This is a genomic window from Martelella lutilitoris (genome assembly GCF_016598595.1).
Taxonomy (GTDB): domain Bacteria; phylum Pseudomonadota; class Alphaproteobacteria; order Rhizobiales; family Rhizobiaceae; genus Martelella; species Martelella lutilitoris_A.
The window spans coordinates 57672-113453 of the sequence record NZ_CP066786.1 but is presented as its reverse complement, the minus strand read 5'-3'; the positions used below and the strand labels follow the sequence as shown (position 1 = coordinate 113453).

Sequence of the window (55782 nt, the reverse complement as noted above, 5' to 3'; positions counted from 1 at the left end):
TGCATAACGAGGCGCGCCCTGCCTTGGCATTTGTGACACCGCTGTGCCATCGACGCCTGCCGCAGCGCTCCTGCCCAAAGGTCGGGAGGCGCCCTGCCTGCAAACGGTTCTATTTTTCGAACACGACCGTCTTCTTCCCGTTCAGCATCACGCGGCGCTGGAGATGCAGGGTCACCGCCCTGGCCAGCACCCGGCGCTCGATGTCGCGGCCCTTGCGGACCAGGTCCTCAGGCGTGTCGGCATGGGTGACGGCCTCGACATCCTGGGCGATGATCGGGCCCTCATCGAGGTCCTCGGTCACGTAATGCGAGGTCGCGCCGATCATCTTCACCCCGCGCTCGAAGGCCTGGTGATAGGGCTTCGCGCCCTTGAAACCCGGCAGGAATGAGTGGTGGATATTGATGCAGCGCCCGGACAGAAATGCCGAGAGATCATCCGACAGGATCTGCATGTAGCGCGCGAGCACGACCAGCTCCGCTCCCGTCTCGTTCACCAGGGCCTTGATCGCGGCCTCCTGCTGCGGCTTGGTGTCCTTGGTGATGGGCAGGTGGTGATAGGGAATATCACCCATCAGCGTCAGGTTCAGCGCTTCCTTCGGATGGTTGGAGGCAATCGCGACGACCTCCATGTCCAATTCGCCGATCCGGTTGCGGTAAAGCAGGTCGCCGAGACAATGATCGAATTTCGAGACCATCATCAGCACCTTCGGCTGCCGCGCCATGTCCCACAATTCCCAGATCATGCCGTATTCGGCGGCGAGCTTTTCCATCTCGACGCGCAAGGCGGCCTCGTCACCGGGATATTCCACGACGACGCGCATGAAGAAGGTGCCGCTTGACGCATCGTCGAACTGGCGCGCCTCGGTGATGTCACCGTCGGCATGAGCGAGCAGTGTCGCAACCGCGGCGACGATGCCGGGGCGGTTGGCGCATTTGATGGTCAGGACATAGGATTTCATCGCAAGGTTCTCCTCCGGATCGGGGCGCATAACTCCACCCCCTCAGACAGTCTGGTATCCCCGCCCTTTTCGGACGGGACTCGATCATCCATTCATTTGTCGCGACGCGGACCCATTGGCGGTTTTCAGGCGCACGCGTCCTCTGCCGCCATCGCACCCGGCGCCGGCAGTCAAAAGCATCGATTATCTTCACGGCATTGCCGGTCGCGCCCTGTCGGCGCTGCTAGTTCATCATCGTATCCGGCAGGATCAGCGTGATCTGCGGAAAGGCGATCAGCACGATCAGCGTCGCCAGCATCGCGAACCAGAACGGCGTGACGCCTGCAAAGATGCGGGCGAGCGGCACGTCGCGGGCCACCGATTTGACGATGAACACATTGACCCCGACCGGCGGCGAAATCAGGCCCATCTCCAGCGTCAGCACCACCAGCACGCCGAACCAGATCGGATCGATTCCCAATTGCGAGATCACCGGAAAATAGATCGGCATGGTCAGCACCAGCATGGCGAAGCCTTCAAGGAAACAGCCGAGGATCAGATAGGTCAGCAGGATCAGCGCGAGCACCGTGATCGGTCCGACCTGAAGGCCTTCCAGGAAGACGCTCACCAGATCGGGAATGTGGGTCAGCGCCAGGAACGGGTTCAGGTTATGGGCCGAAATCAGGATCAGCATGACCGCCGCCGTCGTGACCACCGAATCCTTGGCAGCCGCCCAGAACGCCTTTGGCGTAAGCTTTCCCGTCGCCGCGCCGATCAGGATGATCAGCCCGGCGCCGACGGCAGACGCCTCCACCGGCGAGAAGATCCCTGCATAGATGCCGCCGATCGTCAGGATCACCACGGAGAGCACCGGAAGCGCGCCGACCATTCTCTTCGTCTTCTCGCCCATCGTCGTGCGCGGGCCGGCGGGACCGAAGCCGGGCCGAAGCCAGCACAGGATGGTGATCGTGGCGATGAACATCGAAAGCAGCAGGATGCCCGGCAGGACGCCCGCCAGAAAAAGCCGGCCGATCGATTGCTGCGTCAGGATGGCGTAAATGACGAAGCCGGTCGAGGGCGGGATCAAAATGCCGAGCGTGCCGCCGGCGGCAACCACCCCGGTCGAAAGCCGGTTGTCGTAATTGAAGCGATCCATCTCGGCCATGGAGACCTTGCCCATGGTCAGCGCCGAGGCGACTGAGGACCCCGAAAGCGCGGCAAAACCGGCACAGCCCAGCACGGTCGCCGAGGCAAGGCCGCCGCGAAACCGCCCGACAATGGCATAGGCCGCATCGTAAAGCCTGCCGCTCATGCCCGTTACCGAGGCAACATTACCCATCAGGATGAATAGCGGCACCACCACCAGTTCGGCCGAGGAGGCAAGCGTGAAGCTTTCCGAGGCCATCAGGCTCATCGCCGCCTTTAGATCCTTGAGCGCCCAGATGCCGGCGAAGCCGACCGAAAACATTGCCAGCGCCACCGGCACGCGGATCACCAGCAGCACAAACAGGACGGCAAGGCCGATCAGGCCCACCAGTTCTCCGCTCATTCGCCGACCTCCCGCCCGACATCGCGGGACGGCCCCGACAGCGCAAGCTCAACGGCGCGAAGCGCCATGCCGATGGCGGTGATCAGCGCCATGATCGACAAGGCCCACTGGAAATACCATTTGGGCATGCGCACGATATTGGTGGCAAGCTTGAGCATCTGCGACAGTTTCGATGAATCGTAGACGGTATAGGCGATGCCGACGAAGATCACCGCGCCGAGAAGCGCGGCGAAGATGTTGAGCCAGTGATTGAAGGCATCAGGGAAATGACCTTCGAAGACATCGACCGCGACATGGCCGCCGAGCTTGTCGCAAAGCGCCATGCCGCCGAAGACGATGATGACCATGCCCATCTGGTAGAAATCCTGCGCGCCGCGAAGCGGCGCGCCGAATGCCCGTCCGATCACGTCCGCAAGCACGACCAGCGTCACGAAGATCAGCCCGAGCGTGCCGGCAAAAGCGGAGAGCGAAATCAGCCCATCCGCGAGCCTGCGGAGCGTGGAAAGCATGGTCTTATTCACCACGCATCGAGGCAAGAACATTCTCGGCGCCGAGCTCGGTCACGATCTCTTCGGTCACCGGAATGGTGATCGCGCCGAAGGCTGCCGCCTGATCGGCATCGAGCGTGATCACGGTCTTGTTGGGATCGGCCTCAAGGCCGGCAATGGTCTCTTCGGCAACGCGGTTCCACGCCGTCTCCGCGCTTTCGGAGAGGTATTCGCCGGCATATTTGTCGATCGCCGCCTGCTGCTCGTCGGAGAGCCCGTCGTAACGCGCCTGGCTCATCACCACATAGAAGGTCAGTCGGCCGATCGGCGCCCCGATCGTATAGCTGTCGGCAACCTCGGAAAGCTTGAAGTCGGTGACGGCGGAAGCGCCGGTGACAACGCCATCGATCAGGCCGGTCTGCAGGGCGTTATAGAGTTCTCCTGCCGGCATCTGAACCGGCGTTGCGCCAAGCGCTTCGAGAACGGCGGCCGTGGTCGAGCCGGCGGCGCGGATCTTCAGACCCTTCAGGTCATCGGGCGTGCGGATATCCTTGTCCTTCATGATGAAAATGTTTGGCTCCGAGGTCCACAGCGCCAGCGGCTTGGTGCCGGGAAACTCGTCCTGGATCATTTCCATGGAGCGCCAGATCGCCGGATAACCTGGCTGTCCCAGTTCGATGACGCCGGGCATTTCGGCAATCATGGTCTTCGGGAACTGCGACGACGTATAGCCGGGCAGGCCCCAGACGATGTCGGCAACGCCCTGAAGCACGCGGACATACTGTTCCAGCGGACCCTTGCCTAGCTCGCCGCCCGGATAGACGCGAATGGTCAGTTCGTCACCGACCTCGTTGGCGAGGCCCTGCTGTAACGGCTCGATGACCGAGCCGGTCAAGGTATGCTGCGGTGGAACGAAATGGGCGAAAGACAGTTCTTCCGCCGAAGAGGCCGTGGCGACGCCGGCGAAAAGCGCGGCGGATACGGCAAGACTGCGCAGTGACCTGTAGATCATGATTCTCCTCCCCAGGTTTCATGACTTGGTAGACTGAGCGCGCCCGCTTGGCTGCGGCCACACTCCCGAACTCCTCTTCGTTACGCTCCGGCGACGAAAGCCGGACGCTTGGCGACAATGCGTCGATCATGGGCGGCACTGCGGAAAACGCGATCGGACAGGCCCTCCTCGGCGTAGTCCCGTAACCGCGATTTGCGCCGTTTCCGCCACCGGCGGCGGACAACAACCGCCATGGCGCCGTGCGGCGTCCCTATTGCCGGCAGCCGCCCTAGCGCAGGCGGCGCCGATTTTCACGAGAAAGGCGTCAGCTGCCCGCCTTGGTGCGCCAGCTGTCGGCATAGTTTTCTCGGGCTTCTGCGGCATAGGGCGTCGGCGAGACGCGCACGCGGATTTCCGCCTGCCTGTGCGGCTCCACCGAGGTTTTCTGCGTCGCTTCCGGCTCGCCCCATTTCAGCGTCAACACATCGCCGACATTGACATCCTGGCTTACGACGCCGAGCGAGAGAACCCTGCGCTCATTGTAGGAATAGCCGTTGAACATCGACATGCCGACCATCCTGTCGCCTTGCATGACCATATCGGCCGTGGACGACGCATAATTGGGCTGCGGGAAATCAATCCACTTGTAGGGCGTGCCCTCCTCGAAACTGGAAGCGATGACCTTCACGACGTCTTCCGGGTTCCACTCGAAGGTAACCTTCTTGCGGTTGCTCGGCGCGTCCTTGAGCTTGGCGAGCGCGTCCTTGCCGATGAAATCATCCTTCTTCCAGCCGATATAGAAGCCGTAACCGAGCTCGAAGGGGTTGGTATAGTAGTCCTCGACATTGTCGGAGACGAAGGAACCGCCGATGGAGCCGACCGCCTCATAGGCATCAGCGCCCAGCCAGTCGCGATAGTCCGCCATCATGCCGTCGCCCGAGTAGATGCCCGGCAGAGGCGAGGGAATCCAGCCCGATTCCAGCGTGTTGGTGGAATAGGCGCGCGAGCCGACGCGGCGCAGATCGACGCCGGTTTTTGCGGCGGCTTCCAGAATGGTCGACAGGACATAGGCCTTGTCGGAATAGGGGCCCCAGATTTCCAGGCCCGGCGCGCCGGCCATGCCGTGACGCAGCGCCTGCACGCGCTTCGAGCCGACATTGATCCAGTCAACATGGAAGAACTTGATTTCGGGAACCGGCCCGCCATTGATGGCGTCGAGGATCTTGTTGGCATCCGGCCCCTGGATCTGGAAACGGTAATGAGTGCGCAGCACGCGCTCGCCCTCGGGACGCGAATCCGAACGCGGATCGTGAACGAGCCGCACGTTCCACTTGCCGATGGCGGCCTGGAACTTGGTCCAGTTGGCGGTCGGCTGGCGGCCGACCAGGACGAATTTGTCCTCGCGCTCGCGGAAGATGATCATGTCGCCGATGACGTGGCCGGCCGGCGTGACCGGCACGAAATGCTTGGCGCGGTTCTGATCGAAATTGGAAAAGCCATTGATCCCGACATAGGCGAGAAACGCCTCGGCGTCCGGGCCCTCGACGATCAGTTCGTCCATATGATGGGTCTGGTCGAACAGGACGGCGGTGTTGCGCCACGCCATCTGCTCGCTGCGCCAGTTTGAAAACTCCGGCGCCACGACAGGGTATACATAGATACCTGCTCGCGAATTCCGCAAAAGCTCAACAGGATTCGAGAACCCCTTCATTACAGTCGATAGGTTTTGACCTGCCACTTTTCAACTCCTCCCAAAGCATCAATAATGTATACATACATTTGCAAGGCGACCTGAAGAATGCAAGCGGAAAACTTCTCCGCCTGCAAATTTCTCGCATTGATAGCGATCATCTTAGGGAAGAATCGTGTCGTCAGGCGCAACAAGCGCAAGGCCCGGCACGGTGGTGACGCGATTGCGCTCCTTGGAGAAGATGTATTCCAGGTTCCGCCGCGCGGCACATGCATGTTCGCGTGCCAGCGCTTCCGCCCGCGAGCCCTGGCGCTGGGCAATCGCAGTGACGATTTCACGGTGCTGCTCCTGAGCCACCTGCAGCGACCTGCGAAAATCGGAAAGCTTGGTCTTGTCCGGCAGGAAGGCAGAGGGCGAGGCAAACGGCAATTGCTTGGCGCGGGCCAGTTCGCGCTCCAGCGTGGCCGAGCGCGGCAGGGTGGCCAGCGCATTATGAAATTCGCCGTTCAATTCCGAATAGCTATCGAAATCAACGTCATCCGGCGACACGCCGACACAGCCGTCGAGCGCCCTCACGATTGCGGAAATCTCCTTCAGCGCCCTCTCGCTCACCCCGCGTTCGGCAGCAAGCCGCGCGGCGGTGCCCTCCAGCACACCGCGCAGCTCGATCGTGTCCAGCACATCGGCATAGGCGAAGCTGCGCACAAGAAAACCGCCGCTGCGGGCGCGCTCCAGAAGCCCTTCCTCCGCCAGCCGCGACATCGCCTCGCGCACCGGCGTGCGCGAGATCTGAAGATCCTCGGCGAGCGCCACCTCAAACAGCCGCGTGCCGCCCGGAATGGCGCCGTCCAGGATTCGCTTGCGCAGCTCCACCAGCGCCCGCATCGTATGGGTCTTCGCCGTCGTTTGCCTGTCCATCCTTACCTCCCGACCTGATGCGACCCGATGGACCGGGCCGTGAACGGCTAATGTATACATAGATCGGATCAGGGCAAGATCATCCGACTCGTCAGTAAGGCCTCAAGCGTCTTTCGATCGATCTATGTATACATTATAGTCGGTTCTTGGTTGATTTTTCCCGAATTTTTCGCTATCGCTACAGAAAATGTATTCACGGTGGCGTTGGGAGGGCCACTCATGACCACATTGCTTCTCATTCCCGGCCTGGTTTCCGACGCCCGCGTCTGGCGCGCTGTTGCCCAGGCCGCGCCGGAATGGCTTGAGGTGGTCGATGCCGACATCAGACGCGACACGACGATCGAGGAGATGGCGGCCCGGCTGCTGCACGAGACCGAAGTGCCGCTGATCCCCGTCGGCCATTCCCTGGGCGGGCGCGTCGCCATGGAATTGGCGCGCCAGGCGCCGGAGCGCGTGCGCGGCCTCGTACTGGCCAATACCGGACATGACGGCATGGGAGAGAACGAGGCGCCCAAGCGGCTCGCCAAGATCGCCCGCGGCTACGAGGACATGGCCGCCCTTGCCGCCGAATGGCTGCCGCCAATGCTCGCTGAAGGCATTCCGCCGGACCCGGCGCTCGTCGACGACCTGACGGACATGGTGCTCAAGGCCGGGCCGGATATTCACGCCCGCCAGATCCGCGCCATCATGGAGCGCCCGAACGCGATGGAATACATCGCCGACATCGCCTGTCCGGTTCTCCTGATCACCGGCGCGCAGGACAGCTGGTCGCCGGAAAAGCAGCATCGCGAGATCGCCGACAAACTGGCGATCACCGAGGTTCACATAATTGAGGGGGCCGGGCATTTCATGCCCGTGGAGCGCCCGGCGGAAACGGTTGCCGCCATTACCGGCTGGCTCGATCAGCATAAGGAGGAGCTCAATGTCTGACGTGCTCGAAATTCCCGAAACGCCGCTCTTCGAGCGTGAGCGTTCGAAAAACGGCTACCGGATGAACAAGATGGCGATGGCGCTCGGCAAGCCGGAAAACCGCGCGGCCTTCAGGGCCGACGAGGAAGCCTTTCTCGACAGTTTCGGTCTCGGCGAGGCGGAGAAACAGGCGGTGATGAGCCGCGACTGGCACAAGATGGTGGCGCTTGGCGGCAATCTGTTCTTCATCCTGAAGATCGCGGCGGTCGATCCGGCGAGCATGGCCGAAATCGGCGCGGCCCAGGCCGGCATGAGCCAGGACGAATTTCTCAAGACAAGACTGGGGAAGATGTAATGGCCGAAATCATTGGCGGCGTGGGCACCAGCCACGTACCCTCCATCGGCGTGGCGCTCGACAAGGGCCTTGCCGAAACGCCCGACTGGAAGCCCTTCTTCGACGGCTATATCCCGGGCAAGCAGTGGATGGCGGACAAGAAGCCCGATGTCGCAGTAGTGATCTTCAACGATCACGGCAACACCTTCTTCCTGGACCGCGTGCCGACCTTCGCCATCGGCGTGGCGGATAGTTACAAGCCGGTGGACGAGGGCTGGGGCCCGCGCGCCGTGCCGGAATTCGAGGGTGCCGTCGATCTCTCATGGCATATCGTCGACACGATGGTGGAGAACCATTTCGACCCGCTGGTCTGCCGCGAGATCGAGGTTGACCATGGCCTTCAGGTGCCGCTGGAACTGTTCTTCGGCCGCCCCGAACACTGGCCGGTGAAGGTGGTGCCGATCTGGGTCAACACCATCCAGTATCCGATCCCCACCCCGCAGCGCTGCTGGGAAATGGGCAAGGTGCTGCGCAAGGCGATCGAAAGCTTCCCCGGCGATGAGCGCGTGGTGATCATGGGCACGGGCGGGCTTTCGCACCAGCTTCAGGGCAGTCGCGCCGGCTTCATCAACCGTGAGGCCGATGAGGCCTGGCTCGACGGCATCGCCAATGACTTCGAGAAATACCGGAACATGAGCCGCAAGGACTATGTCGACCAGTTCGGCTCGGAGGGCGCGGAACTGATCATGTGGCTGGTGATGCGCGCGGCCATGAACCCGCATGTGGAGATGAAGCACAGGCATTATTTTGCCCCCGCCTCGCTCACCGGCGCCGGCATGGTCGTGCTGGAGAATGCGTGATGGCGTTTTTCCTGATGCGGTGCATGAATGCGCCTGACGTCGATGACCTGCGTGAGAAAACCCGACCCGAGCATCGCGCATGGGTGTCCTCGGGCGGCAAGGGACTGGTCTCGGTGCTGATCGGCTCGGCGCTTGTCGATGACGAGGGCCGCTCCTGCGGCAATTTCGGCATATTGGAAGCAAAAACCCGCGCCGATGCCGAGGCCTTTGCCGAGGGCGATCCCTTCCGCAAGGCGGGCATTGTCGCAGAAATCGAGCTGACGCCCCTGCCCGAAACATTCCAGGCGCACCGGATCAGCGAGCCGATGAGCCCGCGCCTTCCGGCAGACTGAACCGGCTCGCACGGGAAATGCCGACGGGAGGACGAGATGACGGCGAAGATCATTGACGGAAAGGCCTTTGCCGCCCGCATTCGCGGTGCGGTGGCCTGCCACGTCTCACGGATGAAGGCCGAACACGGCGTGACGCCGGGCCTTGCCGTGGTTCTGGTCGGCGATGACCCCGCATCCGAAGTCTATGTCCGCGCCAAACACAAACAGACGCTCGAGGCGGGCATGAACTCGTTCGAACACCGTCTGCCGGAGGAGGCCTCCGCCGAGGAACTTCTGGCGCTTGTCGCGCGATTGAACGCCGATGACGCGGTCGACGGCATTCTCGTGCAATTGCCGCTGCCCGGTCATATAGCCGAAGCCGAGGTTCTGGCGGCGATCGATCCGGCCAAGGATGTCGACGGTTTTCATGTCGCCAATGTCGGCCTCCTGGCGACCGGACAGAAGGCGATGGTGCCGTGCACCCCGCTCGGCTGCCTGATAATGCTGAAGGAAGAATACGGCGACCTCTCCGGCCTTGAAGCCGTCGTCATCGGTCGCTCCAACATCGTCGGCAAGCCGATGGCGCAATTGCTGCTTGCCGCCAATGCCACCGTCACCATCGCCCATTCGCGCACGCGCGACCTAAAGGCCGTCGTCAGCCGGGCCGATATCGTGGTTGCCGCCGTCGGCAGGCCCGAGATGATAAAGGGCGACTGGATCAAGCCCGGCGCGAGCGTGATCGATGTCGGCATCAACCGCATCGATGCGCCGGAGCGCGGGGAAGGAAAGACGCGGTTGGTCGGCGACGTCGATTTCGCCGCCGCAAGTGCCGTGGCCGGTGCCATCACGCCGGTGCCGGGCGGCGTCGGCCCGATGACGATCGCCTGTCTGCTTGCCAACACGCTGACGGCTGCCTGTCGCCGTCGCGGGCTTGCCGAGCCGGCAAACCTGACCGCCTGATGGCGCTGTGCGGCGTTGGTCCAGGGCGGCGCAAGTCTCCTCCGGCGGCAACGCCGCGCGCCGCCCTAGACCCGCCTTTCTGGGCGAACCCGGTTTTCAAACCGGGCATGGCTTCCTATGCTGGGGCAGCAATTCAGGAAGGAATGTCATGACAATCGGGTTTATCGGAACGGGCGAGATCACGAAGGCCGTGGTGACCGGCATGAGCACGGTCGATGGCGAGAAGCCGACCATTCTTGTCTCGCCGCGCAATGAGGAAATCGCGGCCGGACTTGCCGACCGCTTCGAGAATGTCGAGATCGCGGCGAGCAATCAGGACGTTATCGACGGCGCGGAGACGGTTTGCCTGGCGCTGAGGCCGGGCGATGCCGAAGAGATCGTCAAGACGCTGAAATTCGGCCCATCCCACCACGTCATCAGCTTCATGCCGACCTTCAGCCAGGCGCGGCTTGCCAAGATCGTTGCCCCGGCAACGCGGATCACGCTGGTGACGCCGCTGCCGGCGGTCGCCTTTCACGGCGGCCCGACGCCGGTCTTCCCGCCGGATGAGGACGCGATTGCGATGTTCGATCCGCTCGGCACCGTGGTTGCCGCCGAGACGGATGACGAATACCAGGCGATGTGCGTCGCCACCGCCTCGCTTGCCGGCGCCTTTGCCTATTACGAGACGATTGCCGACTGGCTTCAGGCGAAGAACCTGCCGGCCGACAAGGCGCGGGCCTTTTCCGGCGCAGTTTTCTACGCGCTTGCCGCAACGGCTCGCAACGCGCCTGAGATGTCGTTTTCCGAACTGACGCGGGAATCGGCGACACGTGGCGGCACCAATGAACAGGTGCTCAAACACCTGAAGGACAACAACGTCTATACCGCGTTTTCAAAGGCGCTTGACGGCATCTGGGATCGGTTCGAGAATGCGAAACCTTCTTCCGACTGACAGGACAGGATGATGGATACGCCGCAGCTTCTGGGATCTCTGGCACTTGCCTGGGCGGCCTATTTCGTTGCCGTCGTCAGCCCCGGCCCGGCAACGCTTGCCATTGCCGGCACGGCCATGAGCCAGGGCAGGCAGCAGGCCGTGGCGCTGGCCAACGGCGTTCTGACCGGCTCCTTTTTCTGGGCCGTGCTGGCCGGCGCCGGCATGGCCGCCGTGGTGACGAAGCTTGCCTATGGGCTGATGGCGCTGAAGATCATCGGCGGGTGCTATCTGCTTTATCTGGCCTACAAGAGCTTTCGCGCCGCGATGCGCGCGGATGCCGCCGACATGGCGCCGAAGATTGCCGGGCGTCTCAGCCTCGGCGCCTTCTACCGGCGCGGCCTCTATATCCACCTCACCAATCCGAAGGCGATCTTTGCCTGGGTTTCGCTCGTGTCCATCGGCCTGCCGAAGGATGCCGATCATGGCACCATCATCCTGTTCATCGCCGGCGCCAATATCATCGGCTTCCTGACCTTCAACGCGCTGGCGCTGATGTTCTCGTCCGACGTTGTCGTGCGCGGCTACCGCAAGGGCCGCCGCGCCATCGAGGGGACGATGGCCGCGCTCTTCACACTTGCCGGCCTGAAACTTCTGACGACAAGGTTCTGACATGCTCGACGAAGACCAGATCGCAAACCGGCTCCTCGCTCTGGAGCCGGGCGAATTTCATTTCCCGGAACTCTACGGCGAAGGCTGGAACCGCCTCTATATCGGCGACAAGGTGAAGTTCGGCCGCGAATTCCTCAACGCCGTGCGCAAGGGCCGCTTTCCCGGCGTGGAGGACACCGGCCGCAAGAAGGGCGGCGGCAGGCTTTATGTGAAGAACTGAGCTTCCTATTCCGCAGCCTGACTGCCCGAACCGAAGCGGTTCTCGATATAATCGCTGACCATCGCCTCGAAATCGGCGGCGATGTTCGGCCCGCGCAGGGTCTTGGCCTTCTTGCCGTCGATGAAGACCGGGGCGGCGGGCGTTTCGCCGGTGCCGGGCAGAGAGATGCCGATATCGGCATGCTTGCTTTCGCCCGGACCGTTGACGATGCAGCCCATCACCGCGACGTTGAGCGCTTCCACGCCCGGATATTTATCGCGCCAAACCGGCATGTTCTTGCGAAGATCCGACTGGATTTTGGAGGCCAGTTCCTGAAACACGGTCGAGGTCGTGCGCCCGCAACCGGGACAGGCGGCCACCACCGGCACGAACTGGCGGAAACCCATGACCTGCAGCAGTTCCTGCGCCACCTGCACCTCGCGGGTGCGGTCGCCGCCGGGCTCCGGCGTCAGAGACACGCGGATCGTGTCGCCGATGCCGTGCTGCAGCACATAGCCCATGGAGGCGGACGAGGCGACGATGCCCTTGGTGCCCATGCCGGCTTCCGTGAGGCCCAGATGCAGCGCATGGTCCGAACGTTCGGCCAGCATGGAATAGACGGCGATCAAGTCCTGGACCTGGGAGACCTTGGCCGAGAGGATGATGCGATTGCGGGCGAGGCCGATCTCCTCGGCCAGTTCGGCCGACAGAAGCGCGGATTGCACGATGGCTTCACGGGTGACATCGCGGGCGGAAAGCGGCGAACCGGCTTCGGCGTTCTCGTCCATCAGCCGCGTCAGCAGCTCCTGGTCAAGCGAGCCCCAGTTGACGCCGATGCGGACCGGCTTTTCGTAGCGGATCGCCATTTCGATGATCTCTGCAAACTGCTTGTCGCGCTTGTCGCGGAAGCCGACATTGCCGGGATTGATGCGGTATTTGGCAAGGGCCTCGGCGCAGGCCGGGTGATCGGCCAGAAGCTTGTGGCCGATATAATGAAAATCGCCGACGAGCGGCACGTCGAGACCGAGATGCTCCAGCCGTTCGCGAATGCGCGGCACGGCGGCGGCCGCCTCGTCGCGATCAACCGTGATGCGCACCAGTTCGGAACCGGCCTTGGACAGCGCCGCCACCTGCGCGACGGTCGCGTCGATATCGGCCGTATCCGTGTTGGTCATCGACTGGACGACCACCGGAGCGCCGCCTCCGACAATCACGCCGCCGACATCAACGGCAACCGAGGCGCGGCGAGGCAAGGGGTCGAAATTGCGGGGAGCGGCAAGCGTCATGATCATCTCCGGAACGGCTCTGCCCTTCAGGTGGTATAATGGCGCGGTCTTGTCAACTGTCAGCCCACCCGGTCGCGGTCGGCGTAGCGCATCAGCGGCGCCAGCAGGAAGACGATGACATGGAGAAGCGACAGGCCCATGAAGATCGGCGAGAAGCCGGTGTGCTCCGCCAGAAAGCCGATCAGCGAGGGGGCGACGAGAATGCCGGAATAGCCGAGCGTGGTCGTGACCGACAGGCCGATGCCCGGGGCCATGCCGGGCAGGTTGCCGGCGGCCGAAAAGGCGATCGGCACCATGTTGGAAATGCCGAGCCCGGCAATGGCAAAACCGAGAATGATCAGCGGCGTGGATGGCGCGAGGCCTGCAAGCAGGAGGCCCGTGACGGAGAGCACCGCGCAGATCCGCATCGTCTTCACCCCGCCGAGGCGGTCGCGCACAAGGTCACCTGCAAAGCGCATCGTCGTCATCGAGAGCTGGAAGGCGGCGAAGCCGAAACCGGCAAGCGCGATATCGACGCCGCGCTCATTGCGCAGATAAAGCGCGCTCCAGTCCATGATTGCGCCTTCGGGGATCATGGAAAACAGCGCGACGATGCCGATCAGCCAGGGCAGCGGCGTCATCGGCAGGCGGATTTTCTGCTGCCGCTCTTCGCCGGAGGGCGTGTCTTCGACAAGGCGCGGAAAGCCGATCGCCAGAAACAGGCCCGCCAGAGCGGTAGCCGCAATTGCGTGGCCGAGCGGCCCCGTCATTTCGATCAGAAAGCCGCCCATCGCGGCGCCAAGAAGTCCGCCCAGGCTCCAGAAGGCGTGACAGGAGGACATGATCGCCCGGTGTTCGACCTTTTCGACCGCGACCGTATTGGCGTTCATCGACACGTCCATCGATGCCATCAGCCCGCCGAACAGAAAAAGCACAATCGCCGCCAGCCAGATCGCGTTTGAGAGCGTGAGCAGGATCAGCATCGGCAGGAACATCAGCGCCGAGACCTTGCCGACCTTTGTCGAGCCGAAGCGGGCGTTGAAAACGCCCGTCAGCGGCATGGCCAGGATCGAGCCCACGCCGAAGACGAGGATCATCAGACCGAGTTCGCCCTCCGAAAGGCCGAGCTTTTCGGCAAACACCGGGATCTTGGGCGCCCAGGAGCCCATGTAGAAGCCGTTCATGAGAAAGAGCAGCGAGACGCCGAGGCGATGGGGCGACATGTAGCGTCGCGGGCGGCCAGTCTCTTCAAGCAGGGTGTCGATCATTGGTTTTCTCGTCATGCGGTGATTTCAATCAGGTTGCCGTCCGGGTCCGTCAGGACGGCCTCGTAGAAGCCGTCGCCGGTCCGGCGCGGCGCGCTCGCCAGAAAGCCCTCCCGCTCCGCATCGGCCGCCAGCCGGTCGACGGCACCGATACTGCCGAGGCCGATGGCGATGTGGGCATAGCCCGGGCGTTCGGCGGACGGGTCACCCGCCGGGCCGAGCCAGGGCGCCTGCATGATCTCGATAGCAGGCCCGTCTGTCAGCGTGATGAAGCGCGAGACGAAGCCGGGGCGGCGGCGGCTTTCGTAACGCGCGCCGGCATGCGCGGCGAAGACGCGTTCATAAAAAGCCGCAAGCCGGTCGAGATCGGCGGTCCAGAGCGCCACGTGGACAATGCGGGTGACCGTCATCGTTCCGCTCCCTTCCCGATCAGCTCCAGGCCGGTCTCCTCGAGCGCTGCCCGCGCCGCGGCGTCGAGCATTTCCGGAACAGCCAGCGCGTCGAGCGCATCAAGCGCGATGACGCTACAGGGGGCGCGCGTGGCAAATTTTGCCGCCGTCATGGCGGTGACCACGCGGCGGGCGCAGGCCGCCGCCTCGCGCTTGAACAGGGCGTCCTCGTAGTGAAAGCAAGTCAGTCCCGCCTCGACGTCGATCCCGCAGGCGCCGAGCAGACAGAGATCGAAATGGAAAGCCTGAAGGTCTTCGATCGCGCCCGCGCCGATGGCCCCGCCGACCTCGCGGTGGATGCGGCCGCCGATCATGATCACATCGAGCGTCCGGTGCCCGTCGAGCGCGGCCGCGATCGCCGGCGCATTGGTGACGATGAAGCCGTGAAGGTTTTCCGGCAGGGAGCGGGCGGCGGCGATGTTCGTGCTGGAGGCATCGAGAAATACGCTCATGCCATCGCGGATTTCACTGGCAAGCAGGCGGCCGAGCGCCTGCTTCTCCGCGTCATCCTTGTTGTCGCGGGCCTTCAGCGGCCCCGCGGCCGGCGCAACGGGCAACGCCCCGCCATAGACCCGCTCGCACAGGCCGCGCGCGGCCAGCTCCCTCAGGTCACGGCGGATCGTGTCTTCGGAAACGGCGAATTCAGTTGCCAGATCAGCAGCCAGAACCCGGTTGCCGGTCTTCAGCCGTTGAAGAATGATGTCCTGTCTTTCGCGGATCAGATGCATGGCCGTGTCCAAATCGTGCAGAAACGTGCATATTCCGGTTTGAACGTGCATGCAAGGGAAAATGGGCGGGCTCCGAGCGCACGTTACTTATCTTTCCAACCAATCTGCTCGACGCGCATTCCTTCTGTCTGGGCTTTTGGTAAGGATATCAGTTTGGCCCGTATGCGGGTCACCTCACACCGGCCCAGGCGCACCGATTTGCGGCTCCGCCAACCGCGGCCAAGCTTGTTCGGGATCTCGGCTCCTTGATGGCCATTTCCCCCCTCCCACCTGCGTCATGCTCGGGCTTGACCCGAGCATCCAGGCGATGCTGGCCATCGAGTTCGGAAAGAATCCTGCAGCCGCTTGCCGTGTGGCCTGGATCCTCGGGTCAAGCCCGAGGATGACACTGAATGGGGTGGATAGGATCTTGTTCAATCGGATAGGCGGAGAAAAGACGATGTTTTGAAAACCAGGAAAATGTGCAAAATACGAGGTTTTCAACCCTCTTTGACGGTTCTCGAAACCTGAAACCCGTCCGCTTTGGCTCAAGGGCCAGGTAAAGATGGACAACAGCGCTTGTCAGCAACAGACAATTCCAGTGTGGTGCGAGCCGCCTTGACGGCGGCTCGCCGATCTCATGTTACGCCGCCTTGGACTTGTTCTGGCGGTTCTCGATGAGGTCGTCGACGACGCCGGGGTCGGCGAGCGTCGATGTATCGCCCAGCGCACCGAAATCGTCCTCGGCGATCTTTCTGAGGATGCGGCGCATGATCTTGCCGGAACGCGTCTTCGGCAGGCCGGGCGCGAACTGAATCTTGTCCGGCGTCGCGATCGGGCCGATTTCGGCACGCACCCACTTGATCAGTTCCTGCCGGAGCGCCTCATCAGGCTCGTGCTCGCTCATCAGCGTGACATAGCAATAAATGCCCTGCCCCTTGACCGGATGCGGATAGCCGACGACCGCGGCCTCCGACACGAAATGGTGCGAGACCAGCGCGCTCTCGATTTCCGCCGTGCCGAGACGGTGGCCGGAAACGTTGAGCACATCGTCGACGCGGCCGGTGATCCAGTAATAGCCGTCCTCGTCGCGTCGGCAGCCGTCGCCGGTGAAATATTTCCCCTTGTAGGTGGAGAAATAGGTCTGGACGAAACGGTGATGGTCGCCATAGACCGAGCGCGCCTGCCCCGGCCAGCTGTCGGTGATGCAGAGATTGCCGTCGGCCGCGCCTTCCAGCACCTTGCCCTCGTTGTCCACCAGTTGCGGCTTGACCCCGAAGAAGGGCTTGGTGGCCGAACCGGGCTTCAGGTCGGTCACGCCCGGCAGCGGCGTGATCATCATGCCGCCGGTTTCCGTCTGCCACCAGGTATCGACGATCGGGCAGCGCTCCTCGCCAACGACGCGGTAATACCATTCCCAGGCTTCCGGGTTGATCGGCTCGCCGACCGAGCCGAGCAGGCGCAGGCTTTCGCGCGAGGATTTCTTCACCAGATCGTCGCCAGCCCCCATCAGCGCGCGGATAGCCGTCGGAGCGGTGTAGAGGATATTGACCTGATGCTTGTCGACCACCTCCCAGAAGCGGCCGGAATCCGGGAAGGTCGGGACCCCTTCGAACATCACCGTCGTCGCGCAATTGGCGAGCGGCCCGTAGACGATATAGGAATGGCCTGTGACCCAGCCGACATCGGCCGCGCACCAGAAGATCTCGCCCTCCTTGTAGTCGAAGACATATTCATGCGTCATCGAGGCCCAGACGAGATAGCCACCGGTGGTGTGCAGCACGCCCTTCGGCTTGCCCGTCGAACCGGAGGTATAGAGGATGAACAGCGGGTCTTCCGCGCGCATCTTTACCGGCGGGCAATCGCCCTTCACCGTCTTGATTTCCTCGTGATACCAGAGATCGCGCCCGCGGGCCCAGCCGACATGGCCGCCGGTACGGCGCACGCAGAGCACATGGTTGACCATGACATACTGCTTGGCGGCGATATCGATGGCGAGGTCGACATTTTCCTTGAGCTGGATCGGCTTGCCGCCGCGCACGCCCTGATCGCAGGTGATCACGAAGGTCGATTCGCAATCGACGATGCGGCCGGCGAGCGCTTCCGGCGAGAAACCGGCAAAGACCACCGAATGAATGGCGCCGATGCGCGCGCAAGCGAGCATCGCATAGGCCGCTTCCGGCACCATCGGCATGTAGATCGTCACCCGGTCGCCTTTCTTGACGCCGTGCTTCTTCATCACGTTTGCCATGCGGCAGACCTGATCGTAAAGCTGGTTATAGGTGATCTTCTTGTCGATATAGGGGTTGTCGCCTTCCCAGATGATGGCGGTCTGTTCCCCGTGCGTCTTCAGGTGCCGGTCGATACAGTTATAGGAGACATTGGTCTGCCCGTCCTCGAACCACTTGATCGAGACCCGGCCGGTGAACGACGTGTTCTTGACCTTGGTATAGGGCTTGAACCAGTCGATCCGCCGGCCATGACGGTCCCAGAAGATCTCCGGTTCCTCAACGCTTTCCTGATACCATTTCTCGTATTTGTTCGCATCGATCAGAGCGCGCGTCTTTGCCGGCTTCAAAACCGGATATGTCTTGCCTGACATACTTTCCTCCTCAGAAATTCCTCCGTTGCCCCATTCATACAGGCTCGTGCGATGTCTTCAATAAGACATTCGTCAATTGTTTCGACGTGATTGCATTCGAAGCGTGAAGGGATTATATGGGCCTCAACTATTCCCGGAAATTGTGGCAAAAACCCACGGACCGCGACACCGGCGCGGACGACAGAAGGACTTTATCCAATGGCACAAAAGCTGCTTATGCCCAAGGCGACAGCCGTATGGCTCGTGGACAACACGGCCTTGTCGTTCGATCAGATTGCCGAGCTGTGCAAGCTCCACCCGCTGGAAGTCAAGGCCATTGCCGACGGCGAGAGCGCGCAGGGCATCAAGGGCCTCGACCCGATCTCGACCGGCCAGCTTTCTCGTGACGAGATCGCGCGCGCGGAGAACAATCCGAACCACAAGCTGAAACTTTCCGAGCCGAAGGTGCGGGTGCCGGAATCCAAACGCAAGGGCCCGCGCTATACGCCGGTCTCCAAGCGTCAGGACCGCCCGAACGCCATTCTCTGGCTGGTGCGCAATCATCCGGAACTGAAGGACGCGCAGATTTCGCGCCTCGTCGGCACCACCAAGTCGACGATCGAGCAGATCCGTGACCGCACCCACTGGAACTCGGCCAATCTGACGCCGATGGATCCGGTGACGCTCGGCCTCTGCAGCCAGATAGACCTTGATCTCGAAGTCGAAAAATCGGCCAAGGACCGCCCTCTCCCGTCGGCCGAGGAACTCGACAATGCCCGTCTGGCTTCTGCAAGCGAGATGGAAAGCCTCGGCGACAGCGTCAACACATCGCAGGAAGACAAGGGCATGTCTGCCGACGAGGTGTTCTCGCGCTTTGCGTCGCTGAAGAATGAAGGCGATGAAGACGAGGATGATGACAACCGCTGACCAGCGGGCGTCATTACAGCGTGATTTCAGGAGGGGGCCGCGCGCCCCCTTTTGCTTTCAATTGGCTGACGAGGATTGATCGTTCAGGCGGCGCGTTCATCGAATGCGGCCTGAGCGCGGGAAATTTCCTCTCCGTTCTCCTCGGTCCAGGTATAAAGCGCGATGACATGCGTGCGCAGAGACTGACCGAGCGCCGTCAGCTCATATTCCACGCCGACGGGAGACGTTGGTAGCACCCTGCGGTTGACGACGCCATTGCGCTCGAGCTTGCGCAGCGTATCGGTCAGCGCTTTCTGGCTGATGCCTTCGAGCTGCTTCTTGATCGCGTTGAACCGGTGCGGGCCATAGCCAAGCATGGTCAAAACCATGATCGACCATTTGCCGGAAATCTGGTCGAGAATCTTTCGGTTGATGCAATCCACCTGGAAATTCGGGCATCGGGATGGATCATGCGCCATAGGTCACCTCATCTATACCTAGGCAACTCATAATGCCTTATTGACACTAAGTCCATAATTTATACCTATGCCGCCAGAAGTCCTCCCAAGGCTGTAAAGGAAACCGAAATGTCAAACTCCGCCAATGAGGCCCTGTTCCGGCCCTTCAAACTCAAATCGCTTGAACTGAAGAACCGGATCGTGATGGCGCCGATGACGCGCGGCTTTTCGCCGGACGGCGTGCCCGGCCAGAATGTTGCCGATTACTACCGCCGCCGCGCCGAGAGCGATGTCGGCCTGATCCTTTCCGAAGGCACCGTTGTCGACCGCCCCAACTCGAAGAACCTTCCCGGCATTCCGGATTTCCATGGAGAGAGAGCGCTCGCAGGGTGGAAAAACGTGATCGACACGGTTCATGCGGCCGGCGGCAGGATGGGGCCGCAGATCTGGCATGTGGCCAACACCATAGCCAGCGCCGATTATCCGCCGAACCCCGATGAGACCGAAAGCCCCTCCGGTTTCGTCAAGCCGGGCGAGAAGCGCGGCCACGCCATGAGCGAGGAAGACATTGCCGACACGATTGCCGCTTTTGCCAGGGCCGCGGCGGATGCCGAGCGCCTCGGCTTCGATGTGGTGGAACTGCACGGCGCCCATGGCTATCTGATCGACCAGTTTTTCTGGCCGGAGCTGAACCTGCGCGAGGACCGCTGGGGCGGACCGGCGATTGGCGAGCGCGCGCGCTTTGCCGCCGAGATTATCAAGGCCGTGCGCGAGGCCGTCTCCGACGCCATGCCGGTGATCATCCGCCTCAGCCAGTGGAAGCAGCAGGACTACAATGCGAAGATCGCCACCACGCCGGACGGGATGGCCGAGTGGCTGGAGCCGCTGGTGGATGCCGGCGCCGACATGCTCCACTGCTCGCAGCGCCGCTTCTGGGAACCGGAATTTCCCGAAATCGACGGCGAAAACGGCCTCAACTTCGCCGGCTGGGCCAAGAAGATCACCGGCGTGCCGACGATTTCGGTCGGGTCTGTCGGCCTTGACGGCGCGGATTTCCTCGGCTCCTTCGGCGGCGCTGAAACCTCCGCCTCCGGACTTGAGAAGCTGGTCAGCCGCATGGAAAAGGACGAGTTCGATTTGATCGCCGTCGGCCGCGCGCTGATCAAGGATCCCGAATGGGTGAAGAAGGTCGAGGCCGGCGAGATCGACAAGCTTCAGGCCTTTTCACGTGAAACGCTCGCCGAGCTTGTCTGAGTTTTGCGAAGGAGGCCGGATGCCAGGCGCGTCCGGCCTTTGTCCTTCCCGCCCGGCGGCGCTCATTCAAACGCCGCCAGCCATTTGGCCAGCAGTCTGTCCAGCGCCGCGCGGTCTTCCATCGGCAGGGATGCAATCAGCCTGTGCTGGTTCTCGACATGGGCGCTTACCGCCTCGTCGATCAGGGCGAAGCCCTTGTCTGACAGTGCGATGACGAAGCCGCGCCCATCCTCCGGATTGCGCTTACGCGAGATGAAACCCGCCGCCTCCAGCCGGTCGAGCCTATTGGTCATCGTGCCGGAGGAGACCATCGTCCGGTCCATCAGCGCCGAGGGCGAGAGCGCATAGGGCGGTCCGGAACGCCTCAGCGTTGCCAGCACGTCGAAACTCGCGGCGTTCAGCCCGTAGCGCGAAAACACCGTCTCGAGATTACGCGCAAGATGCTGCTGCAGCCGTTTGAGGCGTCCCATGACGCCCATCGGCATGGCGTCGAGGTCCGGACGCTCGGCCTGCCACTCGGCAAGAATACTGTCGACATGATCCATGGCGGAACCATGCTGAGATTCTATCTTGACGTCAAGTCATATCCATATAGTTTGACGTCAAGATAAATGGAGGCAGCCATGCCGAAAACATCCGATGTCCTGCTGACCGCACTGGCGCCCGCCATCTGGGGCAGCACCTATATCGTCACCACCGAGCTTCTGCCGCCCGGTCTGCCCCTGACGCTCGGCCTCCTGCGGGCGCTACCGGCAGGTCTGATCCTGCTTCTCGTGGTCCGGCAATTTCCGTCCCCCGCCATGCTGCCGCGCCTGTTTGCGCTCGGTTTCCTGAACTTCGCGCTGTTCTGGAGCCTGCTCTTCGTTGCCGCCTATCGCCTGCCCGGCGGCGTTGCCGCAACCCTTGGCGCGACCCAGCCGTTGATCGTGCTGTTTCTGTCGCGCGCAGCGCTTGGCACAGCGATCCGGCCGCTCGGCGTGCTGGCCGCGCTCGGCGGGCTCGCAGGCGTAGCCTTTCTCGTACTGTCGCCGAATGCCGTGCTCGATCCCCTCGGCATTGCCGCTGCCTTCGGCGGCGCGTTGTCGATGGCGACCGGCACGGTGCTCACCCGCAAATGGCAGTTTCCCGTGCCGCCGCTGACGCTCACCGCCTGGCAACTGACCACCGGCGGCCTGCTGCTCCTGCCGCTGGCTCTCATCCTCGAGCCCGCTTTCCCGGTTCCGACGGCCGAAAACCTGATCGGCCTCGCCTGGCTCGGGCTTGTCGGCGCGGCGCTCACCTATTTCTTCTGGTTCCGCGGCATCGCCATGATCGGCCCCTCACGCGCCGCCCTCCTCGGCTTCCTGAGCCCCTTGAGCGCGGTCCTGCTCGGCTGGATCCTGCTCGGTCAGGCCTTGTCGCCGCTACAGGCCGCAGGCGCCGTGCTGGTGCTGGCAAGCCTCTGGCTCGGCCGCATGACAGGCGGTCCCGCCCCGTCGCCCGTCGCCACGCCCGCACATGCAAAAACCCCGGCCGAATGACCGGGGTTTTCAAACATCTCAGGCGGACGGGGACCGGTCTCAGTCCTCAAACACCACCAGAAGGTCCTTGGCGTCGATCTGGTCGCCCGCCTTGACATGGACTTCCTTGATGACGCCGTCGCGATCGGCGTGGAGCGCGGTTTCCATCTTCATCGCTTCGATGGATACGAGCACGTCGCCGGAGGAGACCTGCTGGCCGGCGGAAACGGCAACGGTGGAAATCACGCCCGGCATCGGCGCGCCGATCTGGTTCTGGTTGGCCGGATCCACCTTCTGGTTGGCCCCGCCCGTTGCGCCATGGGCGCGGTCCGGCACCTTGATCGAGCGCGGCGCGCCGTTCAGTTCGAAGAACACAGTGACCATGCCCTTCTCGTCCGGGCTGGTGACCGCCTGGTTCTGCACCACGATCGTCTTGCCGACTTCGAGATCGGCGAAGAGCTCGTCGCCCTCGTCGAGACCGTAGAAATAGGCAGGCGTCGGCAGAACCGAAACAGGACCGTAGGTCTCGCTCGCCAGCGCATAGTCGACGAAGACCTTCGGATACATCAGGTAGGAGGCGAGTTCGAAATCATTGATCTCGCGGCCGACCTTTTCCTCGGCCTGCTTGCGTTCGGCCTCCAGATCGGCATCTTCCAGCAGCGAGCCGGGACGCACCGTATAGGGCTTGTCACCCTTCAGCGCCTTCTTCTGCAGCCCCTCCGGCCATCCGGCCGGCGGCTGGCCGAGATCGCCCTTGAGCATGGAGATGACCGAATCCGGGAAGGACATGTCCTTGGCCGGGTTTTCGACATCGGCAACGGAGAGATCCTGGCTCACCATCATCAGCGCCATGTCGCCGACAACCTTGGAGGACGGCGTGACCTTGACGATATCGCCGAACATCTGGTTGGCGTCGGCATAGGCCTGCGCCACTTCGTGCCAGCGGGTCTCAAGCCCGAGCGAGCGGGCCTGCTCCTTCAGATTGGTGAACTGGCCACCCGGCATTTCATGCAGATAGACTTCCGAGGCCGGCCCCTTCAGGTCGCTCTCAAAGGCGGCATACTGGTGGCGCACGGCCTCCCAGTAGAAGGAGATGCGGCGGATATAGCCGGTATCGAGGCCCGGATCGCGCTCGTGGCCCTTCAGCGCCTCGACGATCGAGCCAAGGCAGGGCTGCGAGGTGTTGCCGGAGAAGGCATCCATGGCCGCATCGACGGCATCGACGCCGGCATCGATCGCCGACAGCACGGTGGCAGCTGAAATGCCCGACGTGTCATGGGTGTGGAAGTGGATCGGCAGTTCGGTGGCATCGCGCAGCGCCGTGAACAGCATCTTGGCGGCTGCCGGCTTCAGCAGGCCGGCCATGTCCTTCACCGCGATGATATGGGCGCCGGCGGCTTCCAGTTCCCTGGCAAGGTCGGTGTAGTATTTCAGGTCATATTGCGGACGGCGCGCATTCATGATGTCGCCGGTATAGCAGATCGCCGCCTCGCAGAGTTTGCCTTCCTCGGCCACGGCGTCCATCGAGACGCGCATGTTCTCCACCCAGTTGAGGCAGTCGAAGACGCGGAAGAGATCGATCCCGCCCGCGGCCGCCTGGCGGACGAAGTATTTGACCACATTGTCGGGATAGTTCTTGTAGCCGACGCCGTTTGCGCCCCTGAGCAGCATCTGCAGCAGAAGGTTCGGTGCGTTCTGGCGGACCTTCGCCAGCCGCTCCCACGGGTCTTCCGTCAGGAAGCGCATCGACACGTCGAAGGTCGCCCCGCCCCAGCATTCGAGCGACAGAAGCTCCGGCAGCGCCCGGGCATAGGTGCCGGCGATGGTCGCAATGTCATGGGTGCGCATGCGGGTCGCCAGCAGGGACTGGTGGCCGTCGCGCATGGTGGTGTCAGTCATCAGGACGCGCTTTTCATTGCGCATCCACTTGGCGAATTTCTCCGGCCCCATCTTGTCGAGAAGCTGCTTGGTGCCCGGCTTCGGATCGCCCTCGATGAAGGGCACGACGGGCGCCGCGATCTCGTCGGAGGGGCGCGGACGGCCCTTGACCTCCGGATGGCCGTTGACGGTGACATCGGCCAGATAGGTCAGGAGCTTGGTGGCGCGGTCGGCGCGCTTGACCTGGGAAAACAGTTCCGGCGTCTCGTCGATGAAACGCGTGGTGTAGCTGTAATCCATGAATTGCGGATGGGTGATGATCGCTTCGAGGAAGGTGAGGTTGGTGGCGACGCCGCGAATGCGGAACTCGCGCAATGCCCGGTCCATGCGGCGCGCGGCCTCCTGCGGGGACGGTGCCCAGGCGGTGACTTTTTCAAGAAGCGGATCGTAGAAGCGTGTGATGACGGCGCCCGAATAGGCCGTGCCGCCGTCGAGGCGGATGCCGAAGCCGGTGGCGCCGCGATAAGCGGTGATGCGGCCGTAATCGGGAATGAAATTGTGTTCGGGATCTTCCGTGGTGATGCGGCACTGCAGCGCGTGGCCGCGCAGGTAAATCTCCTCCTGCGGCGGCACGCCGGATTCCTCTGTGCCGATCGCCGCGCCGTCGAGAATATGGATCTGCGCCTTGACGATGTCGATGCCGGTCACGGTTTCCGTCACCGTGTGCTCGACCTGGATACGCGGATTGACCTCGATGAAGTAGAATTTTCCGGTATCGGCATCCATCAGATACTCGACCGTGCCCGCGCCGATGTAGTCGGTGGCCCGGCCGATCTTCAGCGAATATTCGGCGAGTTCGGCGCGCTGCGCCTCGGAAAGATAAGGCGCCGGCGCGCGTTCGACGACCTTCTGGTTGCGGCGCTGGATCGAACAGTCGCGCTCGAACAGATGCACCACATTGCCGTGGGTGTCGCCCAGAATCTGGCTTTCCACGTGCCGGGCGCGCTCCACCAGCTTTTCGAGATAGACCTCGTCCTTGCCGAAGGCGGCCTTGGCCTCGCGCTTTGCCTCGGTCACCTCGCGGGCGAGATCGGCCTTGGACCGGATGACGCGCATGCCGCGACCGCCGCCGCCCCAAGAGGCTTTCAGCATCACCGGAAAGCCGATTTCCTCCGCCATCCGCTCGACTTCCGCCATGTCGTCGGGCAGCGGGTCGGTCGCGGGGACGACCGGCACGCCGACCTCGATGGCGAGATTGCGGGCCGCAACCTTGTTGCCAAGCCGGCGCATGGTCTCGGCCTTCGGTCCGATGAAGGTGATACCGGCTTCCGCGCAGGCATCGACGAACTCCGGGCTCTCGGAAAGAAGGCCGTAACCCGGATGGATGGCATCGGCGCCGGAAAGCTTGGCGACACGGATCACTTCCTCAATGGAAAGGTAGCTCTCGATCGGACCCATATCGCGATCGAGGTGAGGGCCGCGCCCGACCTGATAGCTCTCATCCGCCTTGAACCGATGGAGCGCCAGCTTGTCCTCTTCCGCCCAGATCGCGACCGTTTTTATGTCCAGTTCGTTTGCAGCGCGAAAAACACGGATGGCAATCTCGGAGCGGTTGGCGACAAGTATCTTTGAAATCGGCAAGGAAGGCCTCCTCAGGAAAAAAGCGTGACAATCGCAATTTCAAAGTCATAGCCAAACTCTCGGGCAAGCGCAAACCCGCCCTGATGCCTTAATCGATTTGCCGCAATCAGGAGACGAGACCGAGCCGAAACGCAAGGGCAACGAGGTTTTGCCGGTTGCGCGCCCCGAGTTTCTGCTGCAGGCCGCTGACATACCAATTGACCGTATGATTGGTGAGGCCGATCGTCCTTCCGGCTTCGACCGACGTCATCCCGTCAGCCAGGTTCTTCAGAATGGTCAGCTCACGCAGCGAGAGCGCCGGGACCGTGTTCCCTCCGGGCGCGTCGGTTTCGCCGCAACGCAGAATAACAAAACAACGGTTGAGCGTTTCCCGGGCGAGCGCGCTGAAGAGGCTGATTTCCAGCGGAGAAAGCTCGATCCGCCGGCCGCGCGCCATTGCGAGCGCGCCGGCCAGCCCCTCGCGCCCGAAGACCGGAAAGGTGACGCCGTAAGCCAGCCCCTCCTGCGCCGCCCGGACGCACCGCAGACGCAGTGCGCGAGAAAGCGCGGGATTGAACCGCCCACCGGCCGCGAGCGCCGAATCCCAGAAATAGGCGCCTTCGAGCGCGCCGGCCGCCAGCAGAACGCCATCGACGGCGCCGTCAAAGAGTATCGGGTTCTCGGCATCGGGTTCGCTCCCGACAAGACAGCGCCATGCGACCGCGTCACGGGCGGGGGTCAGGGACCGCCGAAACAATCCGGTCCGCGCGAAATCATAGCGTCGGGCAACCTTTTCCATGGCCGCGCGAAGGCTCGTCAGGCTGTCAATCTCGTGGATCAGAACGAGGTATTCCAGCAGGTCTTGATATTTCTGCAAGGGAATCTTGTCTTTCGGGCGCGTCGGCAAGGCTTCCTTTTTGCACCGGCCGGCGACTGATTTCGCTTCGAATCACCCGGCTTTTTCAAGCGCAGGCGAGGTGTGATTACAACGCCTAGTTTTTACACGTATCAAGGGCAATAGCAACCATGGGATTAGTGAGGCTATGCTTTTCCATTGTGCGCAAAAGTGGCAGAAGGCGCTCTCGCGGACCTGTGGCGCAGGCATTCCGCAACGTTGCGGCGGCCGCCATTTTGCAGCATGGCGGCCGCCGATCTTCGGTATCAGCTTCTCAGCACCCGGTAGATCGCCGGGATGATCAGCACCGTCAGCAGGGTCGACGAGATGAGGCCGAACAGCAGAGAGATTGCAAGACCCTGGAAGATCGGATCGGCCAGGATGACGGCCGCGCCGATGATGGCCGCAAGCGCGGTCAGCAGGATCGGCTTGAAGCGGATCGAGCCCGCCGCGATCAACGTGTCGATCATCGGCACGTCATCCGACTTGGTATGCCGGATGAAGTCGACCAGCAGGATCGAATTGCGCACGATGATGCCGGCGAGCGCGATGAAGCCGATCATCGAGGTCGCCGTGAACGGCGCGTTGAACATCCAGTGGCCGAGCATGATGCCGATAAAGGTCAACGGCACCGGCGTCAGGATCACCAGCGGCACCTTGAACGAGCCGAACTGGGCGACGACGAGGATATAGATCCCGAGAAGCGCAACCATGAAGGCGGCGCCCATGTCGCGGAACGTCACCCATGTGACCTCCCATTCGCCATCCCACAAGAGAACCGGCTCGGATTCATCCTCCGGTTGGCCGTGCAGCTTGATGACAGGCTTCGGCAGGTCGCCCCAGTCCATCGCGTCGATCGCGTCCTGAACGGCGAGCATGCCGTAAAGCGGCGCTTCGAAATCGCCTGCCAGTTCGCCGGTCACCATGTCGGCATAGTGGCCGTTATGGCGGAAGATGGCGTAGGAGGTCGGCTCCTCCGTGACGGTGACGACATCGCCGAGCTCAACCACGGAAGCGGTCCCGCCGGTGGCCGAGGCAACGGGCGTCGACAGGAATGTCTCGTCAAGCACCTTCTGGTCCTTGGTGCGGCCGATCTCGATCGGGATTGGAGGCCGCCCGCCGCCGCGGTGAGAGTAGCCAACCGTGGCGGTGCCGTTCAGCGCCGACAACGCGTCGAAGACATCCTGTTCGGCAACGCCGTAGCTTTCCAGGTCATCGCCGGAAATCGCCACCCTGAGGCGTCGCGTCTGCTGGCCGTAGCTGTCATCGACATCGACGATGAAGGGCACGGAGCGGAAGGCTTCCTTGACCTTTTCGGCGACCGCGCGGCGGGTCTCGGCATCCGGGCCGTAGATTTCCGCCAAGAGCGTCGCCATGACCGGGGGCCCCGGCGGCGGCTCGACGACCTTCAACGAACTGCCCTCCGGTACGGGGACCTCTGCCAGGATCTTCTGCCTGAGATCGAGCGCGATCTCGTGGCTCGATCGGTCGCGATCGCCCTTCGGCGTCAGATTGATCTGGACGTCGCCCATCTCCGGCCGGTTGCGCATGTAGTAATGGCGAACCAGACCGTTGAAGTTGAAGGGCGAAGCGGTGCCCGCATGGGTCTGCACCGACATGACTTCCGGCGTCTGCAGCACCACGTCGGCAACGGCCTGGGCAATCGCGTCGGTCTCCTCGACCGAAGCGCCTTCCGGCAGGTCGATCGTCACCTGCAGTTCCGACTTGTTGTCGAAGGGCAGAAGCTTGACGGTGACATGCTTGGTGTAGAACAGGCTGAGCGAGCCGAAGGTGGCGACCAGAACAAGCCCGATGAAGGTCCAGGAGCGGAACTTCGTCTTCAGGATCGGGCGTGCGACCGCCGCATAGGCGCGGCCGAGCGCCCCGCCGCCATGGCCGTCCTCGGCGTGCAGCTTGGCATTGCCGGCAATCCTCACCATCAGCCAGGGCGTGATCATCACCGCGACAAAGAAGGAGAAGATCATCGCGGCAGAGGCAACCGCCGGGATCGGGCTCATATAGGGGCCCATCATGCCCGAGACGAACATCATCGGCAGAAGGGCGGCCACGACCGTCAGCGTTGCGACGATGGTCGGGTTGCCGACTTCCGCCACGGCCTCGATTGCCGCCTGAACGCGGGTGCGCTCATCGGGCATCGCCCAGTGGCGGGCAATGTTCTCGATCACGACGATGGCGTCATCCACGAGGATACCGATGGAGAAGATCAGCGCGAAAAGCGACACGCGGTTCAGCGTATAGCCCATGATATTGGCGGCAAACAGCGTCAGCAGGATCGTCACCGGAATGACGATGGCAACCACCAGCGCTTCCCTGAGTCCGATCGCCACCCAGACGAGGATGATGATCGAGACCGTCGCAAGCGCCAGATGGAACAGCAGCTCGTTGGCCTTCTCATTTGCCGTCTCGCCATAGTCGCGGGTGACCGAAACGGCCATCGTGTCGGGAATGAGCGTGCCCTTCAACTCATCCACGCGATGGAGAATGTCGTGGGCGACATTGACGGCGTTCGCCCCGGCGCGCTTGGCGATGGCCAGGGTGACGGCCGGAACGCGATCCATCGTGCCGTCTTCTCCAAGCGTGACCGAGGAGGCAATCGCGTCGGAATCATTGGTGATATAGGAGATGTCGGCGACATCGCGGACATAGACCGGGCGGCCGTCGGCGCTCGTCAGCAGGAGATTGCCGATCTCGCCGGGCGAAGACAGGGTCTGGCCGGCCATGACATCGATCTGCATGCCGTTGTCGCGCACCGTGCCGGTGGAGAAGGCGCGGTTGGCCGCCGTCACCTTGCCGGTCAGCGACTTCAGCGTCACGCCATAGAGCGCCAACCGTTCGGGATCGGGAGCGATGCGGATCGCCTCGCCGGTCTCGCCGACCAGATAGGTGAGCCCCACCTCGTCAATCTTGGTGAGTTCGGTCTGCAGCTCGCGCGCCACCCGGGTCAGGTCGTTTGCGGTGATGCCCGCATCCCGGCCGTCGGCGGGCGTCAGCGTCAGCGCGACAATGGCGACGTCGTCAATGGTGCGGCCAATAATCAGCGGTTCGGGAATGCCGACGGGAATGTCGGACATATTGGCCATGACCTTGTCATGGACGCGCAGCACCGCGCTGTCGGCTGGCGTGCCGACCATGAAGCGGGCCGTGACCATGACCTGGTTGTCGGATGTCTGCGAATAGACATGCTCGACGTCATTGATGCCCTTGATAATCGTCTCCAGCGGCTCGGAGACGAGCTTGACGGCATCCTCCGCCTTCAGCCCCGGGGCCTGGACGATGATGTCGACCATGGGAACGGAGATCTGCGGCTCTTCCTCGCGCGGTAAGGTGAACAATGCCACAAGGCCGAGCGCCAGCGCCGCCAGCAAGAAGAGCGGCGTCAGCGGCGATGCGATGAAGGATTTGGTCAGCCCGCCGGCAAGACCAAGCTTGTGCGGTTTCATGGGACGATTACCTCATCGCCGGGTGAAAGCCCGGTCAGTATCTCGGTCATGGTCTGATCCTTGATGTCGGCGTTGCCGCCGGTCATCACGGTCTTCTCCCGCGTCCTGCCGTCATCCAGGGCGACGGTGACGAAATCGAGCCCGTGGCGTGTGGTCACGGCATTTTCGGGCACGAAGAGGGCCTCGCGCTCGCCGATCGGCACGCGCACCAGGAAGCGCTGGTTGACATAGCCGGTCTTCAGCCCGTCGACCTCCACATCGGCAATCACCCGGTTGTTTTCGAGTTCCGGATAGAGCTTGACCAGCTTGCCGGTGGCTTCACCCTCGCTTCCGGGACGGCTGATCTCGATGGACGCCCCCTCCTCCAGAAGGTTTGCGTGGCGGGCGGGGATCGCAAGCCTCAGAAAAAAGCCGCCGGAACCGATTGTGGCGACCGTCTCGCCGGGGAGGATCACCGAACCCTCGACGACGGGCACCCGCAGCACGCGGCCGGATGCCGGAGCAAGAATATCGCCCTCGCGCAATTGCTGGCGGACGACCTCCATATTGGCATTGACCGAGGCGATGTTGTTGACGACCACATCGACCTGGGTCCTCAGCGTGTCGAGCTGCTGGTTGCTCATCACCCCGCGCTGGTTGAGATTTTCGCCGCGCTCCAGTTCCGAACGGGCGTTTTCCAGCGAGGCGTTGAGCCCCTTCAACTGGGCCTCATAGGCGGCAATCTGGTAGTCGAGCTTGTCGTCCCGGACAGTGCCGATCACATCGCCCTCGCTCACCGTGTCGCCTTCCGTCAGCGTCAGCGATTCGAGCGTGCCGCCGATGCGCGCACGCGCAGGCACCGTGTCGCGGGCCTTGACCTCGCCATAGACCGCCTTCCATTCCGGCACGGTCATCGGCTCGACCTTCAGCGTTGCGGCGGAGGCTGAAACGGCCGTGAGGAAGGCGGCAAGAAGCGCGGCCGTGCCGCGCCATGCAAGCGCTCTGGGCATCATCGTCTCGCCTTTCAGAATGCGGTGCCGGGCTTGATGCCGAGCTTCTTGAAAATCATGGCCGCCGGGCAGAAGCCGGTAAAGGCCGATTGTAGCATGTTGAGGCCGATGAAGGCGGTGAACCACAGCCAGTAGATGCTGACGAAGACTGTCAGAACCACCGACAGAAGAACCATGATACCGGCAAAGGCCAGAACGGCACGATCGAGAGACATTGCAAACTCCTCGCTAAAAACTACGTAGTTTCGTATATACGTTATTATAACGGTTTTGCAAGTGTCGTTCTGCTTCGCCAGGCGGCTTCACGGAGTCTGGAAAGCGGAAACGGACATTCCCATATCATAAGGCAAGGCGGCCCAACCGCCGATTGATCAAGGTCACAATCATGGCGCAACAACAACACGACCCCTATCAATTGCTCGGCGTTGCCAAGACGGCCTCGCAGGACGAGATCAAGAAGGCCTACCGGCAGCTTGCCAAGAAACTTCACCCGGATCTCAACCCCGGTGACGCCGCCAAGGCCGAACAGTTCGGCCAGGTGACGGCGGCCTACGACCTTTTGAGCGATCCGGAGAAACGCCGCCGGTTCGATGCCGGCGAGATCGACATCAACCAGCAGGAACGGCCGGAGCGGCAATATTACCGCGCCCATGCCGAGGCCGACCCGAGCGCGCGCTACGAATTCGAGGGCGGGTTCGACGATCTTGGCGATTTCTTCGCCCGCGCCTTCGGCGGCAGGGCGTCCGGCGGTTCATTCGGGGAGCGCGGTTCAATGCGCATGCGCGGGCAGGATCGCCATTTCCACCTCCAGGTCAGCCTTATTGAAGCGCTCACCGGCGCGAAGAAGACGGTCGGCCTGCCCGAGGGCGGCAAGATCGCGCTCACCATTCCCGCCGGGATCGAGGACGGCAAGACGATGCGGCTTGCCGGAAAGGGCGAGCCGGGCCTCAATGGCGGGCCGCCGGGCGATGCCTATGTGCGCGTCGAGGTCCTGCCCGACCCCGTCTTCACCCGCGAGGGCGACGACATCAAGATCGACCTGCCCGTCGGCATCGACGAGGCGGTACTGGGCGCAACGGTTTCCGTGCCGACGATCGACGGCCGGGTCAACCTGAAGGTTCCGGCCAATTCGAGCTCGGGACGGGTCATGCGGCTCAAGGGCAAGGGCGCCCCGAAAACAGGCGGCGGGACCGGCGACATGCTGGTGACGCTGAAGATCGTGCTGCCGCCAAAGGCGGACCCCGCCCTTGAGGAAGCGCTCAAGGTCTGGCGCGAGAAGCATCCGCACAATCCGCGCGCGGGCTGGAAGGGAGGCCGGCGATGATCATCATGACGAAAACAGAGGTACTGGAACGAGTCGGCCGGCTGAGCGCCGAACGTCTGGAAATCTGTGTCACCCGCTCATGGGTGAAACCCCGCCAGGGTGAGCGCGGCCCGGCCTTCGACGAGACCGACCTTGCCCGCCTGCAGCTCATTGTCGAGCTGACGGAGGATCTCGATGTCAATGACGAGGCGGTTCCTGTGGTCCTCGGCCTGATGGACGAACTCAACACGCTGCGCCGACGGATGAAAGCCCTGGACCGGGCGCTGAACGCCGAGGGCGAGGATGTCCGCGCAGCGGTGATCAAGCGGCTGCAGGAGCGGCGATAGAGCATGTCCGCTTTTCTGGACGCGCTCCTGGCCTTGCTCAGAACCGATTGGCGATCCACGCCGCAAGCCTTGCCGCGACCTCGGTCTTGTCGAGGTCCGGCCAGGTTTCAGTGCCGTCCTTTGTCACCAGCGTCACCGCGTTGCGCGCGCCGCCCATGACGCCTTCCTTTGACACATCATTGGCGACGATCAGATCGGCGCCCTTGCGGGAAAGCTTGTCGCGGGCATAGGCTTCGACATCGCTGGTCTCCGCGGCAAAGCCGACGACGAGCGCCGGACGGTTCTGATGATGGCCGATGGTCTTCAAGATGTCGGGGTTTTCCGCAAGCAGCAAGGGCGGCGGCGCTTCCCCCGGCTTCTTCTTCATCTTCTGCGTGGCTGAATCGGCTGCCCGCCAGTCGGCGACGGCGGCGACCATGACGGCGATATCGGCGGGCAGCGCCGCCTCCACGGCGGTCAGCATGTCGCGGGCGCTCTCCACATGAACGGTTGTCACGCCCCCGGGATCGGCAATCGTCACCGGGCCGGAGACGAGCGTCACATCCGCGCCAAGCTCGGCAAGCGCCGCGGCGATGGCATGGCCCTGGCGGCCGGAGGAGCGGTTGGCGATATAGCGCACCGGGTCGATCGGTTCGTGGGTGGGGCCGGACGTGACGATGGCACGCTTTCCCGCTAGCGGCTTCGGCGCGTCATCGAACAAGGCCTCGATCGCGCCAATGATCTCCATCGGCTCGGCCATGCGTCCGGTCCCGGCCTCGCCGCTTTCGGCCATCTCGCCGGCCATCGGCCCGATGGTCTTTGCACCATCCTCAATGAGCGTCGCCAGATTGCGCTGCGTCGGGGCGGCGGACCACATTTTCGGGTTCATCGCCGGCGCCAGCAGCACCGGGCCATCGCGCGCCAGCAGCACTGCGCTCGCCAGATCATTCGCCAGTCCCGTCGCCATCTTGGCCATCAGATCGGCGGTGGCGGGCGCGACCACGATCAGGTCATTCTCGCGCGCAAGTCGGATATGGCCGACATCCTGTTCCTCCGTGCGGGAGAAAAGGTCGGTAAACACATGCCCGCCGGACAGCGCGCCGACGGCCAGCGGGGTAATGAATTGCTGCGCCGCCGCCGTCATCACCGGCGTCACCCGCGCGCCGCGTTCCTTCAGCCTGCGGATCAGATCGAGGCTCTTGTAAGCCGCGATCCCGCCGGAAATGATCAGGAGAATGCGTTTGTCTTTCAGCGACATGGGCTTCGTTCTTTTCAGCGTTTTGCCAACATCATTATCATGAATACCCGGGCGGAAAAGGTTCCGGAGCGCACTTTGCCTTGTGAGAAATATTTTTCTAAATGGTGCGGCTTTTCCGATGAACTTGGCAAGTTCATTCTAGAATATTCGTTGGCTCCGGACGATTGTCCAGTTAATGCGTTCCATCATGCATGTCAAAAGAGGCCGGTTCTGATGAAGATCGTTGAGACTGATGCATTCTGGGCGCTCACCGGGAAGCGATTTCTCGCCATCCGTGACGTTAAGGCGGCGGCGGCGACCTTATCCCCCGAGATCGAAAGCGAGGCGGCGGAATACGGGCTCGCCATGGCGGGACCTTGGGTTTTCGTCGCGCAGAACCTGCCGCAGGATGGAAAGACGCGTTTTGACTGGACGATTTGCTATCCGGTCCGAAAGCCCGAGGACTATAACCATGCAGGCCGTTTTGAACTCAGCCGCTTCGAGCCGATCATGGTGGCAACGCGGACCTATCAGGGCACGATGCGGGGTCTGTTCACGCAGGGCTATGCGCCGCTGGTGGAGGAAATCCGGTTCTCGCGCCACGATTTTTCGGGCGAAAGCCGAGAAATCTATCACAAATGGAACGGCGCCAAAGCCGGCTATCACAGGATCGAAATCCAGTTCGGCCTTGCACGCTGAAGCCGGCGCGGCGGTTTAAGACGCCCCGCGCCAGCCCCTCTCTTGTTTCGAAAAGCTAAACCGACTTCGAAAAATCGAGCGCGCGGTCACCGTTCTCGTCCCTGATCCGGGTCGGCAGGCCGATCTGGTTCAGGATATGGAGGAAGGGCTTCGGCGGCAGTTCCTCGACATTGGCCATGGTCTTCACGTCCCAGTCGCCGGAGGCGACCAGAATGGCGGCCGCGACCGGGGGAACGCCGGCGGTAAAGGAGATGCCCTGTGAGCCGACTTCGTTATAGGCCTCCTTGTGGTCAGAGACATTGTAGATGAAAACTTCCGCCGGCTTGCCGTCCTTGGTGCCCTTGACGAAGTCGCCGATGCAGGTCTTGCCGGTATAATTCGGCGCCAGCGATGACGGGTCGGGCAGCACGGCCTTGACCACCTTCAGCGGCACCACTTCCTGGCCTTCGGCCGTCATCACCGGCTGTTCAGACAAGAGGCCGAGGCTTTTCAGCACGGTGAAGACATTGATGTAGTGGTCGCCGAAACCCATCCAGAAGCGGACATTGGGCGAGCCCATATTCTTCGACAAAGAATGAATTTCATCATGGCCGGACATATAGGCCTTCTGCTTGCCGACGACCGGCAGATCGAACTCGTGGCCGACCTCGAACATCCTGTTCGTCGTCCATTCATTGTTCTGCCAGGCATAGACCGTGCCGGTGAACTCGCGGAAATTGATCTCCGGGTCGAAATTCGTGGCGAAATACTTGCCATGGCTGCCGGCATTGATGTCGACAATGTCGATGTCGGTGATGTCATCGACATAGTCATCCTTGGCAAGACGGGCATAGGCATTGACGACGCCCGGATCGAAACCGGCGCCGAGAATGGCGGTGACGCCATTTTCCGCGCAACGATCCTTGCGCTTCCACTCGTAGTTCGCATACCACGGCGGGGTTTCGCAGATCTTGTCGGGCTCTTCGTGGATGGCGGTGTCGATATAGGCCGCGCCGGTTTCAAGGCAGGCTTCCAGCACCGACATGTTGAGGAAGGCGGTGCCGACATTGATGACGATCTCGACGCCGGTCTGGTTGATCAGCGCCACGGTCGAGGAAATATCGAGCGCATCAAGCTGATGGGCGAGCAGGACGCCATCCTGTTTCATCGCCTTCTTTTCCAGAACGCTCTCGATGATCGCATCGCATTTGGACTTGGTGCGCGAAGCGATATGGATATCGCCGAGCACATCATTGTTCTGGGCACATTTATGGGCGACCACCTGGGCCACGCCGCCCGCGCCGATAATCAGCACATTTTTCTTCATCGGAACAACGCCTCCGGTTTTGGGCAGCTTTGCCTGCCCGAAATCAAGGGTTGGAGCGGCGAACCGCTCCGCGGGGTCAGCCCGGCCTCACGACAGGGCGGATCTGAAATCGTCATAGCCGAATTCGCGAACGGTGCGGATCTCGCCATTCTCCTCACGGATCGCGATCGACGGCATCTTCACGCCATTGAACCAGTTCTTCTTGACCATCGTGTAACCGGCGGCGTTCTCGATCGACAGCCGGTCGCCGACCTTGATCGGTTGCTCAAAGGAAAACTCGCCGAAAATATCGCCGGCAAGGCAGGATTTTCCGCAGATCATCACCTGGTGGGGGCCGGTATCGGGCGAAATCTTCGCGCTTTCGCGATAGATCAGCAGGTCGAGCATATGCGCCTCGATCGACGAATCGACAATGGCGAGATCCTTGCCGTTGTTCAGCGTGTCGAGCACGGTCACTTCCAGCGTCGCGGCACCCGTGATGGCCGCCTCGCCGGGCTCCAGATAGACCTGAACGCCGTATTTCTCGGCAAAGGCCTTGAGCCGCGCGGCGAGCTTTTCCAGCGGATAGTTCTCGCCGGTGAAATGGATGCCGCCGCCGAGACTTACCCAGTCGAGGCGCTCGATCAAATGACCGAAGCGCTGCTCGATGACGGTCAGCATTTCGTCGAAACGGTCGAAATCCTCGTTCTCGCAGTTGTTGTGAAACATGAAGCCGGAAACCTGATCGAGGACGGTTTCAATCACCGCCGGATCATGCTCGCCAAGGCGCGAGAAGGGACGGGCCGGATCGGCAAGGTCGAAATCCGAGGTCGAAACCTGCGGGTTGACGCGCAAGCCCCGGATCTTGCCCTCCGACTGCGCCTTGAAACGCGAAAGCTGGCCGATCGAGTTGAAGATGATCTTGTCGCAGTTTTCCAGAACCTCGTCGATCTCGTCTTCGCCGTAGGCCACCGAATAGGCATGGGTCTCGCCGCCGAATTTTTCGTAGCCGAGCTTGACCTCATAAAGCGAGGACGAGGTGGTGCCGTCCATATACCGGCGCATCTGGTCGAAAACCGACCACGTCGCAAAGCATTTGAGCGCCAGAAGCGCCTTGGCGCCGGAAGCCTCGCGCAGCCAGGCGATCTTGTCGAGGTTTTCCTGAAGTCTGGACCTGTCGATGAGGTAATAGGGGGTCTGCATAGCCGGGCCTTTCGGGATGCGGCGAAAGGTCATGCCGCTTGAAGTGTATCGGCTCTATCTATCGAAGCAGTCGCCAAAATCAAGCGCGGGCGCTGCAATTCGCGGATTTGCAAATGAAAAAGGCGGCTCCGGAGAACCGCCTTCGAAACCGCGTCGGCCGTGATCAGCCCGGCAGCACGACAACCTTGGTGCGCTTGTCGGGGTCGACGCGGGCATAAAGGTCGATGATGTCCTGGTTGATCATGCGGATACAGCCGGAGGACACCGCCTGGCCGATCGAGGTCCAGTTGGGATTGCCGTGAATGCGGAACATGGTGTCGTTGCCGTTGCGGTAAAGATAAAGCGCACGGGCGCCGAGCGGGTTCATGATCCCGGGCTCCATGCCGCCGGCATATTCCTTCAGTTCCGGCTGGCGCTTGATCATGGCTGACGGCGGATACCAGGTGGGCCACTCGGCGCGGCGGCCGATATAGGCGTTGCCGGACCAGCGGAAACCGTCGCGGCCGACGCCGATGCCGTAACGCACGGCCTTGCCGTCTTCCTCGACGTAATACAGCAGGCGCTCCTTGGTGTCGACCACGATCGTGCCGGGCGCTTCATCCGTCTCGTAGTCCACGATCTGGCGTCGATACTTGTCGTCGACCTCGGTAATCGGGACGCGCGGCAGATCGATACCCTCGTCATTGACGGCCGCATAAGCGGAGATCGGCGCCATCTTGCCCGAGGACATGCCGTCGGTCGTGGTGCAGCCCGCAGCGGCAAGCAGTCCGGTTAGAGAGAGTGCAAGAAGAAGCATTCTGATGTGCATGAGCGGTCTCGTGGCGACGATTGAAGCGAAAAGTGATAATAGTTAGCTGATAAAAGCTTATGGTTAACATTTCATTGCGTGACAAGCGCAAGTGGTGGGAAGCCATTTAAACGACCACACGCCGGCACTGCGCTGTTGTGAAAATGCATCGATCAAAAGGAAGTTCCATGGCGATTGTCGATCTTCACGCCAAGAACCCGACGGCCGACGGCCGCCAGTCCGAACGAGCGCTCTTGGTCCGCCGCGGCGTCCAGCATCTGATGAAACATATGCGCAACGCCTCGATCAGCGAGATGACGCTCAGGAACGGCCGCCGCGCCGACCTCATCTGTCTCACCGAGAAAGGCGAGATCTGGATCATCGAGATCAAGTCATCGATCGAGGATTTTCGCGTCGACACCAAATGGCCGGAATACCGCGGCTACTGCGACCGGCTGTTCTTCGCCACCCATGCGGGCGTTCCGCTCGACATCTTTCCGGAAGATTGCGGCCTGCTGCTCGCCGACCGCTACGGCGCTGAAGTCATCCGTCCCGCCCCCGAGCACAGGCTGGCGCCGGCGCGGCGCAAACTGCTGACGCTTGCCTTTGCCCGCAACGCCGCCGAACGGCTGACATCGGCCGAACTGGTGCTGGAGCGGCTGGAGGCGGAAGGCGTAACCTTCTGAGGCTGAAATGCGGACGGCCCGCTACCCCTTGCCGATCCGCCTGATCTTGCCGCAAAGCTCAAGCGCCGCCGAAAGAGACCGACCGGTTGCAAGCGCCATTTGCGGCAGGATCATCCATTCCAGGTTCCACGCCGCGCCCGAACGCTCCTGCTCATGGATGAGCGCATGATGCAGGCCGGAAACCTGCACCGCGTTGAACCGGGCAAGCGTCACCAGCAGTTCGGCCAGGACCGGGTTGCTCTTGTGCGGCATAGCGGACGAACCACCGCCGCCGGAAAGGGCGATCTCGTCAATGCCCTGCTGCGCCATCAGCGCCACGTCCTGGCCCATCTTGCCGAGCGTTCCGGAAACCAGCGAGAGCATCGAGGCATAGTCGGCAATACCCTCGCGCATGGCATGCCAGGCTTTTTCGGTGGGCTGAAGACCAAGTTGCGCGGCGACGGAGGCGACCATGGCGTCCGCCTTATCGCCAAACGCCGCACGGTCGCCGGCAGCGCCGCCGATCTGAACCTTCTCGATGCGCGGCCCAAGGGATCTCAGCCGATCGGCATGGTCTGCGAGCGGAAACCGCCATGTGGCGATCCGCTCGCGCGCCTTGATTTCGGCCGCCGCCTGCATGCGCGTGCGGCCCATGAGCTTCTCATCGCCAAAGGCGCGCTCAAGCGCCTGCAGGGCTGCATCAAGCTCTGCCAGACGGTCGAGAAACAGCGCCGTCGTCTCCTGCAAGGTCAGGGCCAGCGCGGTGTCGACCACATCCTGCGACGTCGCGCCCTTGTGCAGGGCGGCATCCGGCACGCCCTTGCGCAGAAGAGCAAGGAGCGCCGGCACCGGCACGCCATCCGACGCCATGCCCGCCCTGAGCGCTTCCGGCGCGATCTCGGCGCGTTCGATCGCAATAGCGACCTTCTCGGCGTCTCCCGCATCACAGCGCCCTGTCGCGGCCAGCGCCCGGCTCCAGGCTGCCTCGAAGGCCAGCATGTGCCGCAATTGTCGCTCCGGCGACCAGATCGCGGCGGTTTCCGGGTCGCCAAAATAGCCGCCGAGCCAGGGATGTTCGAATGCCGATATGGTCACGCCTGATGCTCCCTGAAAAACCGGGTAACTTCTGTCTGATTGACTCGGAGAGAATGCCTTCATGCCCGTCGAAAGCCAACCGCGCTTGTCCGATCTCTCCTCTTCATGGCGAGGGCTATCGCAGACGACCTTGGATGTCGCTCCATATCCGCTCTCCCATCCGGGGCGAGAAGCCTTGAGGGCGGTGCGGCAAAGCTGTCAGCGAGAGCCCCGCCCTCAAGGGGAAGATTGGCGGCGGCAAGGTTTGTTGCCCCGTCAGATATCCAGAAACACCGTCTCGGCGTCACCCTGCAGACGGACATCGAAACGATACTGCCCATCGCCGGTTTTCTTCGCGATCAGCGTCGGCACCCGGTGCTTCAGTTCGACGGCCTTGAGGATGCGGTCATTGGCATTGTCCTCATCCTCGAAATAGATGCGGGTGTTGAGACCGATATTGATGCCGCGCGCGACGATCCACAGCGAGATATGCGGCGCGTTGTGCGAGCCGCCCCTGCCCCTGAAGGCGCCGGGCTTCACCGTTTTCAGAACGAACTCGCCGCTGTCGGCGTCGGCTGCAAAGCGGCAGAGGCCGGAAACGGCGGGGTCCGCGCCCGGCTGGCCAGGAAAGATGCCGGAGGCATCCGGCTGCCAGCTTTCCAGCATGGCATCTCGGATCGCATTGCCCGTTCCGTCGAAGACCTGACCGCGGATCTCGATGATCTTGCCCTTCGCCCCTTCCGAAATGGGGCTCGCACCAATCTCCTGCTCGTAGGAGCCCGGATTGCCGGCATAAGTCGGCATCAGGCCGATATGGACGTAGGGACCGGCGGTCTGGGATGCCGTTTCCTTGAGGTTTTGAAGTTTCTGGACCATATCACATCCCCTCCATCTTGTTCTCGAACATGGTCTGGCGGCGGCCGCGCAGGACGATGTCGAACTTGTAGGCCAGGAAGTCATGCGGGCGTGACATGTTCATGTCGAGCGGCGCGACAAGGCCGTCGAGATCGCCGCGCTGTCGCACGGTGTTGGCAATCGGACAGAGCGGGATCAGCGGATCGCCCTCGAAATACATCTGGGTGATCAGCCGCTGGCCGAAACTGTGGCCGTAGGCCGAGACGTGGATATGCATCGGCCGCCAGTCATTGCCGCCATTGGGCCAGGGATAGGCGCCGGGCCGGATGGTGAGGAACTGATAGTTGCCCTCGGCATCGGTGATCGTGCGCCCGCAGCCGCCGAAATTCGGGTCGAGCGGGGCAAAATACGTGTCCTTCTTGTGGCGGTAGCGACCGCCGGCATTGGCCTGCCAGATCTCGATCAGCGTTTCGGGCACCGGCTTGCCGCGCTCGTCCATGATGCGGCCATAGACCAGGATGCGCTCGCCGACGGCGGGCGCCTCGCCCTTCGTCCAGTTGAGGATCAGGTTGTTGTCGAGCGGCCCGAGCTGGTTATGGCCAAAAACCGGGCCGGTCTCCTCCGAGGGGCCGCTTTCCAGAGACAGGAGCGGCAGGTTCGGCGAGCGGGCGACCGAGGTCTTGTAGCCCGGCGTATAAGCCGGGGGATGAACCATCCGGTTTCGCGGGATCAGTGGTCCCAGATCAGTCATCGTCATTTTCCTCCATTTCGGCAAAGGCAGCCTTTGCCAGTTTCAAGGCATGATTGGCGCGCGGCACGCCGGCATAGATGGCAACATGCTGGAAAGCCTCCACCACGTCCTGCCGGCTGGCCCCGGTGCGGGCCGTCGCGCGGATATGCATCGGGATTTCCTCGAAATTGCCGGTTGCGGCGAGCAGCGCCAGCGTCAGCATCGAGCGTTCGCGCCGGCTGATCGCGTCCGAGGCCCAGACCGTGCCCCAGGCGCTTTCGGTGATCAATGTCTGGAAGGCCTCGTCGAGCGGCGTCTTTGCCGCTTCGGCGCGATCGACATGGGCATCGCCCAGAACCGCGCGGCGAACCCGCATCCCGGTTTCAAGGCGACCGCCACCGGCTCTCTCGGACGTGCTTTGCAGGAAGCCGGAAAGAAGGCTCGCAACGGCCTCGGGCTGTTCCACCGGCGGCAGGTGGCCGGCATTGTCGATCAGGTGAAACGGCGCCCTGTATGCAACGGCGGTCTCGCGCACGAGATCGGGCGGCGTCGATCCGTCGAGCGCGCCGCAAAGGGCAAGCACCGGGCACTTCACCTCCGCCGCGCGGGCCGAATAGTCGGCGCCGGCCAACGCCCTGCAACAGTCTATATAGCCGTCGAGCGGCGTGCGCTCCAGCATGGCACGCCACATCGCAGCCTCGGGCGATGCGAGAAACGCCGGCGCGAACCAGCGCGCCAAAACGGCGTCGGAAATCGCGGCGATGCCGCCGGCCTGAAGAGCAGCGATTCGGTCCTGCCAGCTCTCGGGCGTACCGATGCGCATCGCCGTATCCATCAACACCATGGCGTCCACGAGGTCGGGACGCCTGAGGGCCGCGGACTGCGCGATCAGCCCGCCGATCGAAAGGCCGACAAGCATCACGTCCTCAAGCTCCAGAGCCTCGCAAAGGGCGATCGCGTCATCGGCAAGGGTTTCGATGGAAAGACGGGTATCGGCGGGACCAAGGCCGGAAAGCCCGTGGCCGCGCTTGTCATAACGGACGAGCCGAAGCCCCTTCGGCATAAGCTCTATGAGCCGGTCCCAGACCCTGAGATCGGTCCCCAGCGAATTGATGAACAAAACCGCGCGGCCGTCTTCAGGCCCGTCCTGGCGCACATGCAGTGCAGTGCCGTTCGCTTGAATGATCATGCGTTCCTCCCAGTCTGTTTTGCCATAGCCAGGGCGCACAAAAAATTATATTTAAGGGAAAGTATCATAACCTATAGGTTAACCTTGCTCGATCCTCGCCTGCGCATGCGTCATCTGCGCTCTTTTCTCGAAACCGCGCGACGCGGCTCGCTGAGCGGGGCCGCGAGCGCGCTTCATGTCAGCCAACCCGCCGTCTCGAAAACCATCCGCGAACTGGAGGAGATCCTGCAGGTCGAACTGTTTGACCGCTCCGGCCGCCGGCTGACGCTGACGCAGGCGGGCAAGACCTTCCAGCAATATGGCGGCCAGGCGCTGGTGGACCTCGTCCGCGCCCAGGACCTTGTGCGCGAGGGCCGGCCGCCGCGCACCCGCCTCGTCGTCGGCGCGCTGCCAACGGCCTCGACCGCGCTCGTCCCGCGTGCAGCGCTTCATCTTCGCCACAGCGCGCCGCAATGCATGCTGCGGGTAACCACCGGCCCCAACTGGCTGCTGCTTTCCCAGTTGAGAGAGGGCGCGCTCGACATGGTCGTCGGCCGCATGGCATCGGCAACGCTGATGGAGGGACTTTCCTTCCGCCAGCTCTATTCGGAACGGATCGTTGCCGTCGTGCGTCGCGGCCATCCGCTCGACGGCCTTGCCCCGGATGCCGAAGCCCTGCGGAGCCACCCGCTGATGCTGCCGCCGCCGGGCGCGGTGATCGCGCCGCTGGTGACGGCCTATCTCCATGCGCTTGGCCTCGCCCAGCCGGAACCCGCCTTCGAGAGCGTGGCGCTCGCCTTCGGGCGCCGGGTCGTGCTCGATTCCGATACGGTCTGGTTCATCTCCGAAGGCGTGGTGCGCGACGAGCTCGAAAACGGCACGCTGGCGACGCTGGCCATAGATAACGACCTGCTCGGCGGCCCCGTCGGCGTTTCCATGCGCACCAATGTGACGCCGACGGCCGAGCAGCGGCTTTTCGTCGCCGCGCTGGAGCAGGCCGCCGGAAACGGCCTTTTCCGCTCGTCCAGCCCGGCATAGCAGGTCACTCACTTCAAGAGATCCGGCAAGAACATCACCACCGAGGGCGCGGCGATCACCAGCGCAATCACGAAGAGATCCATGATGATGAAGGGCAGGACGCCGGCAAAGACCTGCGCGATCGAAACATATTTGCCGGCAACGTTCTTGATGACGAAGACATTCATGCCGACCGGCGGCGTGATCATGCCGATTTCCAGCATCTTCACCACGACGACGCCGAACCAGACGAGGCTGATGTCCTCGGCCCTGAGGATCGGCAGGAAGATCGGCAGCGTCGTCAGCATGGCGCCGAACGGTTCCATGAAGGTGCCGAGCGCCAGGTAGATCAGCACGATGATCAGCATCAGCTTGAAATAGCCGAGATCCGCGTCGGCAACGAAGGACGAGAGGAAATGCGACAGCCCGGAAATTCCGAGGAAGCGGGTGAACATCGCAGCCCCCACCCCGATGATGAACAGCGCCCCGGTCGAGGTCACGGTATCGATGAGGGAGTGGGTGATGTTTCGCTTCGTCAGCCGCCCGGTGGCGGCGGCAAGCAGAATGGTGCCGAGCGCGCCAACAGCTCCGGCTTCCGTCGCAGTGAAAAATCCCGAGAACATGCCGCCGAAGATCAGGAGCACAAGAACCGTGATCGGGATCACCTGCAAAATGGCGGCGCGGCCCTCGGCATTGACGGGTGAGGTATCGCGCGATGGCACGAGGTCCGGCCGCACGAGGCTGATGCCGATGATGACGAGACAATAGCCGATGGCGGTGATGACGCCGATGCCGATACCGCCGATAAAGACCTGGGTGACCGAGGTTTCGGCGAAGACGCCATAGATGATCATCAGGATCGAGGGCGGGATCAGCGCGCCGATCGTGCCGCCGGCGGCGATCGATCCGGCCGCGATCGAAGGTCGGTAGCCGGCGGCGACCATTTCCGGAATCGCGATCCGGCCCATGGCCGCCGCACAGGCGAGCGACGAGCCGGAAACGGCGGCAAAGCCGGAACAGGCGAAGATGGACGAGACCGCAAGCCCGCCCGGCAGGCGGCGCAGCACCACCTTGGCGGCGGCGAAGAGCCCGCCGGTGAGCCCGGAATGAAACGCGACGAAACCCATCAGCAGGAACATCGGCACCGCCGACATGGTCCAGCTGGCGACAAAGGAATAGGGCGTGTTCGACAGGATGCCGAAGGCCGGAGTGAGCCCGAGAAGCGCGGTGATGCCGCCGAACGAGACGGCGATCAACGCCATGGCCACCGGGACACGCAGCAGAAGCAGGACGATCAGGACGGCGATGCCAACAAATCCGACCTCGGGATTCATGCGGTTTCCTCCGATGGGGCTGGATGAAGATCCTGGAAGGTCAGAAGCAGGCAGGTCAGCGCGGCGATGGCAAAACCGGCCGACGGCAGGAAGTAGCTGTGCCAGACGGGCATCTTCATCGAGGCCAGCTCCACATAGGTGCCGGAGCGGAAATTGGACAGCGCCGAATTCCAGGTGGCCCAGGAAAGGCTTGCATAGACGATCGCCGAGAGAAGGCAGACCAGCGCGTCAGAGACGCGGCGAACGGGACGGGTGAGCGCGAAATCGAACAGTTCGACCGACACCATCTCGCGGCGCAGCTCGAGCCAGGAGAGCGGCAGGAAGGCCGTGGCGACCATGTAATAGCGCGCGACCATCTCGGTCGTCACCGGGATCGAGATGCGGAACAGGTTACGCAGTGCCACATCGAGACTGATGTGCACCATCATCATCACGACGCCGGCAGCGCCGATGAATGCCAGGATACGCGCGACCACGGCGGCGAGCCGAACGAGTGCGGTCATCAAAGGGCTCCAGAGCAAAAAGGAAAGCGACGAAGAACATCATCGTCCACGAAGCGCGACGGCCATTGCGGCCGCCGCGATCCAGTTCAGGCATCACATGCCGTAGGTCGAAAAGTCGATCTTGCTCCAGACGTCGTCGATCATGCGCCTGGCCAGAGCGTCGGGATCGTTGCCGACTTCTTCGACGACCGCCGTCCACTTCTCCACCAGTTCGGTGAAGTAGGCGGCTTCCTCGCCCGAGAGCGCCGTGCGATCCTTCACGTCCTGAGCGGCAAAGGCTTCCGAGGCTTCAAGGAAGGCCGGATCCGGCTCGATCACCTCGATATCGGTCTTGGCCAGCGCCTCCTTCGCCGCCGACGGCAGCTGGAAGGCCCAGCGGTCGGTCAGGTCGAAATTGGCGCGGGCGGCGGCCATGCCGATCTCCTCGCGTTCCTTGGTGGAAAGCGAGCGCCAGGTGTTGAGTCCCGCCGTGAAGTTCGACGTCACGTGATAGGTGCCGATCGGGACGATGGTGACGTCCTTGGCGATATCGATCAGCCGGAACGACAACAGGTCGACGGTCGATGCCATGGTGCCGTCGATCGTGCCCTGGCTCATCGCCTCGAAGGTTTCGCCGACGCCGATATTGACCGGAGTTGCGCCGAAATGCTCGGCCCAGCGCGAATAGGGCGCGCCGCCGGTGCGCAGACGCATGCCCTTCAGGTCGTCGGCGGTGCGCACGGGCCTGATGGTGATCAGGTTGTAGACGTTTGACGATCCGGCGCCGAGGAAAACCATGCCGAGTTTCTTGAACTCCTCCTGGCAGGGCTCGCAGGTCATGCCGTATTCCGTCATCGCCATCGCCATGGCGTGGGGATTGCGGCCGATCAGCGCCAGGTCGCCGGCAATGCCGGTCACTTCCATATCCGCCGGAAAATAAAGCGGCAGGACATTGCCCGCATCCACGAGCCCGGTCTGGAGCGCATCCTTCATCTGCGGCAGAGAGACGACCTCCGGTCCGAGGATCAGGCCGGTCATGGCGCCGCCCGAGTTTTCGGCGATGTTTTCGGCGAAATGCTCATACATGTAATAGGCCGGATGCGCCGGCGGCCCTCCCGGTGCTAGGCGCAGTTCGCGCGCCGACGCGGTGGTTCCGGCGGCCATCATCGCGACGGCGGCCAGTGCAGCGAATGTGTGTATGCGATTCATGAATTCTCCTCCCAAAAAATCCGAATGCCACGTTTCGTCAGGTCAGTTACATCGCCAGAAGCTTCCTCGCATTCTCCTTCAGAAGCAGCGGGCGAACCTCTTCCTTGATGTCGATCTTTTCAAAATCGACGAGCCAGCGATCCGGCGTGATGGCGGGCCAGTCGGAGCCGAACAGCAATTTGTGCTTCAGCAGAGAATTGGCGTATTTCACCAGAATCGGCGGAAAATATTTCGGGCTCCAGCCCGACAGGTCTATATAGACATTGGGCTTGTGCTGGGCGACGGCGAGCGCCTCTTCCTGCCAGGGAAAGGACGGATGGGCGGCGATGATCTTCAGGTCGGGGAAGTCCACCGCCACGTCGTCGAGATACATCGGATTTGAATATTTCAGCCGCATGCCCATGCCGCCATGCATGCCGGATCCGACGCCGGTCTGGCCGGTATGAAACAGTGCGATGCCGCCTTCCTCCTGGATCGCCTCATAGAGCCCGTAGGCGGCCCGATCATTCGGGTAAAAACCCTGAAAGGTCGGGTGGAACTTGAAGCCCCGCACGCCGTGGTCGCGCATCAGGCTCCTCGCTTCCCGGACTCCAAGCTTGCCCTTGGCCGGGTCGATGGAGGCGAAGGGGACCATGATATCGCTGTTCCTTGCGGCGATCTCCGCCACCTCATAATTGGAGTAGCGGCGAAAACCGGTCTCGCGCTCGGCATCGACGGGAAAAATGATGCAGCCGATCTTCCGTTCGCGGAAATAGGCGGCGGTCTCCTCCACCGTGGGCAGCATGCCGTCGCGGCCTGCCGGGTTCCTGAAATAACTGGCCATGCCTGCCTGGAATTCCATATAGCCGTCATCGCGATGGGTGCAGCAGGGCTCCTCGGCATGGACGTGGACGTCAAAGGCGACCAGATCGTCGAAATTCATATGCGCTCCTCCGTCTCCAGCCCGACGTAACGCTTGAGCAGATGCGCAAGCGTTTCCGCCTCCTCCGCGCTCAGCCCGTGCGTGTTATAGGCGTTCTCGCCGAAGAAATTGCGCTTGTTGGCCGCGACGAACCCCTCGCCCTTCCCGGTCAGCCGAAGCAGAACCGATCGACGGTCGTGATCAGGAATTTCCCGTTCGATCAGGCCCTGGTCCTCGAAACGGCGAACCGTCTTGGTCATGTGGGCCGGCTTGATCCTCAGCGTCTGCGCCAGTATGCCCTGTTTGATGCCGGGGTTGAGATGCATGACCCAGAGTATGGAAAACTCGCCCGGACGCAGGTCGCCGGCGCCGAAACGCTCATAGAACTGATCATAGACCCGCACCTGCGCGACGCGCACCAGAAAGCCGAGCGAATTGTTGAGCTCGCCAAGCCGGACATCTTCGGTCTGTTGCGGGGAAATGCGCGGCTCCTGCCCCATGTCAGCGCCCCCCGGGAGCCGCCACCTTGGCGGTGCGCTTTTCAAGGAAGGCGATCAACCGTTCTTCCGCCTCGGGCGAGGTGGCGGTGAAGGACGAGATGAAGCTTTCCATCATAAGACCGTCGTCGCGGCTCATTTCGGGCATGCGCGGCAGCACGTTGATGACAGCGTAGTTGGAAAGCTGGGCGTTGGACGCCGCCTGTATGGCAAGCTCCAGCGCTTTCTCGATGGATTTGCCCGCCGGAACGACATATTGCGCCAGATTCCACCGCTCCCCGGTATCGGCGTCGATCGAGCGGCCTGTCAGCATCATGTCCGTCATCCGCGCCACGCCCATAAGGCGCGCGGTGCGCACCGAGCCGCCGCCGCCCACAAAGATGCCGCGCTGGCCTTCCGGCAATGCGAAAAAGGTCGTCTCGTCGGCAACGCGCACCTGTGCGGACGATGCCAGCTCCAGCCCGCCGCCGACAACGGCGCCGTGCAATGCGCAAAACCAGGGAATCGGTCCAAACTCGATCCGGCCGAAGACCTCGTGCCAGCGGCGCGAGCTTTCGACGCCCTCGAAGGCCGACTTCTTCACGTGTTCGGAAAGGTCCAGCCCCGCGCAGAAATGTCTGCCATTGCCGAAGATGACGCCGGCCTTCGCCTCCGTACGCGCCCGCTCGATCGCATCGGCCAGCGCTTCTACAAAACGGTCACTGATCGCATTGCGTTTGTCTGGACGATTGAGCCCGAGAAGCGCGACCTCGCCGCGCAATTCATAGGTTACCAGCTCCGCCTCTGTCGTCACTGCATGCTTCCTTTCAACCATTCCAGTTTTCCCTATACGAGAAAATATTTTCCCTGTAAACAATACACCTAAAAACTGTATAACCTGAACCTGTCCCGCCGTCGGGAGCGGCCGGACGGGCAAAGATTTCAGCGAGGATTTCGCGGCCCGGAGTGCCAGGGACGCTCGAAAATTGGAGGAGGATCCATGACCGACATGGAGAAAATACGCCCGGTGCGGGTCTGGGAGCCGCGCATCCGCGTGGAGGACCGCGCCGACGGCAGTCAGATCATATGGCAGGATGATGAGCTGGGCAGCTATCCGGCGCGCCTCGGCGACCGTATTCTGCACTTTGCCGAAACCGTGCCCGAGCGCGTGTGGATGGCCGAGCGCGATGCCGACGGGGCGTGGCGCACGATCACTTTCGGCCGGCTGCGCGACCTGATGCGCCGCGTCGGCGCCTTCCTCCTCGACCACGACCTTTCGCCCGAACGGCCGCTGATGATCCTGTCGGAGAATTCGCTCGAACACGCCGTCATCGCGCTGTCCGCCCAGTATGTCGGCATTCCGTCTGCTGCCGTGGCGCCGGCCTATTCGCTGATCCCGGAGGGGCGCGCCAAGCTTCGCGACATTGCCGGCGAAGTGACGCCCGGCGCGGTCTTCGCCAAGGATGCGGATCGGTTCGCGGACGCGATCACCGAGGTCATCGATCCGGTCGTGCCGCTCATTCTGGCGGGCGGCGCCGTGCCCGGGCGCGGGCATTTCGCCTGGGAAGACGTGATTGCGACCGACGCGTCGCCGGCGGCCGACAAGGCCTTTGCCGCCACGGGACCGGATACGATCGCGAAGTTCCTGTTCACCTCCGGCACGACCGGAACACCCAAGGCGGTGATCCAGACCCAGCGGATGATGTGCGCCAACATGGCCCAGGTGCTCGATTGCTACCGCTTTCTCGGCGACGAGCCGCCCGTTCTCGTCGACTGGGCGCCGTGGAACCATGTCGCCAGCGGCAACAAGGTGTTCAACATCGCGCTCTACAATGGCGGCACCTATTACATCGACGCCGGCAAGCCGACGCCGAAGGGCATGGCCGAGACGATCCGCAATCTGCGCGAGATCTCGCCGACCTGGTATTTCAACGTGCCGGCGGGCTATGAAGTGCTGTGCGAGGCGATGGAGAAGGACCCGGTCCTGCGCGACACCTTTTTCAAGAAACTGAAGATGATCATGTATGCTGGCGCGGGCATGGCGAGCCACACCTGGCATCACCTCAACGCGCTTTCCGAACGCTCCACCGGCTTCTTTACGCTGATGGGTTCGGGGCTCGGCTCCACCGAGACCGGCCCGTTCGCCATGTTCTCGACCGAGCCGCAGGACGAGCCGGGCAATTGCGGCGTTCCGGCGCGCGGCGTCACCATGAAACTGGTGCCCACCGGCGGCAAGATGGAAGTGCGTTTCAAGGGACCAAACGTCACGCCCGGTTACTGGCGGCGGCCGGACCTGACGGAAAAGGCCTTCGACGAGGAAGGCTTCTACAATATGGGCGACGCACTGCGCCCCGCCGTTCCCGGCGATCCGGCGCGCGGCTATCTCTTCGACGGCCGCACGGCGGAGAACTTCAAGCTCCAGACCGGCACCTGGGTTGCCGTCGGCGCGATGCGGGCAAAGCTGGTCGACGCCATGGGTGGTCTGATCCGTGATGCGGTGATTGCCGGCGAGGGCCAGTTCGAACTCGGTGCCCTGCTCGTGCCCTTCCGCCCGAAAATCGAACGCCTTGTCCAAGGGGGGGCCGAAATGGATGACGCGGCGCTCTATGCCCATCCGACAGTGCTTGCGAGCCTCGGCAATCTTCTGACGGATTTCGCCGGTCACGCCACCGGCTCCTCGAACCGCATCGCCCGCGCCATGCTTTTGACCGCGCCGCTTCGCATGGATGCGGGCGAGGTGACCGACAAGGGCTCGGTCAACCAGCGGGCGGTGCTCGCCAACCGGGCAGACCTAGTCGAGGCGCTTTATGCGGGCGGCCCTGAGGTGATCATTGCGGGCAAACCGCAAGGCAGAAAGGCGGTCTGAGAATGAAGGTTGAAGGCATGGCCGCACTGGTGACCGGTGCGGGTTCGGGGCTCGGCGCGGCAACCGCGCGCGCGCTTGCGGAACAAGGCGCCAGGGTAACGGTGCTGGACATGAACGGCGATGCGGCCGAGAAGGTCGCCGCCGAAATCGGCGGGATTGCGGCCGTCGGCGATGTGTCCAGCGAAGTCGACGTCACGGCAGCGCTTGATGCGGCCGAGGCGGCCCATGGCACGGTCAGGATTGCTGTGAGCTGCGCCGGAATCGGCACGGCGGGCCGCACGGTGGGGCGCGACGGCCCCATGCCGATAGCCGATTTCGAGCGCACGCTCCGCGTCAACCTCATGGGCACGTTCAACGTCGTCCGGCTTTCGGCCCACCGCATGTCGCTTGCAGAACCGGTTGGCGAAAGCCGCGGCGTGATCGTCAACACGGCTTCGATCGCCGCCTTCGAGGGCCAGATCGGCCAGGCGGCCTATGCGGCCTCCAAGGGCGGCATCGTTTCCATGACCCTGCCGCTGGCGCGCGAATTCGCCCGCTTCGGCGTCCGGGTCAACACGCTGGCGCCCGGCATTTTCCTCACGCCGCTGCTCTACAACCTGCCGGAGGAGGCGCAGAAATCGATCGCCGCGACGATCCCCTTCCCGGCCCGGCTCGGTGATCCGGCGGAATTCGCCAATGCTGTCGTCTTTGCGGTCGAAAACGACTACCTCAACGGCGAGGTGATCCGCCTCGACGGGGCAAACCGGCTGACGCCGAAGTGAGGACAAGTCTGGTTTTCACGTGAAACATCCGTCGGTCGGGCGGACGGTGCAGGGACTTCGAGAAAGGCGCTCAGCCCGGATAATCCCGTTCGCCGAAGATCGCGGAGCCGACGCGCACGCTGGTAGCCCCGAAGGCGACAGCGATCTCGTAATCGCCGGACATGCCCATGGAAAGCTTCGGCACGTTGTTTTCCTTGGCGAGATCGGCCAGCAGGGCGAAATGCGGGCCCGGATTTTCACCCGCCGGCGGAATGCACATCAGGCCTTCGATCTCGAGCCCAAGCTCATCCCGGCAAAGATCGAGAAAGCTTTCCGTCTCACGCGGATCGATGCCGGCCTTCTGCGGCTCATTGCCGGTATTGACCTGCACGTAAAGCCTCGGCGCCCTGCCCTGCTTCTTGATTTCCTTGGCAAGCGCGCGGGCGATCTTCTCGCGATCGACGCTTTCGACCACATCGAAGAGCTTCACCGCGTCTTCCGCCTTGTTGGACTGCAATGGCCCGATGAGGCGCAGCTCGAGGTCCGGCGTCTCTTCCTTCAGCGCCGGAAACTTCTTCTGCGCTTCCTGGACCCGGTTTTCGCCGAAGACCCGCTGCCCCGCCGCGATCGCTTCGCGGATCACATCGGCATCGTGGGTCTTGGAAACGGCCACCAGCGTCACCGCGTTTTCGGGCCGTTCAGCCTCGTGCTCGGCGGCGAGGATCCTTGCGCGCACGTCCTTGAGATTTTCGGCAACACCCATCGGTTTCAACTCCTTTTTCCGCCGCCGCACCTTATGGCAAACGCGAGGGCCGCCGCAACGGGTCCATGCCGCTTTCCCATACCGCCAATTCGGCCCGTTTAACTTGACGCTGGGGCGCTTTCATGATGAAGCTCACCGCCAAAATCACCAAGAAAATGACCGAGTAGCACCGATATGGCCTCTGAACGTTACAACCCGCGCAAAGTCGAACCGAACTGGCAGAAGAAGTGGAACGAGGACAATGTCTTCGTCACCGACAATGCCGACCCGCGCGAGACCTACTACGTGCTTGAAATGTTTCCCTATCCCTCGGGACGCATTCACATCGGCCATGTCCGCAACTACGCCATGGGCGACGTGGTGGCGCGCTACAAGCGGGCGCGCGGCTACAATGTTCTCCATCCCATGGGCTGGGATGCTTTCGGCATGCCGGCGGAAAATGCGGCAATGCAGAACAAGGTCCACCCCAAGGACTGGACCTATGAGAACATTGCCACGATGCGCAACCAGCTGAAATCCATGGGCCTGTCGCTCGACTGGACCCGCGAATTCGCCACCTGCGACGTCGAATATTACCAGCGCCAGCAGCATCTCTTCATCGACATGCTGGAAAAGGGCCTCGTCTACCGCAAGCAATCCAAGGTAAACTGGGACCCGGTCGACATGACCGTCCTTGCCAATGAGCAGGTGATCGAAGGCCGCGGCTGGCGCTCCGGCGCGCTGGTCGAACAGCGAGAGCTGACGCAGTGGTTCTTCAAGATCACCGATTTTGCCCAGGACCTGCTCGATGCGCTCGACACGCTGGACGGCTGGCCGGAAAAAGTGCGGTTGATGCAGAAAAACTGGATCGGTCGCTCCGAGGGCATGATGGTGCGCTGGGACATTTCCGACGGCGCGGAGAAGGCCGGCAACCACGAGGAACTGACGGTCTACACCACCCGCCCGGACACGATCTTCGGCGCGTCCTTCATGGCGATTTCCGCCGATCATCCGCTGGCGAAGGAAGCCGCCAAGCACGATGACAAGGTTGCCGCCTTCTGCGAGGAGACACGCCGGGCCGGCACCTCTCTGGCAGCACTGGAGACGGCAGAAAAGAAGGGCGTCGACACCGGCATCCGCGTGCGCCATCCCTTTGACGAGAATTGGGAACTGCCTGTTTACGTCGCCAATTTCGTGCTGATGGATTACGGCACGGGCGCGATCTTCGGCTGCCCCTCCGGCGACCAGCGCGATCTGGACTTTGCCCGTAAATACGAACTGCCGGTGACCGCAGTAGTAATGCCGAAGGATGGCGATGCGGCGACCTTCGAGATCGGCGACGAGGCTTACACCGATGACGGCGTGATGATCAATTCGCGTTTCCTTGACGGCATGAGCACGGACGAAGCCTTCGAGGCGATCGCGCTGAAGCTCGAGGCCGATGTCGTGCGCGGCGCGCCGCGCGGCGAACGCAAGGTCAATTTCCGCCTGCGCGACTGGGGCATTTCCCGTCAGCGCTACTGGGGCTGCCCGATCCCGGTCATCCACTGCGATGATTGCGGCGTGGTGCCGGTTCCGAAATCCGACCTGCCGGTGAAACTGCCCGACGACATCGATTTCGAAAAGCCCGGCAATCCGCTCGACCGTCACGCCACGTGGCGCCACGTCGCCTGTCCGCAATGCGGCAAGGATGCCCGGCGCGAAACGGACACGATGGACACATTCGTCGATTCGAGCTGGTATTACACCCGCTTTACCGCGCCGCATGAGGACGCACCGACGGACCCGGCCATTGCCGACCGCTGGCTGCCGGTCGACCAGTATATCGGCGGCATCGAGCACGCGATCCTGCATCTGCTCTATTCGCGCTTCTTCACCCGCGCGATGAAGGCAACCGGGCATGTGAACCATGATGAGCCGTTCAAGGGCCTGTTCACCCAGGGCATGGTGGTGCACGAAACCTATCGCCTCGGCGGCAGCGGCACTTCCGGCCGCTGGGTTTCGCCGAGCGATGTGACGATCGAGGAAACGGACGGCGCCCGCAAGGCGATCCTGACCGAGACCGGCGAAGAGGTTGCCATCGGCGCCATCGAGAAGATGTCGAAGTCGAAGAAGAACGTCATCGACCCGGATGATATCCTGGCGACCTATGGGGCCGATACGGCCCGCTTTTTCGTGCTGTCGGATTCCCCGCCGGACCGCGACGTAGTCTGGACCGAGGCCGGCGTTCAGGGCACGTTCCGCTTTGTACAGCGCATCTGGCGGCTTGTTTCCGAGGCGGCCCCTGCCCTTGCGGGCATTGAAGCTAAGGCTGGCGAGAACGGCAGGGCGCTGGAAATCTCGCGCGCCGCCCACAAGACGCTGAAGGCCGTTGCCGCCGATCTTGACGGACTTGCCTTCAACAAGGCCATCGCCCGCATCTATGAACTTGTGAACGTTCTGGCGCAGCCGCTTTCGGAGGTCGACAAGGCCGATGATGAATTGAAGGGCGCGCTGAAACAGGCAAGCCTGTTCCTCACTCATTGTTTTGCGCCGATGATGCCGCATCTGGCCGAAGAATGCTGGCAGACGCTCGGCGCGGAGGGTATGATCGCCATGGCGGCCTGGCCGAAGCATGACGAGGCCCTGACCGCCGACAATGAGGTGATGCTGCCGGTCCAGGTCAATGGCAAGAAGCGCGCCGAGTTGACCGTGGCGCGCGATGCCGATCAGGAGAGCATTAAGGCGGCGGTGCTCGAGCTTGAAGCCGTTGTCCGTGCGCTGGATGGCAAGGAGCCGCGCAAGATCATCGTCGTGCCGCAGAGGATCGTGAATGTTGTTGTCTAGATCACGCCTGAGAGCGCTCGCCCTTTCGCTTACCGCTGTCGCCACGCTTGCCTCGTGCCAGGTGCGACCGCTTTATGGCGGGGCGGAGGGCACCGCCCTGAACGCGAAGATGCACGAGCTGTCCTTTTCCGTTCCGACGACGCCGGTTGCGCAATATGTCCGCAACGAGCTGATATTCCTCACAGGCGGTGGCGCGGGCGAAAGTATCGATGCCAAGTATGACGTCGACCTCTCGGCCTTCGCCGTGACCTCAGAACTCCTGCAGGACGACAGTTCCGATACGGCGAGCGCCGGGCGCACCATCGTGACGGCCGACTTCGCCCTGAGGCGCCGCGAGGACAACAAGCTTCTGGCGACCGGCCGGCGTCGGGCCACCGCGCTTCTCGATTTTCCCTCGCAGGAATTTGCCAAACTGAGGGCCATTCGCGACGCCGAGCAGCGCGCCTCCAAGGAAGTGGCCGAGATCATCAATGCCGATCTCGCGATCGCCCTCAACAAGGAACCCCCGCTGGACCTGCCCAAGTCGCCTGCCGAATAGGCGAACCCGTCCGAAAAGGCTATCATGGCCGGGTGGCCTTGGCGATTGACCGAGGGGCCCGGCGCAAGCGATCTGAACCGGCGGAAGAATGACGGAAATCAAGTCCTACAAGTTCGACGAATTTCTGCGGCAGGACGCCGGGCGTTATCGCCTGTTCCTCGTCTATGGGCCGGACCGTGGCCTTGTCAGCGAGCGCGCCGGGTTGATCGCCAGGGCATCGGGCGTACCGCTCGACGACCCTTTCTCGGTGATGAAACTCGACATCGGCGATGTTGAAGGCGATCCGGGACGCATCGTTGACGAGGTGAACGCGATCGGGCTCTTCGGCGGCTCACGGCTTGTCTGGGTGCGCGCGGGAGGC

54 protein-coding genes (1 of these 54 cut by a window edge) are annotated in these 55782 nt (G+C 62.7%); 21 read left to right on the top strand and 33 right to left on the bottom strand.

The genetic code is table 11. The annotated features are described in order from the left end of the window. Positions 1-109: 109 nt before the first annotated feature. The 6 genes from purU to JET14_RS00520 all read right to left on the bottom strand — a co-directional run bounded on the left by purU (position 110) and on the right by JET14_RS00520 (position 6573). Complete coding sequence (gene purU / locus JET14_RS00545) at positions 110-958, bottom strand: formyltetrahydrofolate deformylase (protein WP_200336314.1); 849 nt, start codon at positions 956-958, stop codon at positions 110-112. A 223-nt stretch (positions 959-1181) separates the two neighbouring features. Continuing rightward, positions 1182-2486, bottom strand: coding sequence for a TRAP transporter large permease (locus JET14_RS00540; protein WP_200336306.1), 1305 nt, complete (start codon positions 2484-2486; stop codon positions 1182-1184). Further along, positions 2483-2995 carry a TRAP transporter small permease gene (locus JET14_RS00535; protein WP_200336305.1) on the bottom strand — a complete coding sequence of 171 codons (513 nt, stop codon included), beginning with the start codon at positions 2993-2995 and terminating at the stop codon, positions 2483-2485. The genes JET14_RS00540 and JET14_RS00535 overlap by 4 nt, the downstream gene beginning before the upstream one ends. A 4-nt stretch (positions 2996-2999) precedes the next feature. Then, on the bottom strand, positions 3000-3986 hold the full coding sequence (locus tag JET14_RS00530; RefSeq protein ID WP_200336304.1) for a TRAP transporter substrate-binding protein: 987 nt from the start codon (positions 3984-3986) through the stop codon (positions 3000-3002). Positions 3987-4290: 304 nt separating this feature from the next. After that, positions 4291-5703 carry a vanillate/3-O-methylgallate O-demethylase gene (gene ligM, locus JET14_RS00525; RefSeq protein ID WP_432443053.1) on the bottom strand — a complete coding sequence of 471 codons (1413 nt, stop codon included), beginning with the start codon at positions 5701-5703 and terminating at the stop codon, positions 4291-4293. 114 nt (positions 5704-5817) lie between these two features. Further along, on the bottom strand, positions 5818-6573 hold the full coding sequence (locus JET14_RS00520) for a GntR family transcriptional regulator (protein ID WP_200336303.1): 756 nt from the start codon (positions 6571-6573) through the stop codon (positions 5818-5820). A 219-nt stretch (positions 6574-6792) separates the two neighbouring features. Between JET14_RS00520 and JET14_RS00515 the strand changes: the two genes are divergently transcribed. The 8 genes from JET14_RS00515 to JET14_RS00480 all read left to right on the top strand — a co-directional run bounded on the left by JET14_RS00515 (position 6793) and on the right by JET14_RS00480 (position 11752). Continuing rightward, the gene (locus tag JET14_RS00515) at positions 6793-7503 is read left to right on the top strand and encodes an alpha/beta fold hydrolase (protein ID WP_200336301.1); all 711 of its coding nucleotides are present in this window, start codon (positions 6793-6795) and stop codon (positions 7501-7503) included. Next, complete coding sequence (locus JET14_RS00510) at positions 7496-7837, top strand: extradiol ring-cleavage dioxygenase (RefSeq protein WP_200336299.1); 342 nt, start codon at positions 7496-7498, stop codon at positions 7835-7837. The genes JET14_RS00515 and JET14_RS00510 overlap by 8 nt, the downstream gene beginning before the upstream one ends. Further along, positions 7837-8676 (top strand): class III extradiol dioxygenase family protein, encoded by an 840-nt coding sequence (locus JET14_RS00505; RefSeq protein WP_200336298.1) that lies wholly within the window; start codon positions 7837-7839, stop codon positions 8674-8676. Before JET14_RS00510 ends, JET14_RS00505 begins: the two co-directional genes overlap by 1 nt. Beyond that, a complete protein-coding gene (locus JET14_RS00500; protein WP_200336296.1) occupies positions 8676-9008 on the top strand; it encodes a YciI family protein in 333 nt (110 codons plus the stop codon). The genes JET14_RS00505 and JET14_RS00500 overlap by 1 nt, the downstream gene beginning before the upstream one ends. A 36-nt stretch (positions 9009-9044) precedes the next feature. After that, the gene (folD, locus tag JET14_RS00495) at positions 9045-9947 is read left to right on the top strand and encodes a bifunctional methylenetetrahydrofolate dehydrogenase/methenyltetrahydrofolate cyclohydrolase FolD (RefSeq protein WP_200336295.1); all 903 of its coding nucleotides are present in this window, start codon (positions 9045-9047) and stop codon (positions 9945-9947) included. Between the two features lie 148 nt (positions 9948-10095). Beyond that, positions 10096-10881 carry a pyrroline-5-carboxylate reductase gene (locus tag JET14_RS00490; protein WP_200336293.1) on the top strand — a complete coding sequence of 262 codons (786 nt, stop codon included), beginning with the start codon at positions 10096-10098 and terminating at the stop codon, positions 10879-10881. A 12-nt stretch (positions 10882-10893) separates the two neighbouring features. Continuing rightward, positions 10894-11532: a LysE family translocator gene (locus JET14_RS00485; RefSeq protein WP_246750437.1), complete on the top strand. Its 639-nt coding sequence runs from the start codon at positions 10894-10896 to the stop codon at positions 11530-11532. A 1-nt stretch (position 11533) separates the two neighbouring features. Beyond that, positions 11534-11752, top strand: a complete 219-nt coding sequence (locus JET14_RS00480; protein ID WP_200336290.1) for a DUF1413 domain-containing protein — start codon at positions 11534-11536, stop codon at positions 11750-11752. A gap of 5 nt (positions 11753-11757) precedes the next feature. Here the strand turns inward: JET14_RS00480 and ispG are convergent, their stop codons facing one another. From ispG to acs, 5 genes are all read right to left on the bottom strand, one after another. Then, positions 11758-13017 carry a flavodoxin-dependent (E)-4-hydroxy-3-methylbut-2-enyl-diphosphate synthase gene (gene ispG / locus JET14_RS00475; protein WP_200336289.1) on the bottom strand — a complete coding sequence of 420 codons (1260 nt, stop codon included), beginning with the start codon at positions 13015-13017 and terminating at the stop codon, positions 11758-11760. A gap of 59 nt (positions 13018-13076) precedes the next feature. After that, a complete protein-coding gene (locus tag JET14_RS00470) occupies positions 13077-14279 on the bottom strand; it encodes an MFS transporter (protein WP_246750435.1) in 1203 nt (400 codons plus the stop codon). Then, a complete protein-coding gene (locus JET14_RS00465; protein ID WP_200336287.1) occupies positions 14276-14671 on the bottom strand; it encodes a VOC family protein in 396 nt (131 codons plus the stop codon). Before JET14_RS00465 ends, JET14_RS00470 begins: the two co-directional genes overlap by 4 nt. Then, positions 14668-15438 carry a DeoR/GlpR family DNA-binding transcription regulator gene (locus JET14_RS00460; protein WP_200336286.1) on the bottom strand — a complete coding sequence of 257 codons (771 nt, stop codon included), beginning with the start codon at positions 15436-15438 and terminating at the stop codon, positions 14668-14670. The genes JET14_RS00465 and JET14_RS00460 overlap by 4 nt, the downstream gene beginning before the upstream one ends. A gap of 622 nt (positions 15439-16060) precedes the next feature. Continuing rightward, on the bottom strand, positions 16061-18019 hold the full coding sequence (gene acs / locus JET14_RS00455; protein ID WP_200336284.1) for an acetate--CoA ligase: 1959 nt from the start codon (positions 18017-18019) through the stop codon (positions 16061-16063). A 198-nt stretch (positions 18020-18217) separates the two neighbouring features. Between acs and JET14_RS00450 the strand changes: the two genes are divergently transcribed. Then, the gene (locus JET14_RS00450; protein ID WP_200336282.1) at positions 18218-18925 is read left to right on the top strand and encodes a DUF1013 domain-containing protein; all 708 of its coding nucleotides are present in this window, start codon (positions 18218-18220) and stop codon (positions 18923-18925) included. An 83-nt stretch (positions 18926-19008) separates the two neighbouring features. Here the strand turns inward: JET14_RS00450 and JET14_RS00445 are convergent, their stop codons facing one another. After that, on the bottom strand, positions 19009-19383 hold the full coding sequence (locus tag JET14_RS00445; RefSeq protein ID WP_200336281.1) for a winged helix-turn-helix transcriptional regulator: 375 nt from the start codon (positions 19381-19383) through the stop codon (positions 19009-19011). 108 nt (positions 19384-19491) lie between these two features. On the opposite strand from JET14_RS00445, the gene JET14_RS00440 reads away from it, so the two are divergent. Further along, positions 19492-20616 carry an NADH:flavin oxidoreductase gene (locus JET14_RS00440; protein ID WP_200336280.1) on the top strand — a complete coding sequence of 375 codons (1125 nt, stop codon included), beginning with the start codon at positions 19492-19494 and terminating at the stop codon, positions 20614-20616. 62 nt (positions 20617-20678) lie between these two features. Here the strand turns inward: JET14_RS00440 and JET14_RS00435 are convergent, their stop codons facing one another. Continuing rightward, entirely contained in the window at positions 20679-21161 is a 483-nt protein-coding gene (locus tag JET14_RS00435; RefSeq protein ID WP_200336279.1) for a MarR family winged helix-turn-helix transcriptional regulator, read from the bottom strand. A 78-nt stretch (positions 21162-21239) separates the two neighbouring features. Here JET14_RS00435 and JET14_RS00430 point away from each other — a divergent pair, with 78 nt between their 5' ends. After that, a complete protein-coding gene (locus tag JET14_RS00430) occupies positions 21240-22136 on the top strand; it encodes an EamA family transporter (protein ID WP_200336278.1) in 897 nt (298 codons plus the stop codon). A gap of 39 nt (positions 22137-22175) precedes the next feature. On the opposite strand, the gene pyc is transcribed toward JET14_RS00430, so the two are convergent. From pyc to JET14_RS00405, 5 genes are all read right to left on the bottom strand, one after another. Then, the gene (pyc, locus tag JET14_RS00425; RefSeq protein WP_200336277.1) at positions 22176-25634 is read right to left on the bottom strand and encodes a pyruvate carboxylase; all 3459 of its coding nucleotides are present in this window, start codon (positions 25632-25634) and stop codon (positions 22176-22178) included. Between the two features lie 106 nt (positions 25635-25740). Continuing rightward, positions 25741-26490, bottom strand: coding sequence for a helix-turn-helix transcriptional regulator (locus JET14_RS00420; RefSeq protein WP_200336276.1), 750 nt, complete (start codon positions 26488-26490; stop codon positions 25741-25743). A gap of 284 nt (positions 26491-26774) precedes the next feature. Beyond that, on the bottom strand, positions 26775-29969 hold the full coding sequence (locus JET14_RS00415) for an efflux RND transporter permease subunit (protein ID WP_200336274.1): 3195 nt from the start codon (positions 29967-29969) through the stop codon (positions 26775-26777). Next, on the bottom strand, positions 29966-30958 hold the full coding sequence (locus tag JET14_RS00410; RefSeq protein WP_200336272.1) for an efflux RND transporter periplasmic adaptor subunit: 993 nt from the start codon (positions 30956-30958) through the stop codon (positions 29966-29968). The genes JET14_RS00415 and JET14_RS00410 overlap by 4 nt, the downstream gene beginning before the upstream one ends. 14 nt (positions 30959-30972) lie before the next feature. Next, positions 30973-31173, bottom strand: coding sequence for a YgaP family membrane protein (locus JET14_RS00405; RefSeq protein ID WP_200336271.1), 201 nt, complete (start codon positions 31171-31173; stop codon positions 30973-30975). Between the two features lie 170 nt (positions 31174-31343). On the opposite strand from JET14_RS00405, the gene JET14_RS00400 reads away from it, so the two are divergent. Further along, positions 31344-32282 (top strand): DnaJ C-terminal domain-containing protein, encoded by a 939-nt coding sequence (locus tag JET14_RS00400; protein WP_200336270.1) that lies wholly within the window; start codon positions 31344-31346, stop codon positions 32280-32282. 5 nt (positions 32283-32287) lie between these two features. After that, positions 32288-32608 (top strand): chaperone modulator CbpM, encoded by a 321-nt coding sequence (locus JET14_RS00395; RefSeq protein ID WP_200336269.1) that lies wholly within the window; start codon positions 32288-32290, stop codon positions 32606-32608. Between the two features lie 37 nt (positions 32609-32645). On the opposite strand, the gene coaBC is transcribed toward JET14_RS00395, so the two are convergent. Beyond that, positions 32646-33845: a bifunctional phosphopantothenoylcysteine decarboxylase/phosphopantothenate--cysteine ligase CoaBC gene (gene coaBC, locus JET14_RS00390; RefSeq protein WP_200336268.1), complete on the bottom strand. Its 1200-nt coding sequence runs from the start codon at positions 33843-33845 to the stop codon at positions 32646-32648. 213 nt (positions 33846-34058) lie between these two features. Between coaBC and JET14_RS00385 the strand changes: the two genes are divergently transcribed. Next, entirely contained in the window at positions 34059-34523 is a 465-nt protein-coding gene (locus tag JET14_RS00385; protein ID WP_200336263.1) for a hypothetical protein, read from the top strand. A 55-nt stretch (positions 34524-34578) separates the two neighbouring features. Here JET14_RS00385 and JET14_RS00380 read toward each other — a convergent pair whose 3' ends face one another. From JET14_RS00380 to JET14_RS00370, 3 genes are all read right to left on the bottom strand, one after another. Beyond that, positions 34579-35829, bottom strand: a complete 1251-nt coding sequence (locus JET14_RS00380; RefSeq protein ID WP_200336261.1) for a saccharopine dehydrogenase family protein — start codon at positions 35827-35829, stop codon at positions 34579-34581. 87 nt (positions 35830-35916) lie between these two features. Beyond that, the gene (nspC, locus tag JET14_RS00375; protein ID WP_200336259.1) at positions 35917-37011 is read right to left on the bottom strand and encodes a carboxynorspermidine decarboxylase; all 1095 of its coding nucleotides are present in this window, start codon (positions 37009-37011) and stop codon (positions 35917-35919) included. Between the two features lie 163 nt (positions 37012-37174). Further along, a complete protein-coding gene (locus JET14_RS00370; protein ID WP_200336258.1) occupies positions 37175-37819 on the bottom strand; it encodes a L,D-transpeptidase in 645 nt (214 codons plus the stop codon). A 167-nt stretch (positions 37820-37986) separates the two neighbouring features. Here JET14_RS00370 and JET14_RS00365 point away from each other — a divergent pair, with 167 nt between their 5' ends. Continuing rightward, positions 37987-38484 carry an MmcB family DNA repair protein gene (locus JET14_RS00365; RefSeq protein ID WP_200336257.1) on the top strand — a complete coding sequence of 166 codons (498 nt, stop codon included), beginning with the start codon at positions 37987-37989 and terminating at the stop codon, positions 38482-38484. Between the two features lie 21 nt (positions 38485-38505). On the opposite strand, the gene JET14_RS00360 is transcribed toward JET14_RS00365, so the two are convergent. From JET14_RS00360 to pcaD, 4 genes are all read right to left on the bottom strand, one after another. Next, positions 38506-39558: a 3-carboxy-cis,cis-muconate cycloisomerase gene (locus JET14_RS00360; protein ID WP_200336251.1), complete on the bottom strand. Its 1053-nt coding sequence runs from the start codon at positions 39556-39558 to the stop codon at positions 38506-38508. A gap of 255 nt (positions 39559-39813) precedes the next feature. Further along, a complete protein-coding gene (gene pcaG, locus JET14_RS00355) occupies positions 39814-40413 on the bottom strand; it encodes a protocatechuate 3,4-dioxygenase subunit alpha (RefSeq protein ID WP_200336249.1) in 600 nt (199 codons plus the stop codon). Between the two features lies 1 nt (position 40414). After that, positions 40415-41143: a protocatechuate 3,4-dioxygenase subunit beta gene (gene pcaH, locus JET14_RS00350; protein WP_200336247.1), complete on the bottom strand. Its 729-nt coding sequence runs from the start codon at positions 41141-41143 to the stop codon at positions 40415-40417. Then, positions 41136-42311 (bottom strand): 3-oxoadipate enol-lactonase, encoded by a 1176-nt coding sequence (gene pcaD / locus JET14_RS00340; RefSeq protein WP_246750433.1) that lies wholly within the window; start codon positions 42309-42311, stop codon positions 41136-41138. Before pcaD ends, pcaH begins: the two co-directional genes overlap by 8 nt. Positions 42312-42395: 84 nt before the next feature. On the opposite strand from pcaD, the gene pcaQ reads away from it, so the two are divergent. Next, on the top strand, positions 42396-43328 hold the full coding sequence (gene pcaQ / locus JET14_RS00335; protein ID WP_200336245.1) for a pca operon transcription factor PcaQ: 933 nt from the start codon (positions 42396-42398) through the stop codon (positions 43326-43328). A gap of 8 nt (positions 43329-43336) precedes the next feature. Here the strand turns inward: pcaQ and JET14_RS00330 are convergent, their stop codons facing one another. From JET14_RS00330 to JET14_RS00305, 6 genes are all read right to left on the bottom strand, one after another. After that, positions 43337-44641, bottom strand: coding sequence for a TRAP transporter large permease (locus JET14_RS00330; protein ID WP_200336244.1), 1305 nt, complete (start codon positions 44639-44641; stop codon positions 43337-43339). Next, positions 44638-45144, bottom strand: coding sequence for a TRAP transporter small permease (locus JET14_RS00325; protein ID WP_200336242.1), 507 nt, complete (start codon positions 45142-45144; stop codon positions 44638-44640). Before JET14_RS00325 ends, JET14_RS00330 begins: the two co-directional genes overlap by 4 nt. Before the next feature lie 93 nt (positions 45145-45237). Then, complete coding sequence (locus tag JET14_RS00320) at positions 45238-46332, bottom strand: C4-dicarboxylate TRAP transporter substrate-binding protein (protein ID WP_200336240.1); 1095 nt, start codon at positions 46330-46332, stop codon at positions 45238-45240. Positions 46333-46378: 46 nt separating this feature from the next. Further along, complete coding sequence (locus JET14_RS00315) at positions 46379-47254, bottom strand: amidohydrolase family protein (protein ID WP_200336238.1); 876 nt, start codon at positions 47252-47254, stop codon at positions 46379-46381. Further along, positions 47251-47733, bottom strand: a complete 483-nt coding sequence (locus JET14_RS00310) for a MarR family winged helix-turn-helix transcriptional regulator (RefSeq protein ID WP_200336237.1) — start codon at positions 47731-47733, stop codon at positions 47251-47253. The genes JET14_RS00315 and JET14_RS00310 overlap by 4 nt, the downstream gene beginning before the upstream one ends. 1 nt (position 47734) lies before the next feature. Then, on the bottom strand, positions 47735-48544 hold the full coding sequence (locus JET14_RS00305; RefSeq protein WP_200336234.1) for a crotonase/enoyl-CoA hydratase family protein: 810 nt from the start codon (positions 48542-48544) through the stop codon (positions 47735-47737). 165 nt (positions 48545-48709) lie between these two features. Here JET14_RS00305 and JET14_RS00300 point away from each other — a divergent pair, with 165 nt between their 5' ends. Both JET14_RS00300 and JET14_RS00295 read left to right on the top strand, forming a co-directional pair. Beyond that, entirely contained in the window at positions 48710-50575 is a 1866-nt protein-coding gene (locus tag JET14_RS00300) for a feruloyl-CoA synthase (RefSeq protein WP_200336232.1), read from the top strand. A gap of 2 nt (positions 50576-50577) precedes the next feature. Beyond that, complete coding sequence (locus JET14_RS00295; RefSeq protein ID WP_200336230.1) at positions 50578-51336, top strand: SDR family NAD(P)-dependent oxidoreductase; 759 nt, start codon at positions 50578-50580, stop codon at positions 51334-51336. A 70-nt stretch (positions 51337-51406) separates the two neighbouring features. Here JET14_RS00295 and JET14_RS00290 read toward each other — a convergent pair whose 3' ends face one another. Then, positions 51407-52078 (bottom strand): YggS family pyridoxal phosphate-dependent enzyme, encoded by a 672-nt coding sequence (locus JET14_RS00290; RefSeq protein ID WP_200336228.1) that lies wholly within the window; start codon positions 52076-52078, stop codon positions 51407-51409. Between the two features lie 174 nt (positions 52079-52252). On the opposite strand from JET14_RS00290, the gene leuS reads away from it, so the two are divergent. From leuS to holA, 3 genes are all read left to right on the top strand, one after another. Continuing rightward, positions 52253-54883 carry a leucine--tRNA ligase gene (leuS, locus tag JET14_RS00285; protein ID WP_200336226.1) on the top strand — a complete coding sequence of 877 codons (2631 nt, stop codon included), beginning with the start codon at positions 52253-52255 and terminating at the stop codon, positions 54881-54883. Continuing rightward, positions 54876-55421 carry a hypothetical protein gene (locus JET14_RS00280; RefSeq protein WP_246750431.1) on the top strand — a complete coding sequence of 182 codons (546 nt, stop codon included), beginning with the start codon at positions 54876-54878 and terminating at the stop codon, positions 55419-55421. The genes leuS and JET14_RS00280 overlap by 8 nt, the downstream gene beginning before the upstream one ends. 88 nt (positions 55422-55509) lie before the next feature. Next, a protein-coding gene (gene holA / locus JET14_RS00275) for a DNA polymerase III subunit delta (RefSeq protein ID WP_200336221.1) crosses the window boundary here: on the top strand, positions 55510-55782 show its 5' portion. Its footprint extends 768 nt past the window's final position; the window shows 273 of its 1041 coding nt (coding positions 1-273); it begins with the start codon at positions 55510-55512; the stop codon falls past the right edge of the window.

Excerpts from the sequence above, each read along its gene's own strand:
- JET14_RS00430 (WP_200336278.1), top strand. The coding sequence starts at position 21,240 with ATGCCGAAAACATCCGATGTCCTGCTGACCGCACTGGCGCCCGCCATC.
- JET14_RS00515 (WP_200336301.1), top strand. The coding sequence starts at position 6,793 with ATGACCACATTGCTTCTCATTCCCGGCCTGGTTTCCGACGCCCGCGTC.
- pcaG (WP_200336249.1), bottom strand. The coding sequence starts at position 40,413 with ATGGTCCAGAAACTTCAAAACCTCAAGGAAACGGCATCCCAGACCGCC.
- JET14_RS00435 (WP_200336279.1), bottom strand. The coding sequence starts at position 21,161 with ATGGATCATGTCGACAGTATTCTTGCCGAGTGGCAGGCCGAGCGTCCG.
- JET14_RS00540 (WP_200336306.1), bottom strand. The coding sequence starts at position 2,486 with ATGAGCGGAGAACTGGTGGGCCTGATCGGCCTTGCCGTCCTGTTTGTG.
- JET14_RS00295 (WP_200336230.1), top strand. The coding sequence starts at position 50,578 with ATGAAGGTTGAAGGCATGGCCGCACTGGTGACCGGTGCGGGTTCGGGG.
- JET14_RS00315 (WP_200336238.1), bottom strand. The coding sequence starts at position 47,254 with ATGAATTTCGACGATCTGGTCGCCTTTGACGTCCACGTCCATGCCGAG.
- JET14_RS00290 (WP_200336228.1), bottom strand. The coding sequence starts at position 52,078 with ATGGGTGTTGCCGAAAATCTCAAGGACGTGCGCGCAAGGATCCTCGCC.
- JET14_RS00415 (WP_200336274.1), bottom strand. The coding sequence starts at position 29,969 with ATGAAACCGCACAAGCTTGGTCTTGCCGGCGGGCTGACCAAATCCTTC.
- JET14_RS00385 (WP_200336263.1), top strand. The coding sequence starts at position 34,059 with ATGAAGATCGTTGAGACTGATGCATTCTGGGCGCTCACCGGGAAGCGA.
- nspC (WP_200336259.1), bottom strand. The coding sequence starts at position 37,011 with ATGCAGACCCCCTATTACCTCATCGACAGGTCCAGACTTCAGGAAAAC.
- JET14_RS00490 (WP_200336293.1), top strand. The coding sequence starts at position 10,096 with ATGACAATCGGGTTTATCGGAACGGGCGAGATCACGAAGGCCGTGGTG.
- coaBC (WP_200336268.1), bottom strand. The coding sequence starts at position 33,845 with ATGTCGCTGAAAGACAAACGCATTCTCCTGATCATTTCCGGCGGGATC.
- JET14_RS00370 (WP_200336258.1), bottom strand. The coding sequence starts at position 37,819 with ATGCACATCAGAATGCTTCTTCTTGCACTCTCTCTAACCGGACTGCTT.
- JET14_RS00485 (WP_246750437.1), top strand. The coding sequence starts at position 10,894 with ATGGATACGCCGCAGCTTCTGGGATCTCTGGCACTTGCCTGGGCGGCC.
- acs (WP_200336284.1), bottom strand. The coding sequence starts at position 18,019 with ATGTCAGGCAAGACATATCCGGTTTTGAAGCCGGCAAAGACGCGCGCT.
- JET14_RS00320 (WP_200336240.1), bottom strand. The coding sequence starts at position 46,332 with ATGAATCGCATACACACATTCGCTGCACTGGCCGCCGTCGCGATGATG.
- JET14_RS00500 (WP_200336296.1), top strand. The coding sequence starts at position 8,676 with ATGGCGTTTTTCCTGATGCGGTGCATGAATGCGCCTGACGTCGATGAC.
- JET14_RS00380 (WP_200336261.1), bottom strand. The coding sequence starts at position 35,829 with ATGAAGAAAAATGTGCTGATTATCGGCGCGGGCGGCGTGGCCCAGGTG.
- JET14_RS00460 (WP_200336286.1), bottom strand. The coding sequence starts at position 15,438 with ATGCATCTGATCCGCGAAAGACAGGACATCATTCTTCAACGGCTGAAG.
- pcaD (WP_246750433.1), bottom strand. The coding sequence starts at position 42,311 with ATGATCATTCAAGCGAACGGCACTGCACTGCATGTGCGCCAGGACGGG.
- JET14_RS00395 (WP_200336269.1), top strand. The coding sequence starts at position 32,288 with ATGACGAAAACAGAGGTACTGGAACGAGTCGGCCGGCTGAGCGCCGAA.
- JET14_RS00450 (WP_200336282.1), top strand. The coding sequence starts at position 18,218 with ATGGCACAAAAGCTGCTTATGCCCAAGGCGACAGCCGTATGGCTCGTG.
- pcaH (WP_200336247.1), bottom strand. The coding sequence starts at position 41,143 with ATGACTGATCTGGGACCACTGATCCCGCGAAACCGGATGGTTCATCCC.
- purU (WP_200336314.1), bottom strand. The coding sequence starts at position 958 with ATGAAATCCTATGTCCTGACCATCAAATGCGCCAACCGCCCCGGCATC.
- ispG (WP_200336289.1), bottom strand. The coding sequence starts at position 13,017 with ATGACGCTTGCCGCTCCCCGCAATTTCGACCCCTTGCCTCGCCGCGCC.
- JET14_RS00405 (WP_200336271.1), bottom strand. The coding sequence starts at position 31,173 with ATGTCTCTCGATCGTGCCGTTCTGGCCTTTGCCGGTATCATGGTTCTT.
- leuS (WP_200336226.1), top strand. The coding sequence starts at position 52,253 with ATGGCCTCTGAACGTTACAACCCGCGCAAAGTCGAACCGAACTGGCAG.
- JET14_RS00325 (WP_200336242.1), bottom strand. The coding sequence starts at position 45,144 with ATGACCGCACTCGTTCGGCTCGCCGCCGTGGTCGCGCGTATCCTGGCA.
- JET14_RS00505 (WP_200336298.1), top strand. The coding sequence starts at position 7,837 with ATGGCCGAAATCATTGGCGGCGTGGGCACCAGCCACGTACCCTCCATC.
- JET14_RS00510 (WP_200336299.1), top strand. The coding sequence starts at position 7,496 with ATGTCTGACGTGCTCGAAATTCCCGAAACGCCGCTCTTCGAGCGTGAG.
- JET14_RS00410 (WP_200336272.1), bottom strand. The coding sequence starts at position 30,958 with ATGCCCAGAGCGCTTGCATGGCGCGGCACGGCCGCGCTTCTTGCCGCC.
- JET14_RS00480 (WP_200336290.1), top strand. The coding sequence starts at position 11,534 with ATGCTCGACGAAGACCAGATCGCAAACCGGCTCCTCGCTCTGGAGCCG.
- JET14_RS00365 (WP_200336257.1), top strand. The coding sequence starts at position 37,987 with ATGGCGATTGTCGATCTTCACGCCAAGAACCCGACGGCCGACGGCCGC.
- JET14_RS00305 (WP_200336234.1), bottom strand. The coding sequence starts at position 48,544 with ATGGTTGAAAGGAAGCATGCAGTGACGACAGAGGCGGAGCTGGTAACC.
- JET14_RS00445 (WP_200336281.1), bottom strand. The coding sequence starts at position 19,383 with ATGGCGCATGATCCATCCCGATGCCCGAATTTCCAGGTGGATTGCATC.
- JET14_RS00530 (WP_200336304.1), bottom strand. The coding sequence starts at position 3,986 with ATGATCTACAGGTCACTGCGCAGTCTTGCCGTATCCGCCGCGCTTTTC.
- JET14_RS00440 (WP_200336280.1), top strand. The coding sequence starts at position 19,492 with ATGTCAAACTCCGCCAATGAGGCCCTGTTCCGGCCCTTCAAACTCAAA.
- folD (WP_200336295.1), top strand. The coding sequence starts at position 9,045 with ATGACGGCGAAGATCATTGACGGAAAGGCCTTTGCCGCCCGCATTCGC.
- JET14_RS00535 (WP_200336305.1), bottom strand. The coding sequence starts at position 2,995 with ATGCTTTCCACGCTCCGCAGGCTCGCGGATGGGCTGATTTCGCTCTCC.
- JET14_RS00465 (WP_200336287.1), bottom strand. The coding sequence starts at position 14,671 with ATGACGGTCACCCGCATTGTCCACGTGGCGCTCTGGACCGCCGATCTC.
- JET14_RS00400 (WP_200336270.1), top strand. The coding sequence starts at position 31,344 with ATGGCGCAACAACAACACGACCCCTATCAATTGCTCGGCGTTGCCAAG.
- JET14_RS00310 (WP_200336237.1), bottom strand. The coding sequence starts at position 47,733 with ATGGGGCAGGAGCCGCGCATTTCCCCGCAACAGACCGAAGATGTCCGG.
- JET14_RS00330 (WP_200336244.1), bottom strand. The coding sequence starts at position 44,641 with ATGAATCCCGAGGTCGGATTTGTTGGCATCGCCGTCCTGATCGTCCTG.
- JET14_RS00520 (WP_200336303.1), bottom strand. The coding sequence starts at position 6,573 with ATGGACAGGCAAACGACGGCGAAGACCCATACGATGCGGGCGCTGGTG.
- JET14_RS00470 (WP_246750435.1), bottom strand. The coding sequence starts at position 14,279 with ATGACGAGAAAACCAATGATCGACACCCTGCTTGAAGAGACTGGCCGC.
- JET14_RS00300 (WP_200336232.1), top strand. The coding sequence starts at position 48,710 with ATGACCGACATGGAGAAAATACGCCCGGTGCGGGTCTGGGAGCCGCGC.